Source organism: Actinokineospora alba, assembly GCF_004362515.1.
Lineage (GTDB): Bacteria > Actinomycetota > Actinomycetes > Mycobacteriales > Pseudonocardiaceae > Actinokineospora > Actinokineospora alba.
On the sequence record NZ_SNXU01000001.1, the window covers coordinates 7,198,265 to 7,254,186 of the forward strand.

Consider the following 55,922-nt stretch of genomic DNA (forward strand, 5'->3'; position numbering starts at 1 on the left):
CACGCTGCGCACGCCGATCTCCATGCCGCGGCCGACCGGTCCCGCGGCCCGCCACCACACGGCGGCGCCGAGGATGACGCCCAGGGCGATCAGGCCGAAGCCGACGCCGTCGCGGCGGTGGGCCGGGTCGAGTTCCTTGGTGCGCCCGACGGCCCGGGCGATCGAACCCGCGCCCTTGGCCAGCAGGCCCCAGCCGCCCGCGAACATCGCGACGAGGACGTTCTGCCTGGCAGCGGACTTGCGGACCGGGGCCTTGCGGGCGGCCGGTTTGCGCGCCGGTGGACGCTTGGCCGCGGGTTTGCGCGCGGCGGGACGTTTGCCCGCGTTGTTGGAGGAGGTCGTCCGGCTCGCCATAGCCCACACGGTAGTCGGCCCTGCCCTCCCGCCCCACGGGTCACACGGACAACATGAATCCGTGTCGACCTGGCGGCCGACACCGACCTGGGGCATGTCATGCTCTGGCCATGGTTGCGCTGCGGACCGACGGAGAACAGTCGACACGCCGTGGGAAGACGTTCGGCAAGTCACCGCTGGTCTGGCGGGCGATGGTCTGGATCGATCGAGCACTGGTGCGGTCGGTCGGACGCATCGAGATCACCGGTAAGTTCCCCGAGGAACTGCGTGGACGCCCGGTTCTGGTCGCGGCCAACCACATCGGCATGTTCGACCCGTTCGTCCTGATCGCCGCGTGCGCGAAAGCCGGTTTCCCGCCGCGGTTCATGCTGACCGCGGGTCTGCTCGACGCGCCGGTTCTGGGCTACTTCCTGCGCAAGGCCGGGCATCTGCGGGTGGACCGCGGCAAAGCCCATGTGGCGGAGGCGTTCCACCGCGCCGTCGACGCTCTTGGTGAGGCTCGGGTGCCGTTGCTGGTGTATCCGGAGGGGCGGGTCAGCCGGGAGCCTGGGCTGTGGCCCGAGCGCGGGAAGACCGGGGTGGCACGGATGGCGCTTGGCGGGAATGTGCCGGTGGTGACGATCAGCCAGTGGGGGGCGCATGAGGCCGTTTACTGGGGGACTGAGGTCGTCACGGGGTGGCGCGATGTGAAGCCGCTGCTGTTGTCGTTCTTCCGGGCTGTGCGGGATCGGCCGGTGTTTCGGGTCCACTTTGGACAGCAGGTGGATCTTTCTGATCTGACTGACGGTAAGCCTGGGGATGCTGTGCGGGCGCATACTCGGATCATGCAGGCGATTACGACCGATTTGATCGCTCTCCGGCCGGATGAGCCTGATGTGCCTGCGTTTGTCGATCCGACTCGGCCTTGTGATGCGAAGAGTCCTTGGCGGCCCGCTTAGGCCCGACTTGGGGCGGGGGGCCTGTTTGGGTGGTTCGCCTTGATTTGGGGACCCCGGAAATGGGCCTGCGCGGGTAAAGCGGGCAGGATAGGGAAACTGCCCCGCGCCGCGAAAGTTTAGGCCCATTTCACCCCAAATCAAGGCGAACCACCCAAACAGGCCGTGAGGATTGGCCCGTTGCGAATCAGGGGCCTGGGTTCTACTTGTTGGCCCCGTTGCGCCTTGGGGCCTTGGGGCTTGCCCGCCTTGCGCCTCGGGGCCTTGGGGCTTGCCCGTTGCGCCTTGTCGGCTGTTCTTCGCCGCTAGCTTGTTTTGTCGGGTAGGCCGAAGGCGTGTTCCGGCGGGGTGGGGGTGGCCATCGGGGACGCGTCGGTGATGGGTTCCGCGCTTGCCGACAAGGCCAGCAGTTGTGCGGTCGGCACACATCTGGCCGGGAAAGCCGCCGATGCCACCCGGGAAGCCAGGTCCTTCACCGGGAGCGGCTCGGTCGACGCGGCCACCACCAGGTTTCCGTAGCGCCTGCCCCTGAGCACGTTGGGTTCGGCCAGCATCACCACGTGTGGGAAGACGGCCGTCATCGTCGCGATGAACCGTCGGGCGAAGCGCAGGCCGGGGCCGTCGGAGATGTTGACCACGACCGTTCCTCCCGGGCGCAGGACGCGGGCTGTCTCGGTGATGAATTCCAGGGTGGCCAGGCCGCCGGGCATGGCCGCACGGACATAGGCGTCGAGGATGACCAAGTCGTACTGGTCGTCGGGGAGTTCCGCGACCGCGGGGCGGCCTTCGGCGACGCGGACTTCCAGGCCTGGGACCGAGTCCAGGTCCAGCTCGGCCCGCACCAGGTCGATCAAGGGGCCGTCGGCGTCGATCACCAACTGGTCGCAGCCGGGGCGGGTGGCGTGCAGGTACCTGGGCAGGGTGCCCGCTCCCCCGCCGACGTGCAGGACGTCCATCGGGCCCGGCGGAAGCACGTCGATCACATCGCCGATGCGGCGGACGTAGTCGAATTCGAGGTGCCACGGGTCGTCGAGATCCACATAGGACTGGGCGACGCCCTCGACGGTCAGGAGCCACGCGTTGTCGCGGTCGGCGTCGGCGAGTAGTTCGGCGGTGCCGAATCGGACTTTGTGGAGTCCGGGCACGGGCCCACGTCGTTCGCCTTGCATGACACCTCCGCCGCCTGTGCGCGCGCAAGCATAGAGGGCGGCCCACGGGTCACCGACGAGCGGATACGTCCTACCATCCAACCATCGCTTCCGTTGACTTAAGGCAGACTGGACTTCGTGACGACTGAACTCAGAACACCGGTTATCCATCGAGGTCGGGGGGTTCTCTACATCCTCGGCGCCTCGATGGCGTTCGGCAGTTCGGGGCCGCTGGCCAAGGCCGCGATGAACGCGGGCCTGTCCCCCGAACACGTCGCGAGCGCCCGAGTGGGCATCGCCGCCGCGGTGTTGCTGATCGGCGTCTGCCTGATCAAGCCGTCGATCCTGCGCGTGCGCCGCGACCAGTGGCGACTCCTCCTCGCCTACGGGCTCGCCGGAGTCGCCCTGGTCCAGCTGCTTTTCTTCATCGCCGTCTCCCGCCTCCCGGTCGGCATCGCGATGCTGCTGGAGTACACCTCGCCGGTTCTGGTGGCGTTCTGGGTGCGGTTCGTCCGCAAGGTGCGGCTGCCGATGCTGTCCTGGGCGGGCATCGCGCTCGCCTTCCTCGGACTGGCGCTGGTGGCCCAGGTATGGAAGTCGCTTGAGCTTGACGGGGTCGGAATGCTCGCCGGAATCGGCGCGGCGCTGTGTTCGGCGGCGTATTACCTGCTCGGAGAGCGTGGGGCGAGCGAGCACCACCCGATCGGGATGGTGACTTGGGGAATGGTGGTAGGCGCGCTCGCGCTGTTCGCCGTCGCGCCGCCGTGGACGATGCCGTACGCGGCGGTCCGGACGACCTCCGCCTTCGGCGGCGCGCAGGTGCCGGTGTTGGCGCTGCTGGTCACGGTCGCGCTGATCAGCACCGCGCTCGCCTACACCCTGAGTATCAGTTCACTTCGGCATCTGCCGTCCACAGTGGCCAGTGTGCTCGCTCTCTCCGAGCCGATCGTGGCCACCCTGCTCGCCTGGCTGATGCTCGGCGAGACCCTCTCACCCGACCAGATCGTCGGGATGGCGGTGCTCCTGAGCGGGGCCGCGCTGGTCCAGCTCGCGTCGCACGGGCCGGTCACGCCCGCCGACCCGCTACCCACCGATTGAGACCTACACCACACGCGGTCGGGTGAAGTTGATCTATCCGGGGGTCACTGGACGCGCTGAAAGTAAAGCGATGTTTACTTGTCGCAGGCGACACATCGTGGCCAATCGGTCACCATGTGCTCATCTCGGTACCGAAACATGGTGCACCCGAGAGCGTTCGTTCCGACCGACCCTCAAGGAGGTACCCCGATGGGTGCACCACGCTCCAGTGGCCCGGCCCACGCCCCGCCCCACCGCCTGCTCGACGCCCGCCATGACGTGCAGGCCTCGCTAGTCGTCTTCCTCATCGCCGTCCCCCTCTCGCTCGGCATCGCCGCCGCGTCCGGGGCGCCGGTCATCGCCGGGCTTATCGCCGCCGTCGTCGGCGGCCTGGTCGCCGGTCCGCTCGGCGGCTCCCGACTGCAGGTCAGCGGGCCGGCCGCGGGTCTGACCGTGGTCGTCGCCGAACTCATCGGCCAGTTCGGCTGGGCGGTGACCTGCGCGATCACCGTCTGCGCCGGCGTGCTCCAACTCATCCTCGGCGCGTGCAAGATCGGCCGGGCCGCGCTCGCGATCTCCCCCACGGTGGTGCACGCGATGCTCGCGGGCATCGGCGTCGTCATCGTCATCAGCCAGGTGCACGTGCTGCTCGGCGGCTCCGCGAGCGCCAACACCTGGCACAACCTGCGCGACCTGCCCGCGCAGGTCACCGACCTGCACCAACCCGCCACCTTCATCGGCCTGGCGGTCGTCGCGCTGCTGCTCGTCTGGCCCAAGCTGCCCGAGCGGATCAGGGCCGTCCCCGGCCCGCTGGTGGCGATCGTGCTCGCCACCGTGGTCACCCTGGGGATCGACGTGCAGCGGGTGTCGCTGCCGGACTCGCCGCTCTCGGCGATCGCCCTGCCCGCGCTCCCCGACGGCCACTGGGCCGCGTTCGCGCTCGGCGTGTTCACCATGACGATCATCGCCAGCGTCGAGAGCCTGCTCTCCGCTGTCGCCGTCGACAAGCTGCGCGAGGGCCACCGCACCGACCTCAACCGCGAACTCGTCGGTCAGGGCAGCGCGAACATCGTCTCCGGCCTGCTCGGCGGCCTGCCCATCACCGGCGTGATCGTGCGCAGCGCGACCAACGTCCGCGCGGGCGCCCGCACCCGCGCCTCGGCGACCCTGCACGGCGTGTGGGTGCTGCTGTTCACGGTGCTGCTGGTCAACCTCGTCGAGCAGATCCCGATGGCCGCCCTGGCAGGCCTGCTGGTGGTCGTCGGCATGAACCTGGTCAAGCTGGCCGACATGCGGACCGCGCGCAGGCACGGCGAGCTGATGGTCTACCTGGTCACGATCGCCGGCGTGGTCATGCTGAACCTGCTCGAAGGGGTCCTGCTGGGCTTCGCCGTCGCGCTCCTCGCGACGCTGCGCCGAATCGTGTGGGCGCGCGTGCGAGTCGAGCAGGGGGCCGACGATGTGTACGCCGTCGTCGTCGAGGGGACTTTAAGCTTTCTTTCCGTGCCAAGGCTTTCCCGGGTGCTGACCCAGGTTCCCGACGGCAGCTCCGTCCACTTGGAACTCGTCGTGGACTACCTCGACCACGCCGCCTACGAACACCTCTCGGCGTGGCGGCGCCAGCACGAGGCGACCGGCGGCACGATCGTCATCGACGAGATCGGCGGTCCGGGCCCCAACACCCGGCGCAAGCGCACCGGCCCGGGCCCGCGCTGGTTCCTGCCGTGGTCGCACTGGCAGGACAGCGAATCGCTGAACTCCCACAAGAAGCACGACCACACGCATGTCCCGATCCCGCACCAGTCCCGCGACCACGTCCTGCGGCCGCTGCTGACCGGTGCGCGGGAGTACCACCGGCGGACCGCGCCGATCATGCGCCCGCACCTGCGCAGGCTGGCCGCGAACCAGCACCCGCACGCCCTGTTCCTGACGTGCGCGGACTCGCGGATCGTGCCGAACGTGATCACCACGTCCGGCCCCGGCGACCTGTTCACCCTGCGCAACGTGGGCAACCTGGTGCCCGGCGACCTGTCGATGCGCGCGGGCGTGCTCTACGCGCTCGACCACCTCAAGGTGCCGACGATGATCGTCTGCGGCCACTCCCGCTGCGGCGCGATGACCGCGCTGATGTCGGGACCGGAGAACGACCCGATCGGGCGCTGGCTGCGGTGGGCCGCACCCAGCTTGCAGGCCTGGAAGGACGGGCATCCGCTGGGGAAGCGGGCGGCGGAGTCGGGATGGTCGGAGATCGATCAGCTGGCGATGGTCAACGTGGCGGTGCAGCTTGAGTCACTGGGGAAGATGCCGGATGTGGCGGCCGCGGTGACGGCTGGGCGGGTGCGGCTCATCGGGCTGTTCTTCGACATTCCCAGCGGGACTCTGCTGATGTTGGACGACGCCGGGGAACGGTTCGAGCCGTTGCGCGAGCCTGCGGAGGCCGTTACGCCGCCCGCGGATGGAGCGACACCCTATGAGACGCGAGCGGAAACGGAGCTGCGATGAACCAGACCAGGCGTGAACGCCGTCGTGAACGCAATCTCCTGCTGCGGCAGCTGCTCAGTGCCGCGGTGGCTGTGGTGCTCGCTTCGGCTGCCCGGCGGGCGTAGCGGCGTTCGACCCGCCGCCGCAGCAGGACTGTGGCGGCGGGTGCCCGCATGGGCTATCCCCGCAGTTCGCCGCCGACGCCCCAGTTCTCGGCTGGGACCTCGTTGATCACAACCCACACGCCCTCGCGGTTGCCGCCGCAGGTCTCGACGAACGCGTCCGTCAGCTTGGCGACGAGTTCGCGCTTCTGTTCCTGGGTGCGGCCGGGGTACATGGAAACCGAGATATGGGGCAAGACCCTCTCCTATACCGGAATGACGGTCGGCACGATCATCGGGCGGCGGCGGTAGGTGTCGGCGACCCAGCGGCCCACCACCCGGCGGACGTGTTGGGCGATCCGGTGGGTGTCGGTGATGCCCTCGGACTCCGTGTGCGACAGCTCCATCTCCACCAGCGACACGACATCGTCAAGTGCCTTGGGGTCGTCGGAGAAGCCGCGCCCGGAGATCGTCGGCGGCGCCATGGCGCGGCCGGTGGCGGAGTCGACGGCGATGGTGATGGAGATGAAGCCGCCCTCGCCCAGCACCAGCCGGTCCGAAAGCGTGGACTCGCCGACGTCGCCGACCGACAGGCCGTCGACGTAGACGTGGCCGACCTCGACCCGGCCGGTGATCTTCGCCTGGCCGTCGACCAGGTCGACCACCACGCCGTCCTCGGCGATGACCACCCGGTCTTCGGGGACGCCGGTCTGCACGGCCAGGGCGGCGTTGGCGCGCAGGTGGCGCCATTCGCCGTGGACGGGCATGACGTTGCTGGGGCGCACCGCGTTGTAGAGGAACAGGAGTTCGCCCGCCGGGGCGTGGCCGGAGACGTGCACCTTGGCGTTGCCCTGGTGGACCACGTGCGCGCCGAGCCGGACCAGGCCGTTGACGACGCCGAACACGGCCGTCTCGTTGCCGGGGATCATGGAGCTGGCCAGGATCACCGTGTCGCCGGGGCGGATCGAGATGTGCCGGTGCTCGCCGCGCGCCATCCGCGACAGCGCGGAGAGGGGCTCGCCCTGGGAGCCGGTGGAGACGAACAGGACCTGGTCCTCGGGCATGGTCATCGCCTCGTCGAGGCTGACGAGCAGGCCCGGTGGGACGGTGAGCAGCTTCAGGTCGGCGGCGATGCCCATGTTGCGGACCATGGACCGACCGACGAGCGCGACCCGGCGGCCGTGCGCGACGGCGACGTCGAGGACCTGCTGGACGCGGTGCACGTGGCTGGCGAAGCAGGCGACGATGACCCGCTGGTTGGCCCGCTGGATGACGCCGTCGAGGACCGGGCCGATCTCGCGCTCGGAGATGACGAAGCCGGGGACCTCGGCGTTGGTCGAGTCGACCAGGAACAGGTCGACGCCCTCGTCGCCGAGGCGGGAGAAGCCCGCGAGGTCGGTGAGGCGGCCGTCGAGCGGGAGCTGGTCGAGCTTGATGTCGCCGGTGTGCAGGACCAGGCCGGCGGGCGTGCGGATGGCCACGGCCAGCGCGTCGGGGATGGAGTGGTTGACGGCGAAGAACTCGCAGTCGAACACGCCCCACGCGCGGCGTTCGCCTTCCTTGACCTCGTGCAGGCTCGGGGTGAGGCGGTGCTCCTTGCACTTGGCCGCCACGAGGGCGAGGGTGAACCGGGAGCCGATGATCGGCAGGTCGGGCCGCAGCCGCAGGAGGAACGGCACGGCGCCGATGTGGTCCTCGTGGCCGTGGGTCAGGACCAGCGCGTCGATCTCGTTGATCCGGTCTTCGATCGCGCGGAAGTCCGGGAGGATCAGGTCGACACCGGGCTGCTGGTCTTCGGGGAAGAGCACGCCGCAGTCGACGATCAGCAGTCTGCCGCCGTACTCGAAGACGGTCATGTTGCGGCCGATCTCACCGATGCCGCCGAGCGCGACAATGCGCAGGCCGCCGTCAGCCAGCGGGGCGGGCTGGTTGTGCGGCCACTTCCCCGATGTGCGGTTGGCACTCACTTATGAACCGTCCCGGCGCTTGTGTGGGTCGTGGTGTTGACGTACGCGGCGTTGGCGTCGGTGTGCGCGACCCGCGCGGTGGCGGGGTCGATGCCCTGGCCGTCGGCGTTGGTCAGTCCGGCCACGCCGAGATCGCCCGCGATGGCGGCGATCTGCTCGTCGGTGGCGGGCAGCAGCGGCAGTCGCGGGTCGCCCGCGTCGATGCCGCGCAGTCGCAGCGCGGCCTTGGAGAACACGACGCCGCCGACCCGGCTGAACGCGCGCAGCACCGGCAGGAGTCCATTGTGGACTTCGCGGGCCGCGGCGACGTCGCCGCTCTCGTAGCTGTCGACCATGGTGCGCAGGCGGTCGGCGACGACATGGCCGATGACGCTGACGAAGCCGACGCCGCCGATGGACAGCCACGGCAGGTTGAGGGCGTCGTCGCCGGAGTAGTAGGCGAGGTCGGTGGTCGCGATGACCTGGCTGCCCGCGAGGAGGTCGCCCTTGGCGTCCTTGACCGCGAGGATGCGCGGGTGCTCGGCGAGCTTGCGCAGGGTGTCGACCTCGATGGGGACGACCGAGCGCGGCGGGATGTCGTAGAGCATCACGCCCAGGCCGGTGGCGTCGGCGATCGCGGTGAAGTGCGCGAGCAGGCCGGACTGCGGCGGGCGGGAGTAGTACGGGGTGACCACGAGCAGGCCGTGCGCGCCCGCCTTCTCGGCCTCGCCCGCCAGGTGCACCGAGTGCGCCGTGTTGTACGTGCCGACCGAGCCGACGACGGTCGCCCGGTCTCCCACGGCCTCGACCACGGCGCGGACCAGGTCCGACTTCTCCTTGTCGGTCGTGGTCGGCGATTCGCCGGTGGTGCCGTTGACGATCAGACCGTCATTGCCCAGGTCGACGAGGTGCGCGGCGAGTTCCTGCGCCCGGTCGAGATCGACCGCCCCCTCGGCGTCGAAGGGGCTGACCATGGCGGTGAGCACCCGGCCGAACGGTCTGCCGGGCGTGGCTGTGGGACTTGCGGTCATGGGGTTAGACGCTACCTCGTGGTCATCGACCCGACGCCCGCAACCTGCGGTCACCGGCGCAGGTCTGGCTGCTAGAGGCCTCTGTTGAGGCCCGAGACGACACTGATCGACGACTGCTCGCCCTCGAACTCGATGCGGCACTCGTCGCGGCCGAAGGCGTACAGCAGCAGCTCACCCGGTTCACCCACGAGGGTGACGGTGTTGGGGCCGCGCTTGAAGCTGGTGTGCCTGCCGGACGGGGTCCGGGCGTTGACGCCGACGGGGCTGTTGCGGAAGAACATCCGGCCGGAGCGCTTCAGCGCGACCCACAGGGCGCGGTCGCGCTCGTTGTCGGCTGGGCGCGGCTCCCAGCCGGGGACGGCGCGGCGGACGTCCTCGTGGTGCACGTAGTACTCGGTGGTGTTGATCAGCTCGTCGAGGAAGGCCGGGCGGTAGATCGACAGCAGCGGCGGACCGCCGCGCACCAGGTCGACAAGTTCGGGCCACGGCTTGGCGGCGTAGCCGTCCTGGACCTTCTGGAGGTAGCCGGCCAGGGCTTTGACCAGGATGCCGCCCGCCGCGTCCGGCCGGTGCTCGCGGACCACGAGGTGGGCGGCGAGATCGCGGGTCTTCCAGTCGCCGCACAGCGTCGGCGCGTCCGGCCCGACTTCGGCGAACAGGTCACTGAGCTGCGCGCGTTCGTCCTTGGCTACACCCATGGACCTACATTACCGGGGGTAAGTTAGTCCGACTTGGTGAGCTGCGACTCACTGAGCAGGTTGTTGTTCTTTTCCCTGAGCACGCAGTAGACCTCGCGGGAGCCGCCCTTGGACGACTCGGCTTCCCATGTCTCCTTCGATGGGACGATCACCGAGTAGACCAGGTTCGACTTCTTGTCCTTCTTGATCCGGTCGGTCTCGAACAGCCAGCCGCAGTAGCTGTCGCCGAGGGTCTTGAGCGCGTCGCCGAAGTAGGCGTACTCCTCCGAGGAGTTCATCGGCTCGAAGCTGCCGTACACCTGAATCCCGAAGGCTTTCTTGCAGTCACTGTTGGACTCGTACGACGCCCCGCCCTGCAGCTTGCTCGAACCGCAGTACCCGTTGCTGATCGCGAACTCATTGAGTTCACCATTGATGCCGTAGGTGTACTTCGTCGCGGGAAGCCGGTCGTCGGAACCGGGGGCGTTGATCGCGTTGCTCAGGAAGAAGCCGCCGACCGCGCCCGCGATCAGCAGGATGCCCGCGAGGATCATCGCGAGCTTCTTGTTCACCCCGCCCTTCGGCGGCGCGGCGACCACGCGGGTGGCCTGGCCGTGCGGGAAGTACGCGGTGCCGCCGGTCATCATCGTCGGGCCGGTGGGCGGGCCCGCCTGCACGTGCGTGAGCAGCCCGCGGGCCTGGCCGGAGGTGAGCCGAGCCTGCGGGGTGTTGATCATCAGGCCGGTGATCACCGAGGCGAGCGCGCCCTGGCCGCGGGTCAGGTATGGGACCTCGTTGAGGATCGAGTGCATGGTGGCGGCGGTGGTGGCCCGCTCGTAGGGCGAGTAGCCCTCCATCGCGAAGAACAGGACCGCGCCGAGGGCCCACAGGTCCGAACTCGCGCTGGCTTCTTCGCCGCGGATGCGCTCGGGTGCCATGTAGGACGGTGAGCCGATGAGGATGCCGCTGCTGGTCAGGCGCGGGTCGTCGAGGGACTGGGCGATGCCGAAGTCGGTCAGCTTCACCCGGCCGTTCGCGGCCAGCATGATGTTGCTGGGCTTGACGTCGCGGTGCACGATGCCCGCCTGGTGCGCGGCGTCGAGGGCGGAGAGCAGCTGGTCGGCGAGCTTGGCGACCTGGTCGGCGGGCAGCGGCCCGCGCTCCTTGACCACGTCGGACAGCGTCGGCGCCTGGATCAGCTCCATGACGATGTAGGTGGCGCCCGATTCCTGCACGACGTCGTAGACGGTGACGACGGCCGGGTCGTTGAGCCGCCCGGCGGTGCGCGCCTCGCGAAGCACGCGCTCCTCGAAGATCTGCCGCTCGCTCTGCGGCACCCCCTCGGGCAGGTGCAGTTCCTTGATCGCGACGTGCCGCCCGATCATGGTGTCCTCGGCCAGCCACACGACACCCATGCCGCCGCGGCCCAGCTCGTTGAGGACCGCGTACCGGCCCGCCACCATGCGCGGCCCGTGCGCCACGGTCGGTCCTTGCTCCTGCGACACCCTGCTACCTCCTCAGCCGCCGCGAATCCTAGTCAGACCGCGATCGGCCGTTCGGCGGTTCCGCATAGACGATCGCCGAGGGCGGGGTTTTCGTGTCGTCAGGCCGACTCGAACACCTCGTGGCCTGCCTCACGCAGGGCCGCGACGGCCCGGGAGAGGTCGGTGGCGTGGACCAGGATGTGGTCGGTGTCGAAAGTGGACAGCGCGAACAGCGACACCCCGGCCGCGGCGAGCGAACCCGCCAGCGAGGCCATGATCCCGGTGAGGGTGAACTCCAGCGGGCCGCGCACGGTCAGCAGCCGCCAGCCCGCCTCGGTCTGACCGCCCTCGGGCGCCGCGGCGCTCGGGGAGACGATCGAGAGCTCAGTCGGCGTGCGGCTGACCGACACCAGGCCGTCGCCGTCGAACAGGCCCGCGGGGACCGTGGTCCCCGCGTCGAACCTGGTGACCGTGTAATCGCCGCCGATGACGTCGATGGCGAGCCGCTTCACCCGGCTCAGCCTTCGGCGACGAGCGGGCTGGAGGCGACCTCGGTGCCGTCGGGCAGCGCGGTGATCGTGAAGTCGGCGAAGACGCTCGACGCCGCCTTCTGCAGCTGCCGCAGGCACTCGATGGCCAGCGCGCGGATCTCGACGTCGGCGTGCTCGGTGGCGCGCATGGCGATGAAGTGACGCCAGGCGCGGTAGTTGCCGGTGACCACGATGCGGGTCTCGGTGGCGTTGGGGAGGATCGCCCGAGCCGCCTGGCGCGCCTGCTTCTTGCGCAGGGTGGCGCTCTTGACGTCGGCGAACTTCTTCTCCAGGCCGGCGAGCAGCTCGTTGTACGCGTCCTGCGCGGCCTGGGCGGCCTCAAGGAACTTCGCGTGCAGCTCCGGGTCCTCGGCGATGACGTCGGGCTCGACCATCGCGGCCGACTTCTCCGGCACGTACCGCTGCGAGAGCTGCGAGTAGGAGAAGTGGCGGTGGCGGATCAGCTCGTGGGTGAGCGAGCGGGACAGGCCCGTCATGTAGAAGCTCACGCTGCCGTGCTCGAGGACCGACAGGTGGCCGACCTCGATGATGTGGTTGATGTAGCCGGCGTTGGTCGCGGTGGCCGGGTTCGGCTTCTTCCACGACTGGTAGCAGGCCCGGCCGGCGAACTCGGCCAGCGCCTCACCGCCGTCGGCGTCGGTGGACCACGGCACGTCCGCCGGCGCGAAGAACTCGGTCTTGGCGATGAGCTGCACCTTCGGCGACACCGTCTCGGTCACGTGGCCCGTCCTCTACTCGATTGCTACTTCAGCCGCCAGCCTAACCGCAACCATCGACTTCCTTGACCGACATCACAAGTGGTGTCATGGTGGTGTCATGGACCTGAACCCGTACCTCGCAGCTCTGCGTGACGACCTGGCCACCACAGCGTCGGCCGGCGACGAGACCATGCGGCGCGCGGCGGCGGTGTTGGCCGCCGCCATCGAGCCCGCTGCCCGGCTGGCCATGATGAACGCCCTGTCCGACCTCGCCGCCGAGGTGACCGCGGCGCTGCCCGATCATGTGGTGGATATCCGCTTGGACGGGCGCGATGTGCGTGTCGTCGTCACCGAGACGTCAGGTGACACCAAGGAGACACCACCGCCGCCGCTGCAAGACGGCGGCGATATGAGCCGGATGACGCTGCGCCTGTTCGAGGAGCTCAAGGCGAAGGCCGAGCAGGCCGCGAACGCCCAGGGCGTGTCCCTCAACACCTTTGTCCAGCAGGCGCTGCAGGGCGCGCTGCACGGCAAGGCGAGGGGCGGAGACAGGGGCAGGCACAAGACCGACGGCTCACGAGTGCAGGGCTGGTACCGGGGATGACCGACACCCAGCCGGTCGCCGCGCGGACGTTCGACGCGGACGGACCGATAGAGATGACAGTGACCATCGGCGCCGGGGTCATCGAGGTGCGCCTGGTCGACGAACCGGGTGTCGCGGTGAGCGTGCGGCACGCGCCGGACAGCGGGAACCCGTGGGTGGAGGGCCTGTCGAACCTGGTCACGTGGTTCAGCGGCCAGCTCGGTGAGCAGGCGCCCGCCGACGTGCCCGGTGAGGCGGTGCGCCAGACGAAGATCGAGTTCGGCGGCGGCAGGCTGACCGTGCGCACACCGCACCAGGCGAGCCTGCGTGGCGTGCCGGTGGCCGTGTCCATCCGCGCCCCACTCGGCTCCCACCTGACGTCACGCTCCGGCGCGGCGTCGATCACCGTGACCGGGCAGGCGGGCCGGGTCGAGGCGGCCACCGCGGGCGGCGCGATCGACGTCGAGGCGGCCGCGGGCGCCCACTTGACCACGGGTTCCGGCTCGATCCGGGTCGGCCGGTCCGGCTCGGGTCTGCGGGCCCGCACCAGTTCCGGCGCCGTCGAGGCGACCGAGATCGCGGGGCCCTCGTCGGTGTCCACCGGCGGCGGCGACGTCTGGCTCGGCGCGGTGACCGACGACGTCCTCGTGCGCACCGGCACCGGCGACATCACGGTCGCCGACGCCGCGTCGGGTCAGCTCGAACTCACGACCGGCTCCGGCGACCTGCGGGTCGCGGTGCGCGCCGGGTCGGTGGCCGAGGTCGACCTGTCCTCCGGGTCGGGCGAGGCCCGAAGCGACCTGCTGCTGTCGGACGAGCGGCCGGATGATCCCTCCGCGCTGCGTGTGCACGGCCGTACCGGCTCCGGTTCCGCACTCATCACTCTCGCAACTCTCTGAATACGGATGACTCCGTTCCGCTCAAAGTCCGAGGCCACGACCTGCGACGTTCGGATCCGATGATCATGGTTTTGCTCGAAAACCGACAGTTAGGGCCCGTAGACGGTGGATATAGGTACGTAGGTACGTAGTTCTGACGATGTAGTACGTGTCACCCGGAAGGCATCGTGATCTCGCGGGCAACGATGCAGGCTGGAGAGGCACATGGGACTTCAACACGGGTTGGTCAGCGACACCCCGGCGCAAGCGTCGACAGTCCGACGGGATGTGCAGGCGCGGTGGTCGCCTTCGGTTCAACGGGAGGCGGTCGCCGGGTTCCGGGCACACGCGGGCCGAGTGGCCATGGCGATCATCGCCGAGGTCCGGCGGGCCGTGCCCGATTTGGCGACACCGTTGGCGGGGCCGATCGGCGGGCTCCTGCCGTCGGCGATCCAGGCGGTGATCCTGCGCGGTATCGACACAGTGCTCGCGCCGCGGTCGACGTCGGACGACTGGACGGAGATGTTCCGCGGCATCGGCGCCATGATCTACGGCGCGGGCTGCCCAGCGGACGCGCTGCCCAAGGCGTACCAAGCGGGCGAGCGGGTCATGTCCGAGCAGATGCGCACCTACGGCCTGGCGAACTCGGTGTCCGCGCAGGCGATCACCGTCCTGACCGGCGCCGTGGCGCGACAGGTCGACCGGCTGCGCGCGGTGTCCCTCGAGGGTTACGAGACCGCCCGGTCCACCTCCACCGACACCATGGCCGACCGCCGCGCCCGGCTGCTGCGGCTGCTCCTCGACGAACGCACCTCCGACGTCAACGTGATCACCGATGAGGCGCACGCGGCGCGGTGGCGGGTGCCCGAGGCGATCGTCGCCGTGGCACTGCGCTGCCCGCAGGGGCCGAGTGTCCCCGGGCAGGGTCCGCTGGGCACGGAGATCCTCGCCGACCTCGACGGCGCCCGGCCGTGTCTGGTGATCGCGGCCGACGGCGTCGACCACGCCGCGCTGGCCAAGTCGTTCCCCGGCTGGCGGATCGCGGTCGGCCCGCCGGTCCCGATCACCGCGATCCGGTCGTCGCTTCGGGTGGCGCGCAAGGCGATCGAGCTGTCCGAGCGTGGGCTGATCACCGACGGCCCGGTCGTCGACTGCGCCGAGAACGGTCTGGCGCTGGCCTTGTTCTCCGACGACTTCCTGATCGAGCAGCTCGTCAACCGGCGCCTCGCGCCGCTGAACGACCTGACGCCCCGGCAGCGGGAGCGGATGCTGGTGACCCTGCACGAGTGGCTCGCCTTGCGTGGCCGCGCCGGTGAGGTGGCCGACCGGCTGGGCGTGCACCCCCAGACCGTGCGCTACCGCTTGCACAAGATCGAGGAGCTGTTCAGCGACCAGCTCAGCGACCCGCGGGCCCGCTTCGAACTCGAACTGGCCGTCCGCGCCGAACTCCTCCGCACCGCCTCCAAACTGTCAGACGACGACACAGTCGAAGAGGCCTGCTAACCACCTCGCGAGTCGCCCCGCCAAGCAAGTGAGTCGCCCCTCCGGGCAAGTGAGTTCGACATTCGTGGCAGCGAACGTTGAACTCAGTTGCCGGAAGGGGCGACTCGTTTGCCTGGCGGGGCGACTCGCGGGGTGTGAATGTTGGACTCAGTGTTCTGAATGTTGGACTCGCGAGATCCAGGCGGCGATTTGGGCGCGGTTGCTGAAGCCGAGTTTGGTGCGGATGTGGTCGATGTGGGTCTCGGCGGTGCGCAGGGAGATGACCAGGGCCTTGGCGATCTCCTTGTTGGTCATGCCTTTCGCGACCAGTTCGGCGACTTCGCGTTCGCGCTTGGTCAGCCGCGGCTCGTCCGACTCCGGGGCGGGGCGGGTGATGTCCTCGCCCAGGGCGTAGGAGACGGCGGTGTCGGTGGGGAGTTTCGTGCCCACCATGAACTCCGCGCCCGCGACCTCGATGCCCAGCGCGGCGGTCGTCAGCTCCATGTCCCGGCGCATCCCTTCGGCGAAGGCGACATAGTTCGTCGGCGAGGCGCCGACCAGCTGGAACACGGTGACGGACGCGCCGAACAGCCGCGCCGCGCGGCGGTACTCGCCGCGGTGGACGGCGCACCCGGACAGGACGTTGAGACTGAACCCGAGGATCACCCGGTGGTCGACCTCGCGTTGCAGCCGCAGCACTTCCAGGCCCGCCTCAAGCGACCGCTCGTACTCCCCGTGCAGGTACTCCGCGGCGCTGAGCGACCACAGTGCCCAGCACTGGAACGTCGCCTCACCAAGGGATGCGCACCGGTCGGCGCAGGCCCGCATGACGGCCCGGCCGGTCTCCAGGTCGCCCGTGAGACTCACCGCGAGGCCATGGTTGAAGGTCGCCCACAGCTCGCCGCCAAGATCACCCTGGGCGACGAAGGCGTCCAACGCCCGGCCGAACAACTCGGCCGCCTTCTCGCCCTCGTTCGCCATCAGCGCGGCATAGGCGTGGACCTGGTCGGCGTACGCGCGGGCGCTGGCGTCGTCGATCCGCTCGGCCACCTCGGATACCTCGGCCAGCCGCGCCGCGTAGGCGTCCATGTCGCCCTGGACGAGGGCGAGGAACGCCTCGACCCACGCCGCGGCGGCCCACTCCGGGGTGTCGGGCGCAGCGGCGGCCAGCAGCCTGCCCGCCCAGATCCGGCCCTCGGTGAGACCGCGGATGAGCCAGTAGTCCCGGATCTCGGTGACCATCCGCAGCCCGACCGACGCCTCGGCGGGATCGCCGAGGCAGAAGTCGAGCGCCTGTCGGAGGTTGGCGTGTTCCTGGTCGATCTTCTGGACGAGCGCGAGCTGCCCAGGACCGATCCACTTCGCGCCGAAGTCCCGGGTGACCTCTCGGCACCAGTCGCGGTGCCTGCGGCGCAGCGTGGTGAGGTCGCCGTCGGCGCGGAGCCGGTCCTCGCCGTACTGCCGCAGCGTCTCCAGCATCCGGAACCGGACCTGCCCGTCGTGCTCCTCGCGCAGCAGGATCGACTTGTCGATCAGGCTGTCGAGCATGTCGAGCAGGTCGTCGCAGGTCAGGTCGTCGCCGCAGCACACGGCTTCGGCGGCCTCGAGGTCGAAGCCGCCGGGAAACACCGCCACGCGCGCCCAGAGCAAGCGTTCCTGCTCGGTGCACAGCTGGTGGCTCCAGTCGATCAGCGCCTCGAGCGTCTCGTGCCTGCTCGGCGTGGCCCGGTTCGCGCGGGTGAGCAGGGTGAACCGCTTGCTGAGCCGGTCGGCGAGCTGGCGCACCGACAGCGACCGCAGCCGGACCGCGGCGAGTTCGAAGGCCAGCGGCAGGCCGTCGAGCGAGCGGCACAGCTGGATCACGGCGTCGACGTCGTCGTCGGTGATGGTGAACGACGGCACGACCGCTGTCGCGCGGTCGATGAACAGGCGCACCGCGTCGTACTGGTACACCGCGGCGGCGGACTCACCGAGGTCCGGCACGGCCAGCGGCGGCACCGGCATGACGTGTTCGCCCCCCACGCCGAGCGACTGCCTGCTGGTGGCGAGGATGACCACGTCCGGGCACGAGATCAGGATGGCCTGGGCGAAGTGGGCGCTCGCCTCGATCAGGTGCTCGCAGTTGTCGAGCACGAGCAGCAGCCTGCGGGCGCGCAGGAAGTCGACGACGAGATCGATCGGCGCCCTGGTCGAGCGGTCGCCGAGGCCGAGCCGGTCGGCGACCGTGTTGACCAGCAGTTTCGGGTCGTGCAGATCGGCGAGGCCGACGAAGACCACGTCGTCGAAGGAAGCCCGGGTGGAGGTGGCCACGCGCATCGCGAGCCGGGTCTTGCCGACTCCGCCCGGTCCGGTCAGGGTCACCAGCGGCGCGATTCCCAACAGTCGCTTGACTTCGCGGATCTCGTCACCGCGGCCTACGTAGCTCGTGACCTCAACCGGAAGTCGATCTCCGCTGAAACGTGCGGCGACTGCGATCGACACGCTCACTCATCACCTGCCCAGCACTCAGTGCACCAACGTCCCGTTTCATCCGTTCGCCCCGACGGAGGTCCGATCTTGCCGCACGGCCGGCGCGATCAGCCGCACCACCTCGTCACTTGCTCCAAATGTGACATTAGCCGGACTCGGAGTAATAGGCTACTAGCCAGTACGCAAGGCGGCGCTCAGGTCGCCCCTCGCGCCCACCCGGACCTCGTCGAGTTCGAGCCAGGCGGCCATCGTGCGCAACTCGGCCATGAGCTCACCGGCGACCCGAGCGGTGTCGGCACCCGGTTCGGCGAACGCGCCCTGCACGAGTAAGGCCCCGTTGGCGCGGTCGGCCTTGAGGTCGACGCGGCCGACGAGTTCGCCGTCGAGCAGGAACGGGAAGACGTAGTACCCGTGGATACGCTTGGGCTCGGGCACGTAGATCTCGATGCGGTAGCGGAAGCCGAACATCCGCTCGGTGCGGTCGCGCTCCCAGATCAGCGGGTCGAACGGGCACAGCAGCGCCCGCCCGGTGACCTTGCGCGGGGTGCGGGCGTCGACGTGCCGGTAGGCCTGGTGGCGCCAACCCTGGACCGTCACGGCCTCCAGCAGCCCTTCTTCCACAAGCTCGGCCACGGCTTGCTGGGAGCGGGCGGGCTGCAGGCGGTAGTAGTCCCGCAGGTCCTTCTCGGTGCCGATGCCGTGCGCGACGGCGGCGCGCAGCATCAGCTGCCGGGCCGCTTCCTCGTCGGAAACCGGTGCGGCGCCGAGGACATCGGGCGGGAGAACGCGCTCAGGCAAGTCATAGAGCCGCTGGAAGCCGCGCCGGGTGCCGGTGGTCAGCTCGCCGACGGCGAAGAGCCACTCGCAGGCGTGTTTGACGTCGGAGCGGTTCCACCAGCCGCCCTTGACCTTCGGGACTATCGCGCCGCCCAACGCCGTCTCCAGCGTGCCCGCGCCGACCGGGCCGAGTTCCTTGACCGCGGCCAGGACGTCGTCGATGAGGCCGGGCGCCTTGGCCGTCATGCGTTCCAGGTGGTGGATGTAGCGGTGTTCGTAGCGGCGCATGCGCCACCGCAGCAGCGGCCAGTCGGCGACCGGGATCAGGCTCGCCTCATGCGCCCAGTACTCGACCAGGAGGCGGGGTTTGCGCGCTGTGTGCGTCCAGGCGGCGTCGTCGACCAGCGCCGGGTGGTAGGCGCCGAGGCGGGAGAAGACCGGCATGTAGTGCGCGCGGACCGCGACGTTGACCGAGTCGAGCTGCAGGAGCTGGACGCGGGAGAGCACCTTGGCGAGATGGCGTCGGGTGGGCGGGCCCGTGGGCCGCGCGTCGGCGAAACCCTGTGCCGCCAGGGCTGTTCGCCGGGCGGCCGCGGCCGTGATCGTCTCGCTCACCGTTTCACCTCGCACGGTTCCGGGATACTGCCGGCAGGCACCGACACTTCCGGCGCGGGCCGTTCGGCGCGGACCACCAGGACGACCGCGACCAGCACGATCAGGCCGCCGCCGAGCTGCGCGATCCCGAACCGCTCGCCCGCGAAGAGGAAGCCGAGCAGGACGGCGATCACCGGGTTCACGTAGGCGTAGGTGGCCACGGTGGAGACCGACAGGCGGCCGAGGACGTAGACGTAGGAGCTGAACGCGAGCAGCGAGCCCGCGAGGACGAGGTAGATCCACGCGGCCCAGGAGCCGGTGGTGATCTCGGCGAGGTCGAACCGCTCCCCCATCACCGCGCCGGACACCGCGAGCGCGACGCCACCCGCCACCATCTCCACGGCAGAGAGGGCGAACGGGTTGGCGGGCAGCGGGAGCTTGGTGGTCAGCACGGTCCCGACCGCCCAGCCGAGCGCGGCCAGCAAGACCAGCCACGGCCCGAACCAGGCCGCGCCGTGGGCGCCTTCGACCGGGCCCCCGAGAACCAGGACGGCCAGCCCCACCAGCCCGACCGCGACGCCGATCAGCGTGGTCCGGGAGGGCCGGTCGCCCCAGATCCGGCGCAGGATCACGACGTAGATGGGCACGGACGCCACGAGCAGGGCGGCAAGACCGGAGGCCACGTGCTTCTCGGCGAGGACGACCAGGCCGTTGCCCATGGCGGGCAGGAGAAGCCCGATGAGGACGGCCGACCCGAACTGCGCCTTGGTCATCCGCAGCGCCTTGACCCCCGCGAAGATCACGACGAGAACGCCGAGGACCAGGCCGGCGGCGAGGAAGCGGGCGCCCGCGGAGAGGAGGGCGGGCATGGACTCGACGGTGAAGCGGATGGCGAGGTAGGTGGAGCCCCACACCACGTACACGACACCGAGGGCGGCCCACGCGAACCAGGACTTGGACGACATGGCCTCACCCTCGCACGAACCACCGACATTTGTATGCCGGTTATTTGTCGTTGACCCGGCCTTTGCGGCAACACGCTCGGACGGTCGGACATTCCGCCTGGAGTCTGCCGGGGCGCTGTCGATGACTCTTGCGGGTTTCGGCCATGGCGCCGGCAGCCCGACGGGGAAGGCGGATCGGCGAGCCACTAGGTTGCCGCCATGGCTGATGCCACGGTTCGTCCCGCCGTACCCGCCGATGTCGACGAGATCGCCCGGATCCAGGTCCTCACCTGGCAGGCCGGGTATTCGGGCATCCTCCCCGCCGAGGTCCTGGCCGCGCTCGACCCCGCCGACGCGGCGGCGCAGTGGCGGCAGACGATCGAGCAGGGGCCCGCGACGGTGTTCGTCGCCCTCGAAGGCGAGTGGATCGTCGGGTTCTGCAGCGCGGGGGCCTCGCCGGAGTCGGAGTCGGCCATGGCCAACGACCTGCCGCCGGAGGACGCCCAGACGGTCGCGTTGATCGGCACGCTGCTGGTCGAGCCGCGCTGGGGTCGGCGTGGGCACGGAGGCAGGCTGCTGGTCGCGGCGGCGAAAGCGGTGCGGGCCGCCGGGTTGACGCGCGGGATCTGCTGGGTGCCGGAGGCGAACCAGTCGCAGGTGAGTTTCTTCACCCGCGCCGGGTGGGCGCCGGACGGGGTCGTGCGCACGCTCGACGCCGGTGGGCGGCCCTTGCGGGAGCTGCGAATGTCCGGGTCACTGGACCTGAAGCTGGCCTGACGGTCACCCGGTTGAGGTACCGTCGACGACGGCCTCGTTTCGAGTGGGGGACTTTCCTTGGTGCTGCCTTGGCTCTGCGTGACGTTCTGCGTCGCGTTCGGGTCGGCGCTTGTCCCTTTTGTCAGCATTGAGGTGTTTGTCCTGGCGCTGATGACGCAGCGGCCGGGGATCTCGTGGGTGGCGCTCGGCGCGGTCGTGGCCGTCGCGCAGGTCGCGGGGAAGCTTGTCTACTACTACGCCGGGCGTGGGTCGATCCACCTGCCCGCGTTCCTGCACCGCGCACCCAAGCCGATGACGCCGACCCGTTTGCGCTGGCAGCTGCGCACGAAACGGCTGCGCGGCTGGGTGGAGAGCGTCAAGGAGCGGTGCGAGCGGCACCCGCACTGGATGTTCGGCACCTACGGGGTGAGTTCGGTGGTGGGGCTGCCGCCGTACATGGCGATGACCGTGCTGGCCGGGTTGGTGCGGATGCCGTTGCACACGTTCGTGTCGGTGGGGCTGGTCGGCCGGTTCGTGCGGTTCAGCGCGCTGGCGGCGTCACCGGCGGTGTTCGCCGGATGGTTCCTGTAGGAGCAAGGCCCACGCCGACGGAGTGAAGTCGAGCCGGCCCGCATCGGGGTTCTTGGAATCCCTGATCCCCACCGTGTCGGCGAAATCGACCTCCACGCAAGCCCCGTTGTCGCCGCTGTAGGAACTCTTGCGCCAGCGGACCTCAACGCAATCGCCGTTGTCTCCGCTGAAGCTGCTCTTACGCCACGCCGTCCCCATGACTGCCCGCTCCCGGTCGGTCGTACTCACTTGCGAGGCTCGCAAGCATCGACCGTGATTGTTCCGCATGGAGCGCGACTGCGGCGAGTCCGCCGAGGACCAGCCAGTAAGTGGCGATATCCCTCGAACTCTCCAGGAACAGACTGCGATTCTGGGTTTCCAGACAGACAACGGGCTGATGGTCAGCGAACTGCATCAGGCGGAACGGGCCGCCCAATCCCGCGTGCGCGCCGATGCTGGCCGGGATAACCCGGACCTGGCAGAACGGCTGAGAGGTCATGAACAGCAGGTGGAGCATCTGCTCGTGCATCACGGCCGGGCCGCCGACCGGCAGCCGGAGCGCGTGCTCGTGGATGTAGAAGGTGAACTCTGGCGGGTTCTTTCGGCGCATCAGGATCTGCCGATCCATCCGTGCCTGCACTCGCGGCTCGATCCCGGGCTCCGGGATCAGGCCCGACTCCCGCATCATCGCCCGGGCGTAATCCTCGGTCTGGAGCAGCCCATCGACACGGTTCAGCTCTAGCGCGAAGACGGCGGAAGCGGTGGTTTCGTGTAGCGCCAAAGTGCGCAGTTGGTCCGGTAGGCGTTCGCCGTGGTGGCGGAGGAAGGAGCCGTGCTCGTCCTCCCCACCGCACAGCGCGATGATCCGGTCCAGTTCCCTCGGCGTGACCCGGCAGTACGCCAGGTAGATCGCCGCTTCCACCTCACTGCACGAAGTCTTCCCCGACTCCACCCGCGAGATCTTCGACTCCGACCAGCCGATCGCGTGCGCCAACTCGGAAGCCTTGAGCCCCCGGAACTGACGCACCCGCCTCAACTCGTCGCCCAGTTCGCGGCTCCGCACCGTCGCATCCATACGGGCACGCTAGCGGCCTCGCCCCACGAAAACTCCCTGAAACCGCTGGTACCACCGGAAAGAATCACTGAAGCGCCGTGCTTGCATCGCGCGCAAGACATACTGCGATCGTGACGACCTACGACACCATCGGTGCCACCTACGCCACCACGCGCAAGCCCGACCCCCGCGTCGCGGCCCAGATCCACCAAGCCCTGGGCGACGCGACGACCGTGATCAACGTGGGCGCGGGAACCGGGTCGTATGAGCCGCCACAAACGGTTCTCGCGGTCGAGCCCAGTTCGGTGATGATCGCCCAGCGCCCGCCGGGTTCGGCTCCCGTGCTGCAAGCCTGCGCCGAGTCCATCCCGCTCGCCGACGACTCGGCGGACGCGGCGATGGCGCTGCTGACCGTGCACCACTGGACCGACCTGGCCGCCGGGATCGCCGAACTGCGCCGCGTCGCCCGCGAGCGGGTCGTCATCCTCACGTGGGACCAGACCGTCACCCGCGCGTTCTGGCTGCTCGACGAGTACCTGCCCGAGGCGATCCCGCTGGACGACGCCCGCGCGGTGCCGATTGATCGGCTGGTGACCATGCTCGGCGGCGCCCGCGTGGAAACGGTTCCGGTCCCCCATGACTGCACCGACGGCTTCGGTGCCGCCTACTGGCGCAGGCCCGAGGCGTACCTCGACCCGGTGGTGCGGGCCGGGATGTCCATGCTGGCCCAGACCGGCGAACCCGCCCTCCAGCCCGGCCTGGCCCGCCTGGCCGACGACCTCGCCACCGGCCGCTGGCACGACAACCACGCCGACCTGCTCGCCCTGGACACCCTCGATGCCGGCTACCGCCTGCTCATCGCGGACCTCTGAGTCGCGCAAACCCATGAATCGTTCACTGCCCAAGCCGATCACGGGTCGCTAGCGTGCTCACCATGGCGCACATCGACCTTGGCATCGACGAGTCCCAGTTCCCCGGCATCACCGGGCCCATGCGGTTTCGGCCCGAGACCGGCAAGCCGCTCATGGAGTTGGCCGAAGTCCTGTTGCGTGGACCGCATTCGCTGACCGCGGGCGAACGCGAGCTGATCGCGGCGTACGTCTCCGGGCTCAACGAGTGCAACTTCTGCTGCAACTCGCACTCCGCGTTCGCCGCCGCCCAGCTCGACGAGGGAATGGCGCTCGTCGACCAGGTTCGGGCGAACCTCGATGAGGCGCCGGTGTCGGAGAAGCTGCGCGCTCTGCTGCGGATCGCCGGTGCCGTGCAGGAGACCGGCCGCAAGGTCACGTCCGAGCTTGTCGAGGCGGCGAGGACCGAGGGTGCGACCGACGTCGAGATCCACGACACGGTGCTGATCGCGGCGGCTTTCTGCATGTACAACCGCTACGTCGACGGCCTCGCCACCCTGACGCCCACCGACCCCGAGCTGTACGCCCAGTCGGCTCAGCGGATCGTCGAGCACGGCTACATGAGCTGACCCCGCCGGTCGCGGAGGAAGGCAGCCACCAGCAGTCCGGTCAGCACACACAGGCCCGCGTTGACGAAGATCGCCGTGCTCACACCGTCCAGCACGGCCGCGGGGCTGTCGTCGCCGTGGGCGCGGGCGGTCACGATCGCGCTCATGATCGGGATGCCCATGGTGATGCCGACCTGTTGGCTCATCGTGGCCAGACCGGTCGCGAGGCCCTGTTCGCCGTCCGGCAGGCCGGAGGTGGCGGTCACCATGAAGCCGACAATCGCGACCAGGTTGGCGACACCGCCGGCGAAGGTCAGCACCAGCAACGGCAGGACCCACGCCGACGTGGTCCCGAGAAAGGCGAGCGGCAGGGTCGCCGCGGCCTGCACGCCGAACGCGGTCACGATCGCGCGCTTGGTCCCGACGCGGGCGATGACCTTCGGCGCGATCACCCCGCCCACGACTGTCCCGATGCCGAGCACGGCAAAGGACAGGCCGGTGGCGAGTGGTGTGTAGCCGAGGACTTTCTGCAGGTACAGGGTCAGCAAGAACACCAGCGACGTCTCGGTGACGAACGCCAGCAGACCGGCCAGGTTGCCCCACGCGACGGTGCCGCGACGCAGGATGGCCACCGGCACCAGCGGCTCCGCCACACGCTGCTCCACCAGCCAGAACAGGCCGAGCAGCACCACGCCCACGGCCAGCGCGCCGAACGCGCGCGGGTCGCTCCACGAGCGCTCGCCCGCGGTGGTCAGGCCGAACACGATCGCCAGCAGACCGAGTGTCACGGTGACCGCACCCGGAACGTCGAGCCGGGCCCGCCGCTCGGGCTTGCTCTCCGCCAACACCGTGGGCGCGGCGATCAGGACGAAGGCCGCCACCGGGATGTTGATGAAGAACGCCCAGCGCCAGCTCAGCAGGTCGGTCAGGAGGCCACCGAGGATGGCGCCGGTGGTGAACCCGGCCGCCATCAGCGCGCCGTTGAGTCCGAGTGCCTTGTCCCGCAACGATCCTTCGGGGAAGGACGTGGTGAGCAGCGACAGGGCGGCCGGGGTGACGGCGGCCGTCGCCAGCCCTTGGGCAACGCGGGCGGTGAGCAGCAACGCGGGGGTGGTGGCGAGGCCGCCGATCAGGGAGGCCACGCCGAGCAAAGCCATACCTGCCAGGAAAAGCCGCCGCCTGCCGAAGAGGTCGGCCACGCGGCCGAACAACAGGGTGAAGCCCGCAGCGCACAGGGCAAAGGCGGTGGCGATCCACTGCAGGTTCTCCAGGGAGAACCCGACCTCCGCGCCGATCACCGGGAGCGCGACGTTGAGGATCGAGAAGTCGACGGCGAGGGTGAAGCTCGCGGTGAGCAGGAGAATGAGCGTCAGCCGTTGGCGCGAGGTCATGAGCGCGGGCGCAGTGTCCACAATGGACATCGTGGTTTCCTTTCAACGAGAGGAAACCAGCATCACCTCACGGCTTTCCAGTAACCAGCCCTCTGCTCTGCCTACCCCTGAGAGTGCCAGGCCGGCCGCCCCAACAGCCGAAACGCCGCCGCCGACCCGCTCCCCGGCTCGGCGCTGTACATCAGCACCCGGTGCGCGGAGTCGTCCGGAAGTTGGAAGACCTCGAACTGGAGGTCCATCCGCCCGACGGTCGGGTGGGCGAAGACCTTGGTGCCGGACGTGCAGTTGAGCACCGGGTGCCGCGACCAGAGTGCGGAGAACCGGGTGCTCTTCATGGAAAGCTCACCGATCAGTTCGGCCAGGTGGCGGTCGTCGGGATGGCGGCCGGCGACCAGGCGCAGCGACGCCACCGAGCGTTTGGTCTCCTCTTCCCAGTGCGGGAACAGCTCGCGGGTGTGCGGGTCGAGGAAGAGCATCCGGGTCAGGTTCGGCCGGGTGTCCACCGAAGCGGGACTCTCCAGGGCGTAGTGGCTTGCCAGCAGCTCATGCCCCAGCGCGTTCCAGGCCAGCACATCACTACACCGATCCATCGCGACGGCCGCGACCCCGTCCATCGCGGCGATCAACTGCACGACACCCGACCGAGCCGCCTCCGGCCGCACCGCGCGCCGCTTGCGCCGAGTGGGGCGCGCGACATCGCGGAGGTGCGCGGTCTCGTCGTCGTCAAGCCGCAGCGCGCGGGCGATGGCGTCGAGCACGTCGTCGGAGGCGTTCTGGCTCTGCCCCTGCTCAAGGCGGGTGTAGTAGGTGATGCTGACGCCGGCCAACTGCGCCAACTCCTCGCGCCGCAACCCGGGCACCCGGCGTGCGCCGAACGAGGTCAGGCCGACGTCGGCGGGAGTCAGCCGGGCTCGGCGGGTGCGGAGGAAGTCACCCAGTTCGGTGCTCATGGGCCCAGTATCCCGGCCGTTCGGGCACTGAGCCTGCCCCTGTCAGTGCCACCCCGCTCAGGGAGCCAGTTCGAGGGCCTTGCGCATGGTTTCCCGGGCCCGGCCGCGGTCGCCCGCGACGTCGTAGGCCACCGCCAACCGGTACCAACAGCGCCAGTCGTCCGGGGAGGCCTCGACCTCCGCGCGGCGTTCCTCGAACCAGGCGTCCGCCGCGGCGCGGTCTACGCGGCCTGACGGCATGCGTGGCAGGTCCGAGGTGTCCGGGAGGCCGTCCTCGGCCTGCAAACGCTTGCCCAGCTCCGACGTGCGCATCCCGAACCGGATCGTCGACCACGCCACCCACGCGCCCACGATCGGCAGCAGTAGGACGCCGACGCCGAAGGCCACGGCCAGCGGTGAGCCGTCGCGGAACAGGGCGACTGCCCGGCCGCCGAGCAGGACGAAGTACAGGACCAGGACGGCGGTCAGGATCAGCGAAACCGTGCGCGCGGACACGGCTAGAGGTCGAGCAGGTTCTCGAGGCCCACGACGAGACCCGAGTGGTCGAGGATGGCCCGCACGCCGTGCAGCACGCCCGGCATGAAGGACTTGCGGTCGAGCGAGTCGTGCCGGATGGTCAGCGTCTCGCCTTCGCCGCCGAAGAGGACTTCCTGGTGGGCGACAAGGCCGCCGAGGCGCACGGAGTGCACGCGGATGTCGTCGACCATGGCGCCGCGGGCGCCGTCCGGGTCGTGCGTGGTGGCGTCCGGGATCGCCTTCATGCCCGCCGCCTCGCGGGCCTGCGCGACCAGGCGGGCGGTGTGCGCGGCCGTACCGGAAGGGGCGTCGGCCTTGCGGTTGTGGTGCAGTTCGATGATCTCGACGGTGTCGTAGTACTTCGCGGCGAGCTGGGCGAAGCGCATCGACAACACCGCACCGAGGGCGAAGTTCGGGGCGAGGAGCACGCCGAGTTCCGGCTTGGGCTCCAGCCACTGCCTGACCGTGGCGATCTTCTCGTCGCCGAAGCCGCTGGTGCCGACGACGGCGCGGATGTCCTGGTCGATGCAGAACCGCAGGTTGTCCATCACCACGTCGGGGTGGGTGAAGTCGACGACGACCTCGGCGCCCGCGTCGGCGATGTCGAACATCCAGTCGCCGGTGTCGACCATGGCGACGACTTCCATGTCACCGGCCGCTTCCACGGCCCGGCACACTTCAGCACCCATCCTGCCGCGCGCACCAAGCACGCCAACGCGGATCGGGTTGTCCTCCGTCCTCGCGGACTGAGCGGAGTCGGCAGTGCTGCTCACTTGTTCACCTCGTGCAACTCGACGGGAACGTCGTCGGCGTGATCGTAAGGGCCGACCACAGCCGCGGCGAGCGGCCGGGTCAGCAGTTCGCGGGCGAGCTTCGCCACGTCCTCGGCGGTGACCGCCGCGATGCGGTCCAGGGTCTGCTCGACCGACAGGTAGTCGGCGTACGCCAACTCGCCCTTGCCGATGCGCGACATGCGCGAGCTGGTGTCTTCCAAGCCCAGGACCATGCCGCCGCGGAGCTGCCCCTTGCCGCGGGCGACTTCCTCGTCGGTGAACCCGTCCTTGGCGACCTGGCCGAGCACGTCGCGGATGACGTTGGCGACCTCGCCGAGCCGCTCGGGCTGGCATCCCGTGTAGACGGACAGGTGGCCGGTGTCGGCATAGGACGCCACCGACGAGTACACCTGGTACGCCAGCCCGCGCCGCTCCCGGACTTCCTGGAACAGCCGCGAACTCATGCCGCCACCCAGCGCCGCGTTGAGCACGCTGAGGGTGAAGCGGCGGTCGTCGTGGCGGTCGATCGCGCGCACGCCGAGCATCATGTGAACCTGCTCGGTGTCGTCGGTGTGCAGCACCAGCCGCGACGAGTTGCCGATGCGGGCGCGGCCCGTGCGCGGGGCGACCGGCGACTTGTCGCCGGTCAGCCGCTCACGCAAAGCCTTGCGCACCAAGGAAAGCACCTGGGTGTGGGTGACGTTGCCCGCGACCGCGAGCACCATCTTCGGCATCGTGTAGCGACGCCGGTAGAACCCGTTGAGCGCCGAGCGGGTCATCCCCGTGATCGACTGCTCTGACCCCAGCACCGGCCGCCCCAGCGGGTGGTCGGCGAGCAGGGCGCTGCAGAACGCGTCGTGCAGCAGGTCTTCCGGGTCGTCGTCGCGCATGGCGATCTCTTCGAGGACGACGCCCCGTTCGGTCTCCACGTCCGCCTCGGTGCACAACGCGTCGAAGACGACGTCGGACACCAGGTCCATGGCCAGCGGCAGGTCCTCGTCGAGGACGTGCGCGTAGTAGCAGGTGTGCTCTTTCGCGGTGAACGCGTTGAGCTCGCCGCCGACGGCGTCGATCTCCTCGGCGATCTGCGCGGCCGTGCGCTTCGCGGTTCCCTTGAACAGCAAGTGTTCCAGGTAGTGCGCGGCACCGGCGACAGCGTTCGGCTCGTCGCGCGAGCCGACCTGCACCCAGATGCCGACCGACGCGCTGCGCAGACCGGGCACCCGCTCGGTGATCACCCGCAGGCCGCCGGGCAGCAGCGTGCGCTTGACCTCGGCGTCGGGGGTGTTCTCCAGGGTGACCGTGCTGCCGGGCTTCTGCAGGTGGCCTTGGACCTTTGCGGAACGGCCGCGAGCGCTCAGAAGAGCACTCGCGGCCGCCGTGGAGCCTTTACTCACTGGGCGGGAGCCGCCTCGACAGTCTCGGCGGGCGCGTCAGCCGGCGCGGCTTCGGCGTCTTCGCCGACGACGACCAGGCTGATCTTGCCGCGCTGGTCGATGTCGGCGATCTCCACGCGGAGCTTGTCGCCGACCTTGACGACATCCTCCACCTTGTTGATGCGCTTGCCGTTGCCCAGCTTGGAGATGTGGACCAAGCCGTCCTTGCCCGGGAGCAGGGACACGAAGGCGCCGAACGCGGCGGTCTTGACCACCGTGCCCAGGAACCGCTCGCCCACCTTCGGCATCTGCGGGTTCGCGATGGCGTTGATCATGCCGATCGCCGCCTCGGCGGACGGGCCGTCCGCGGCACCGACGTAGATCGTGCCGTCATCCTCGATGGAGATGTCGGCGCCGGTCTGCTCGGTGATCGAGTTGATCATCTTGCCCTTCGGGCCGATGACCTCGCCGATCTTGTCGACCGGGATCTTCACGCTGGTGACGCGCGGGCTGTACGGCGACATCTCGTCCGGGCCGTCGATCGCCTCGGCCATGACCTCGAGGATCGTGTACCGGGCGTCCTTGGCCTGGTCGAGCGCCTTGGCCAGCACGTCGGACGGGATGCCGTCGAGCTTGGTGTCGAGCTGCAGCGCGGTGACGAACTGCTTGGTGCCCGCGACCTTGAAGTCCATGTCACCGAAGGCGTCCTCGGCACCGAGGATGTCGGTCAGCGCGACGTACTCCGTCTTGCCGTCGACCTCGTCGGACACCAGGCCCATGGCGATACCCGACACGGGGGCCTTCAGCGGCACACCGGCGTTGAGCAGCGACAGGGTGGACGCGCAGACCGAGCCCATCGAGGTCGAGCCGTTGGAGCTCAGGGCCTCGGAGACCTGGCGGATCGCGTAGGGGAACTCGTCGCGCTTGGGGAGAACGGGCATGAGCGCCCGCTCGGCCAGCGCGCCGTGGCCGATCTCGCGGCGCTTCGGCGAACCGACGCGACCGGTCTCACCGGTGGAGAACGGCGGGAAGTTGTAGTGGTGCATGTAGCGCTTGTGCGTCTCGGGGGACAGCGAGTCGATCTGCTGTTCCAAGCGCAGCATGTTCAGCGTGGTGACACCCAGGATCTGGGTCTCGCCGCGCTCGAACAGCGCCGAGCCGTGGGCGCGCGGGATGAGCGCGACCTCGGCGGACAGGCCGCGGATGTCGGTCAGGCCGCGGCCGTCGATGCGGACCTTGTCGCGCAGGATGCGCTGGCGGACCAGCTTCTTGTTCAGCGAGCGGAACGCCGCGCCGATCTCCTTCTCGCGACCCTCGAAGGCACCGCCGGTGACGGCGCCGACCTTCTCCAGGCACAGGGCCTTGACCTCGTCGATGCGGAGCTCGCGCTCCTGCTTGCCACCGATGGTCAGCGCCTGCGCGAGCTCGTCGCTCACGGCCGCCGCGACGGCGTCGTAGGCGTCGGGCTGGTAGGCCGGGTAGGTCGGGAACTCACCGGTCGCCTTGGCGGCGTTGGCGGCGAGCTCGGCCTGCGCGTCACACAGGACCTTGATGAACGGCTTGGCGGCCTCGAGGCCCTGGGCGACGACCTCTTCGGTCGGCGCGGTGGCGCCCTCGGCGATCAGGTCGATCACGTTGTCGGTGGCCTCGGCCTCGACCATCATGATCGCGACGTCTTCATTGACCACGCGGCCGGCGACGACCATGTCGAACACGGCGGTCTTGAGCTGCTCGTAGGTCGGGAACGCGATCCACTGGTCCCCGACGAGCGCGACCCGGACAGCGCCGATGGGGCCCGAGAAGGGCAGCCCGGCGAGCTGGGTGGACGCCGACGCGGCGTTGATCGCCACGACGTCGTAGAGGTCCTGCGGGTTGAGCGACTGGACGGTGATGACGACCTGGATCTCGTTGCGGAGACCGTCGACGAACGACGGGCGCAGCGGGCGGTCGATGAGCCGGCAGGTGAGGACGGCGTCGGTGGACGGGCGGCCCTCACGGCGGAAGAACGCGCCGGGGATACGACCCACGGCGTACATGCGCTCTTCGACGTCCACGGTCAGCGGGAAGAAGTCGAAGTGCTCCTTCGGGTGCTTCGACGCGGTCGTCGCCGACAGCAGCATGGTCTCCTCGTCGAGGTAGGCCACGACACTGCCCGCGGCCTGTCGGGCCAGGCGGCCCGTCTCGAAGCGGATGGTGCGCGAGCCGTACTTGCCGTTATCGATGACAGCAGTCGACTCGTGCACGGTGTTTTCAGTCATGTATTCGGTACTCCTCGTATGCGAGCCAGCGCGCAACCCGAGCACGGGGTCGCGGTTCGGACGAGGCCGGTCTTCGATCGAAGTCCTCGGGGCCACACGACACTCCCTGTGTCGGTCGGCTGAACCCGGGAACCACTACCGAGGACCGGCGAACTTGGTCCCGTGGTGCGCGGCGTGCTGGCTCTGTTGTGTTCTGCGTCTTTGTTGAGTTTTGGGTGGGGGGAGTGACCGAATGGCCACTCCCCCCAAGGTCAAGCTATCGGCGCAGGCCGAGTCGCTGGATCAGCGACCGGTAGCGCTCGATGTCCACCTTCGTCAGGTAGTTGAGCAGCCGACGGCGACGGCCGACGAGCAGCAGCAGACCACGACGCGAGTGGTGGTCGTGCTTGTGCATCTTGAGGTGTTCGGTGAGGTCCTTGATGCGCTTGGTGAGAAGCGCGATCTGGGCCTCGGGTGATCCGGTGTCCGAGTCGTGCACGCCGTACTCGGTGAGGATCGTCTTCTTCTGGTCGGTGGACAGAGCCACTCGTCAACTCCTTGTTCGATGTCCCGTGTGGCCCGAGCTGGGAATTCTCACTCGGGTGAGTCGGTACCGGCCGCCACGGACTGCAGCCGGACCCAATCACCAAGGTTAGCAGGTAGGCCTCGGTTGCTCCGCGTGGAGCAGCCTGACCTGGCCGATCGGCGTGTAGACCGGCCCGCGCTCGCTGGTGAAGAGGACGAGTTCACTCGGGGTCCACTCGGGGCCGGTGTAGTCGTCGAGGCCCAGCTGGACCTGCTGGTCCTTGGGCCACCGGGCGATGGTCATGTGCGGGATGTAGTCCTCGGGGCTGCGACCGGCCGCCGCGACGAGCGCGGGGAGGGCGCCGTCGGCCTGGACTCCGATCCAGCCGACTCCGGGGAACGTTCCCGACCCGCGCAGCCTAAGGCGCGGCGCCGGAAGTGTCATGTCTATTTCCGCGAGGGCGGCGAGACGGGCGTCCAGGTCGTCGTCACCGTGGAAGACGACGGTGATGTGCCAGGTGTCTCGGTCGATCGATTTCACGCCCGCCGGAAGTTTCGGCAGGTGGTCGGCCAGGTGGTCGGCGACCGGGTCGGGCAGGGGGAACGCGGTGAAAAGCCTGGTCATATCCGCTTTCCGGCGTGCCGGAGCAGCTCGGCTAGTTCCGGGAACCGGCCGTCGAGCGCCGCGGCGGCCTCGGTGAGGTGGTCGGACGGGATGAGCCTGCGCAGCGCCATGATCGCGCTGCGGCCGACGTCGACGGGCAGGTTGTCCCTGGTCACGGCGGGCTTGGAGGCGCGGACGTCGTCGAGCGCGCGCTGCAGTGCCTCACGGCGGCCGGAGGCGACGTCGGGGGTGAGGATCTTGCGTTCGAGCATGATCAGGCGGGCGAGGACGGCCGGGTTGCCGATCTTGGCGCGGCGGCCGGACATGACCTGGCTCAGCATCGGCGCGCTGATGCCCAGCACGTCGGCGAGGCTGGCCTGGGAGACGTCGAAGGCGACCACGAGTCTGCGGACGCGGTCACCCAAGGGTTCGCCGTACCACTCCCGCTGCAGCGCGATGTTGCGCTGGACGATCTTGTGGTCTTCCACGTTCGCCTCTCTGTGGACGTCTGCCTGCGGTTATCTTGCCAGGCTCGCGCGACGCTCGTGGGCGAATCGGTTACTCGTTGTCAAGTAGCTCACGGGTGCGGGCGACGTCAAGGTGCATCTGCTCGACCAGGGCCTCCGACGACGGGTACTTCTCCATGGCGCGCAACCGCTCGACGAAGTCGATGGCGACGCGCTGCCCGTAGAAGTCCTCGTCGACGTCGAGCACGAAGGCCTCGACCCGGCGCTCGCGACCGGAGAAGGTCGGGTTGGTGCCGACGGACACCGCGGCGGTCAGCGGGCCGCGGTTGGCGCTGTTGAGCAGGGTGAACTGGCACGCGTAGACACCGTCGGCGGGCACGGCGGCGAAACGCGGGGTGGACAGGTTGGCCGTGGGGAAGCCGAGTTCGTGGCCCCGGCCGTCGCCGCGCACGACGATGCCCTCGAGCCGGTGTGGGCGACCCAGCGCGGCCTGCGCGGCCCGCACGTCGCCCGCGTCGATGCAGGCGCGGATGTAGGTGGAGGAGAAGGTGATCTCGCCGCTGGAGTCGGCGGTGACCAGCTTGGCGCCCTCGGTGGAGAACCCGAAGCGGTGGCCGAGCTTGGTCAGCAGCTCGACGTTGCCGAGCGCGCGGTTGCCGAAGGTGAAGTTCTCCCCCACCACGACGGCGGCGATGTGGAGGCGCTCGACGAGGACCTCGTGTACGAACTCCTCGGCGGTGACCTTGGACAACTCGGGAGTGAAGGGCAGGACACAGAGGGCGTCGACGCCGAGGCTCTCCACCAGTTCGGCCTTGCGGCGCAGCGTGGTGAGCTGGGCGGGGTGGCTGCCGGGACGGACCACTTCGGACGGGTGCGGGTCGAACGTCACCAGGACGCAGGGCAGACCCCGGTCACGGGCGATCTCGACCGCCCGGCTGATCAGCTCCTGGTGTCCGCGGTGCACACCGTCGAACACGCCGATGGTCGCCACACAGCGACCCCACCCGCTCGGAAGATCCTCAAGTCCGCGCCATCGCTGCACGGTTCCACCCTAGTGGCTCTTGATAACACCGCCACCGTGTCCCACCCCACCCGACACGATCGCGAGTCCCACGTTCCCGACAGTGAGTTCACCGTTCACGCCACGGGACTTGACCTGCCTACTTGGGGCGGCCGTCGAGACCTCTGCAGCACCTGCCATGCACCCGTGCGGCCACGACCGCCGACGCGCCGACCGCCATCGCCCGCAGCACCACCTGTCGAGCCAGGTAGAGCCCACCATCCTCGTCGGCGCCACCCGCACCGCCGAATGGCCGGCGGCTCGCCCTGCAGACCGGAGCCCAAGACCACTCCGCTGCGGGGAACATCTCGGGCCAGACCACTCCGGCGTAATCCCGCCGCTGCCACCTTCGGTGGGCCGCCTCCACCCGGTCTCTTCGCGCGCGCAGTCCACGCGCGCAAACCCCCACCCACCCTGGGGGGCTGCCCTTGTCCAGTTTATCGGGGATGGGGCTGCGAAGGGGAGTTGTCGATCTTCCTGTGGATAACCCGGCCAGCCTGTGGACCGGGGATCAAGGGACGTTCAGGACGACCAGGGCGCGGGACGTGGTGCCCTCGTCGACGCCCAGGGCCACGGCTTTGCCTGCCGGGTCGAAGATGCCGTACGTGCCTTCGATACCCGCCGCGGGGAGCTTGCGGCCGTGGGCCAGTGCGGCCGTCTCAGCCTTGCCCAGGTCGCGGCGGGGGAAGGCCGCGGCGACCGCGCCCTCCATATCCAACGACAGCGCCGGGTCGGTTTCCAGTTGCTCCAGCGTGCGCGCCAGGCGCAGGTCGAACGGGCCGACCCGGGTGCGGCGCAGCGCGGCCAGGTGGCCGCCGACGCCGAGGTCGGCGCCCAGGTCGCGGGCCAGGGCCCGCACATAGGTGCCGGAGGAGCAGTCGACCATCACGTCCAGGTCGATCCCGTTCTCGCTCCGCTGGGTGCCGAGCAGGTCGAAGCGGAACACCGTGACCGGGCGGGCCGGGATCTGGACGTCCTCCCCCGCGCGGACCCGGGCGTAGGCGCGCTTGCCGTCGATCTTGACCGCGCTCACCGAGCTGGGCACCTGCTCGATGGCGCCGGTCAACGCCGCGATGCCTGCCGCGATGGCCTCGTCGGTGACCGCCGCCAAGGCCGCCGGGTCCGGTTCGCCGAGGAACTCGCCCTCGGCGTCGTCGGTCGTCGTCCCCGCGCCGAGGCGGATGGTGGCCAGGTACGTCTTGCGGTCGAGGGCGAGGTGACCCAGCAGCTTGGTGGCCCGCTCGACCCCCAACACCAGGACGCCGGTCGCCATCGGGTCCAGCGTGCCGGCGTGGCCGACCTTGCGGGTGCCGATGATGCGGCGGACACGGGCGACGACGTCGTGCGAGGTCATCCCGGGTGCCTTGTCGACGACAAGGAGACCGGGGGCGACGGGCTGGCGCTGACTGGGGCGAGACACGAGCGGGAATCCTATGACGACGTTGAATCCGCGTGCGCCCGGATGTCCCAGGAGCGACGCTGAATCACAACTGGCACCGATTCGCCACGGGCGTCCGCGGCCAGGACGGCGGCCCGGGCGCGCCGCCACCAGACGCCCGTGCGCCACGCGCCGAAGAGCAGCATCACCGCTATGGCAAGGAAAGCGATGCGGAAGGCGGTCGCGTCGGCTTGGTCGGCGTCGCCGCCGAGCAGCAGTCCGATGGCGAGGGTGGTGACGGTGATCGCGAAGAAACCGCCGACGTTGACCACCCCGCTGGCCGTGCCGACCCGCACGATCGGGTTGTAGTCGCGGGCGAGCGCGAATCCGACGGCGGACAGCGGGCTGCCGATGGCGAGGAAGCCGAACGCGACGGTCACCAGCGGCGCCGGGACGACCCCGCCGGGCCAGCCGAGCAGCACCGCCCACACACCCACCGAAATGGCGATGTACGCCGCGACGATCGGCAGCCGCAACTCCGGCTTGCGGCCGGTGACCTCACCGATGACCGGACCGGTCACTCCAGCCATGACCACGAGCAGGCTCAGCACACCGCCCGCGGCGGCCTCCGACATGCCCTGCGCCTTGACCAGGTACGGGAACCCCCACAGCAGGCCGAGCACGGCGGGGGCGAACATCGTCGAGAAGTGGACCCAGAACCCCAGCCGGGTGCCGGGTGTCTGCCAGGCCCACCGGACCTGGTCGACCACTTCGGACAGGTTTGTCGCGGTCGACCGGTGGACCGGGGCGCCCTCGGGGGTGTCGCGCACCCGCCAAGCGACGATGGCGGCGTAGGCCATGGTGACCCCGCCGGTGACGGCGAAGGTCCAGACCCAGCCCGCGTGCGCCAGGGCGAAGGTCAGCGGGACGGTCGAGGCGAGGTTGCCGACGGTGCCCATCGCGGCGGTGATGGCGGTGACCGTGGCGTAGCGGCGCGGCGGGTAGTAGGCGGCGACGAGGCGCAGGACGCTGACGAAGGTCATCGCGTCGCCCAGGCCGAGCACGCCTCGCGCGGCGAGGGCGATGCCGTAGGACGGGGCGAGGGCGAACAGGAGTTGACCGAGTCCGATGAGGACGGCCGCCGCGGTCAGGATTCGGCGCGGGCCGAAGCGGTCGACGAGCAGGCCGGTGGGGATCTGCATGGCGGCGTAGACGCCGATCTGCAGGACGGTGAACACGCCGAGGGCGGCAGGCCCGATGTCGAAACGGTCTGTGGCCTGCAGTCCCGCCACACCGAGGGAGGTGCGGTTCAACACCGCCAGCAGGTAGACCGTGGCCGCGGTTGCCCAGATCACCAGCGCGGTGCGCGTGGTGCCCGACACGGCGGCTCTCCCCTCTTCGCGAAGTGGTCTCTACCAGTGTGTCCTTCTGAACCGAAAGATTGTTAGCCTAGCTAACCGTGTTCTCGGTCACAGTCCTAAGTGGACGCTCCGACGACGGCCCACCGGCCCGCCCGGACGCGGACCAGGATCGTGGCCAGACGGATCACCATGAACAGGCTCAGACCGGTCCAGATGCCGACCAGGCCCCAGCCCAGCACGTGCGAGATCCAGACGAGCGGGAGGAATCCGACGATCGCGGAGGCGAGCGTCGCGGTGCGCAGGAAACGCGCGTCACCCGCGCCGAGGAGCACACCGTCGAGCGCGAACACGACGCCCGCGATCGGCTGCAGGGCGACGAAGAACCACCAGGCGTGCGGGATCTCTTGCAGGACAACGGAATCCGTCGTGAATGCGCGGGGCAGCGGGCCCGCGAGCGCGGCGAAGACAATGCCGAGCGCTGCACCGAAGACGAGCCCGTAACCGGTGAGCTTGCGCGCGAGAACCTTGGCGCGCTTGTCATCCCCGGCCCCGAGCGCCGCGCCCACCAGGGCCTGCGCGGCGATGGCGAGCGAGTCGAGGACCAGGGCGAGGAATGTCCACAGCTGCAGCACGACCTGGTGCGCGCCGACCGCGCCGACGGACGTCCGGGCGGCGACCGCGGCGGCGGAGACGAAACAGGCCTGGAAGGCGAGGCTGCGCAGGATGAGGTCGCGGCCGAGGACCAGCTGGGCGCGCATGATCGTGAGGTGCGGCTTGCGTTCCACCCGTTCGGACAGGAGCGCGCGCAGGAACAGCGCGCCTGCCAGGAGCTGTCCGGCGACGTTGGCGACGGCCGAGCCGTCGAGGCCCCAGTCGAGCCCGTGGACCAGGAACGGGCAGAGGACGGCGGATGTGGCGTTGCCCGCGAGGACGTAGCGCAGGGGTCGACCGGTGTCCTGGACGCCGCGCATCCAGCCGTTGCCCGCGAGGGTCACCAGGATCATCGGGACACCGAGCAGGGCGATGCGCAGCCACCCGGTGGCCGCGTCCGCGAGGTCGCCCGGCCCGGCCAGCGCGCGGGCGATGGGACCGGCCAGGAGCTGGCCGACACCGATGATGACGATGCCGACGGCGAGCGCCAGCCAGGTGGCCTGGATGCCCTCGGCCACCGCGTCGGCCCGTCTGCCGGCGCCGTGGAGCCGGGCGGCGCGGGCGGTGGTGCCGTAGGACAGGAAGGTCAACTGGGTCGAGAGCTGGGCGAGGACGATCGCCCCGACCCCCAGGGCCCCGAGTTCCATGGCGCCGAGGTGGCCGACGACGGCGGTGTCGACGAGGAGGTAGAGCGGCTCGGCGGCCAGCACCGGCAGCGCGGGCAGGGCGAGACGCAGCACTTGACGCAGGTCACCCATGGTCCACCGTCCGGGTAAGGTGTGAGAACGTGTTTCGCACCTGACAGTAGCCGTAAGGACCGTCCATGGACAACGCTGATTACCTAGACGTCGCCCTCCGGCTCGCCAACGCCGACCTGGACGACCTGTCCGGGCTGCGGGCGGCGCTGCACGACGAACCTTGGTGGTCCTCGCGTGCGACCTCCTCGGACGTCACCTCCCTCCGCGCGGTCGCCGCGACAATCCGCGCCACGCTGGACGCGGCGGTGCGTGGGGATGGGGAGGCGGTGCTCGCGTCGGTGAACGGACTGCTCGCGGCACACCCGCCGCGGCCCCGGGTCTCGGGCCACGGGTCGGGTGGGTGGCACATCCACGTAGCCGACCCGGACGCCTCCCCCGCCACGGAGGCGGCTGCCGCTTCGGCTTGGGGGCTGGCCCAGGCGATCGTGCGACACCCGCTGAGCCGGTGGGGACACTGCGCGGCGGAGGGGTGCGGGAACTACTACTTGGACAGCTCGACCAACCAGGCGAAGCGCTTCTGCTCGCCACGGTGTGCGAACCGGGTGCATGTGGCGGCGTTCCGATCGCGACACCGGGGATAGGTGGCCTGTTACAAAACAGGGTCGGCCGACGACTCCCAGTGACACGACGTCACGAGGAGACTTGATGATGGACGAGCACGCCCCAGCCTGGCCGGTGTCCGAAATGGATGGCACGGTGATCGACGCGACCATCGCCACTGTCGTCCCCATCGAACAAGTCGGCGCCCATAGGGGATCTCACGGCGTGGGAACGGGTTCGCATGGCGATCCGACGGTTCAGCAAGGCTCTGCAGGGCTTGGTGGAGAACGCCGCGAATGAAGGCGATGCCCGTCCGCTGATCACCGATTCGCGGTAAGGCTTTCGGTTTCGCCAACTACGACAAGCCCGGCTTCATCGAGGTCGGGCTCTGAACCCAGAAGCTCGGGGTCACGTGCGCTAGGTCCGAACGTACGCCGCAGGGGGTGTCGAGTGGATGATCCTCGCCAGCGGCCTCCCGGTCGTGCTCGACCTCGCCATGGAGGTCGACCTGCTCGGCCCCGACACCTTGACCGTCAAGGCCGACCACCTCTTCGCCATCTCCAAAGAGGCGATCAAGCGCCGCTATCTCGACGACTTGTGGCGGGCCAAAGCCGCCACCTCGCCCCGTTCCCTGTCGGCCATCGTCCTTTCCGAACCGGTGGTCGACGCCGTTCGCAAGGAGCTTCGGAAGCGGACCGGCCACAGTTGTGACGCCGACGAACTCACCCGCCTGTTGGGCGCCGAGGTAATCCGGGCCGACATCTCCTGAAAACGCGTGAGTCCCCGGTTCCGGGGCACCGGAACCGGGGACTCACCACCGCGACTAGTCCGGCAGACGCTCGCCGGTCACCGCGTCGAACAGGTGGACCGCGCCCGGGACGGGGGCCAGGGCCAGCTTCTCCCCCGGCCGCCACGGGGACATTCCGGGCGTGCGCACGGTGATCGAGTGCGGTGCGTCCGGGGAGTCCGTGGGGTCGATCTGCGGGGTGGCCGCCGAGCAGTACAGGTACTGGTCGCTTCCCAGTTCCTCCACCACGTCCACCGTCGCGTCGATGCCCTCGGCCACAATGGTCCAGCCCTCGGGGCGGACGCCGACGACGACCTTCTCCGACGTCAGTTCCGCGCGCTGGGCCGGGGTCAGCGGGATCGGACGACCACCGACCGTCGCGCTCTCGCCGATGACCGTGGACGGGATCAGGTTCATCGCGGGCGAGCCGATGAACCCGGCGACGAACAGGTTGGCGGGCCTGCCGAACAGGCCGACGGGAGTGTCGCACTGCTGCAGCACGCCGTCCTTGAGCACCGCCACCCGGTCGCCCATGGTCATGGCCTCGACCTGGTCGTGGGTGACGTAGATCGTCGTGACACCCAGCCGCCGCTGCAGGGACGCGATCTGGGTGCGAGTCTGCACGCGCAGCTTCGCGTCCAAGTTGGACAGTGGTTCGTCCATGCAGAAGACCTGCGGGCGACGCACGATCGCCCGGCCCATGGCCACTCGCTGGCGTTGGCCACCCGAGAGCTTGGCGGGCTTGCGGTCCAGGTACGGCGTCAGGTCGAGCAGTTCCGCGGCCTCACGGATGCGCTCCTCCCGCTCCGACTTGGCCATCTTCGAGATCTTCAGGTGGAAGCCGATGTTCTCCGCCACCGTCATGTGCGGGTACAGCGCGTAGTTCTGGAACACCATCGCGATGTCCCGGTCCTTCGGCGGCAGGTTCGTGACGTCGCGCGACCCGATGCGGATCGCTCCCCCGTCCACGCCCTCGAGTCCCGCGAGCATCCGCAGCGTCGTCGACTTGCCGCAGCCCGACGGGCCGACCAGCACGAGAAACTCGCCGTCCTCGACCTCCAGGTCGAGGTTGTCCACCGCGGGTTGCGGATTGCCCGCGTAATACCTCGTGGTGGAGTCGTAGGTGACCGTTGCCATTTCTCTCCCTAGTGGACGCTATTTACCGGCGCCGAGGGTCAGGCCGGTGATGATCCGGCGGGCCAGCAACACATACAGCACAAGCATCGGCAGCACGACGATCGCGACACCCGCGATCAGGCCGCCGTACTCCGACTGGTAGCTCGCCGCGCCGTAGAACGAGAACAGCGCGCGGGCGAGGGTGAAGTTGGCGTTCTCGTTCAAGAACACCAACGCGAGCAGGGTTTCGTTCCACAGGCCGATGGCGTTGAGGATCAGCGCGGTGATCAGGCCGCCGCGGGCGAGCGGCAGCATGATCGAGAAGAACGTGCGCAGCGGCGAGGCGCCGTCGATGGACGCCGCCTCCTCCAGTTCGTCGGGCAGGGAACGGAAGAACCCGGTCAGCAGGAACACCGTGAACGGGATCGACAGCGCCACATAGACCAGGAACATCCCGAACAGGCTGTTCGTCAGGTTCAGCTTGGCCATCCCGATGAACAGCGGGATCACCACGGTCTGAAAGGGAATGCCCATCCCGATCGCGATGAAGTTGGTGAGCCCGTTGGATCCCCGCACGCCCAGGCGGGTCAGCGCGTAGGCGGCTGGGGCCGAGACCAGCACGATCGCCACCGACGAGACCGCCACCAGCACCACCGTCACCAGGAACGCCCGGCCGAAACCGGCGTTGTTCCAGGCATAGACGATGTTGCGGAACGGGTCCCCGCGCTCGAACCACTGGTACGGCAGGGCGAACGGCTTGGTGAAGATCTCGATCGGCGTCTTGAATGTGGCCGTCAGCAGCCAGTACAGGACCAGGATGTTGAACGCCGTGAACAGCCAGACGAACGCCATTCCCAGCAGCCGCAACGGACTCAGGCCCCGAGAGCCCGGCGCCGGACGCGGCCTGCGGGGAGCGACCCGCGGCGGCACGGTTCGTCTGGGGACCGGCGGAGCGGTGACAGTCACAGTGGATCGCCTCTCAGAACTGGACACTGTCGCGCCTCATCATCCTGCGCAGCATGACCACGAGCACGGACACCAGCGCGATCATCACGACCGCCGCCGCACAGGCCATGCCGTACTCGGGTGAGCCCGCCGTCCCGAACGAACGGTCGAAGACGTAGACACCGAGCGTCCACGACTTGATCGGCGGCGAATAGGTTCCGGGGCCCGCGAGCACGAACACCAGCTCGAAGATCTTGATCGCGCCGATCGTCCACAGCACACCGGCCACCCCGATCACGTCCCACGTCAGCGGAAGCGTGATGTTGCGGAACTTCTGCCACGGCGACGCGCCCGCGATGTCCGCGTCCTCGTACAGATACGGCGGAATCCGGTCGACCGCGGCCATCAGGATCGTGATGTAGAACCCCGCGCTGGCCCAGATCAGGCAGCCGGTGACGACCCAGGTCACGTTCTCCGGGGCCAGGAACTTCACCGCGTCGATCCCGAAGGACTCCAGCACGTAGTTGACGAGCCCCTGCCGGTTCGGCCGGAAGATCAGCACGATCCCGAAGAACATCCCCAGCGCCACCGGCGCGACGATGTTGGGGAAGAACAGGATCGCCCGAACCGTCTTGCCGCCGCGCATGTCGCGCAGCACCATCGTGAACAGGAACGCCAGCAGGAACGTCCCGACACCGCCGACCACGATGTAGAGCACCGTGTTCAGGAACGAGAAGCGGAACGAGTCCGACGCCAGCAGCTCGCCGAAGTTCGCCAACCCGGTGAACCGGGGCGTGTCGCCCGCCCCGGCCCACGAGGTGAAGCCCAGCACGACCGTCGCGATGGTCGGAACCAGCAGGAACAGCACGTACAGCGACACGGCGGGCAGGAAGAACGGCAGGAACAGCCGCCGTCGACCGGCCTTGTGCGCACCTAGAGCAGCGGTCATGAATTCGTGCTCTTCCAGAACTCCGCCTGCTTCGCCGCGAGGCCGTCGATGAACTGCTTCGCGGTGAGCTTGCCCTTGAGCAGGTCGTTGTTGAGCGGGTAGAAGACGTTGTCGACCCACTTGCCCGCGGCCAGGCCGTCGAGCGCGTCCATGAAGATCGCGTGCTCCACGCCCGGGGCCTCCAACGCGGCCTTGACGTCCTTGAGCGAGTCCGGCACGGGAAGGTCGGCGCGCGGGGTCAGGTTGTCGGCGACCGCGGGGATGCCCGAGAGGATGTCCTTGTTGAGCACGTAGGCCATGAACGCCTTGGCCGCCTCCGGGTGCTTCGCCTTGGCGGTCACGGCGAAGCCGATCGGGAGCTGCTCGACGACCTTGTGCGTGGCGCCCTCAGGCTGCGGGAACTGGAACGAGCCGTACTCGATTCCCTTGTCGCCGCCCTGCTTGCTCAGGTATTCGCGGGTCTCGCTCGGGCCCCAGCTGCCGACGAACAGGTACGCCGCGTCGCCGTCGGCCCAGCGCTGCTGGATCTGCGGGAACTTCGCCGCGTCCCAGCCGTCGATGAAGTAGCCGCCCTTGGCCAGTTTCTCCACCAGCTCAGCGGACTTGAGCAGGCCCGGGTCGGAAGTCCATGCCGCGCCGGACTTGTCGAGCGCGGCCTTCTCCAACCCGCCCGCGCCGAGGTAGCGCACGGCGATCTGGGTGAAGAAGTAGGCGTTGTAGAAGTTGATGTCGCCGTCCTGGCTGACCGCGGCCATGCCGTCGGACTTGGCCTTGTCGAACAGGGCGAACAGGTCGGCCATCGTGCTGGGCGCCTTGAAGTCCTTGATCTTCGCCTTGTCGTACCACCAGGCGTTGCCCAGCAGCTCGTAGGGGATCTCGAAGATCTTGCCGTTGGCGTCCTTGTTCTGCGGGATGTCATACGACGTCGCGGGAATGACGTCGCGGACCTTCTTGTCGCCCTCACCGATCTTGTAGTCGAGCACGTCGTCGACCGGCTGGGTGCCGCCGGGCGCGACGATGGCGGCCTTGACCTGGCTGATGTCCTGGTCGAACAGGTCGGGCACGGTGTCGGTGTTCAGCGCGGGCGCGACGTTCTGGGTGAGCAGCTTGCGGCCCAGCCACTGCACGTTGACCTTGACACCGGTCTTCTCGGTGAAGCACTTGATGGCCTTGCCGAGCACCTTGCCCTGCGGCTCGTCGGCGGTCCACATCGACCAGTAGGTGAACTCCTTGTCGGTGGCGGGTTTCGTCCCCACCTCGGGACACGGCGCGTTCAGGTACTCATCGACGCCGGGCAGCGTCAGCGGCGCGGCGCCGCCCCCGCCCGCGTCGGTCCCGCCACCGCAGCCCGCCAAGGCGAGGGAAAGCGCGGCGGCAAGAGCCAGCCCAGTGGTCGAACGCATGGTCACCATCCAGATCTTCAGTCGGCACGAGCAGGCCCCGAGATGCGAGCAGGGCGCCTGGCACCAGATTGGTATATACCATTCGGGTGGGTCATGTCACCCCCCAGCGGACACGATTTGGCCGGATCCGGGCCGGTCACGGCGTGTCGACGGTCTTCGCGGGGCAGTGTCGACAGCGGTGGCCCGCGAAACGAAACGCCGGTTAGACTGCCCGTGGGCGAGGTCCAGCGCCCTACCTTCAGACCGGGAGTCCACGCCTCCCGGCACCGCGAAGGCGAAGGGGACGGTGTCCTCGGACCGCTCCGGAATCGTCGATGTCTCACTGGTGGCCGGACGCGACGCGTGGAGTCGACCGGTGCGCCATGGAGCCGACGATGACCCGTCAGAAGACCTTGAAAGCCCTGGTGCGCAACCGGATGGCGCGGACCGGGGAGACCTACACGACCGCCCGGCGACACGTGCTCGCCCAGCGGACCGACCTGTCGCCGTTCCCTACGGCCGTCCTTCCCGGCTACACCGCGACCGGCGGCGGCACGCACCCTCCGTCGACCCTGCTGCGCAACCTGCTCGCCCACCGCGGGGTCTCGTTCAGCGAGGCGATGCTCGCGGGACTCGGCGGCGGCATCGGGTTCCTGTACGCGGTGTTCGAGTACAAGGACTTCCCGTATCCGACGATGACCGTGGTCGCCCAGCACCACCCGGAGCCGTTCCTGCCCGCGGCACTGGCCCGGCTCGGCTTCACCACGTCGGTGACCACCACGTCGAGCGCGAAAGTCGCGGCCCGCCGCTTGGCCGAGACGCTGGCCGGTGGAGCGGCGGCCGTGTGCACGCTCGACCGGGCCGCGCTGCCCTGGCACGGGGTCGTCGATCCGGTGTTCGGGGACCCGCACGACGTTGCCGTGATCGGCGCCGACGACGACACGGTCTACCTCGACGACGGCTGCGTCCGGCCGAATCCCTTGCCACGGCGGGACTTCGACTCGGCCTGGGCGCGCAAGCACCGGCTGCTGACGATCAGTGACGCGGGCGCGTTCGATCTGCCGACCGCCATCCGCGACGCCGTCGCCACGACGATGGGGCATATGACAGGCCCAGTCCTCGGCCACGCCTACGACGCCAACTTCGGGCTGTCCGGCATGTCCAGGCTGGTCGACGCCTTGGGCGATCGAAAGGGCCGCAAAGGCTGGTCCAACCTGTTCGGCAGGCCCGATGGCTTCTTCTGGGCACTGCGCAGGCTGCACGACTGCCTGGAGTTGGAGTACACCGCACCCGGCGCGACCCGCCCGCTCTATGCCGACTTCCTCACCGAGGCGGCCCTGGACGACACCTACAGCGAGGCCGCCGCGATGTACCGCACGTCCGGCGTCCACTGGTCGGCGCTGGCGGCGCAAGCGCTCGCGGCCGCACCCGAACTGGCCCGCTACGACGACCTCGCCGAGCGCAAGCTCACCCTGATGGTCACCGAGGGCGCCCGCGCGTCGGCCGAGATCCAGGCCGTCAGCGCCGAGATGGCCGCGCTGCCCGCCGAGTACGCGGCGGGCACGCCGCTCTCACCGGCCGAGCAGGACGCCGTGTTCGACGCCCTGAGCGAGCGGGCGGCCGCCGTGCTGGCGGTCGAGCGTCAAGCCGTGGCCGTGCTGGCCCGCCGAAGTGCGAACTCACTGTCCTGAACGTGGAACTCATTGTTCTGAACGGTGAACTCGGTGTCGGGAAGGCGGGACCCGCGGGTCAGCAGCCGGAGACGGAGGAGGGGCCGCGGTAGGCGTCGATGAGCCAGCCCTTGTCGGACTTGAGGGCCTTCATGCCGCCGACGTCGCAGCCGCTCAGCTCGACGACCGTGTCGCTGTCCTTGATGACGGACTTCGGGGTGGTCTTGCCTGCGAAGGCGGCGAGGTCCTTGATCCGGCCCGCCGCCTTCGTCACCACAAGGTCGCAGGGTGTCTCCTGCCACTCGTCCTCGAAGGCGACGACACCGCCCTCGGTGAACAGCGAGCACGTGCCCGGGCCGTCCACCTTGCTCAGCCGGGTCACGAACTCGGCGAAAAGCTTTTCCGGGGAGTCTTGCGGGGCGGTGCCCACGACGCTCGCCTTGGTGGGCGGTGCGGTGGGTGCGGGCGCGGGGTCGTCGGTGCCGCACGCGGTCAGCGCGCAGGCCACGATGAGGGCCGATGCCAGTCGGTGAAGTGTCGACACGGAGCGCACGGTACCCGGTCCGGTCAGCCGAGGGCCCGCTTGATCGAAGCCAGCACATCCTCGGCCGTGCCGTGGGCGGTGAACCCGGCCGCGCGCCGGTGTCCGCCGCCGCCGAGGGACACGGCGACCGCGCGGACGTCGACGTCGCCGACCGCGCGCAGCGACACCGTCCAGACACCCGGCTCGAGTTCCTTCGCGACGGCGGCGACCTCGGCTTCGGAACTGGACCGGACCAGGTCGACCACGCCCTCGACGTCGTCGATGGTCACCCCGACCATGTCCGACAGGTGCACCGTCGTGTGCACCAGACCACGCCCACCGGCCGCCTCCGGGACCAGCTCCGCCCGGCCCAGGACGGTCGCCAGCATCCGCAGCCAGGCGAACGGGTGCTCGTCGAACCGCCTGCTCAGCTCCTCGGCGTCGACACCGGCGTCGAGGAGGCGGGCGGCGATGCGGTGGGTGGCGCCGGTGGCGCGGCGGAAGAAACCCGTGTCGGTGAGGACACCGGCGTACAGGCAGGTCGCGATGGCCGGGTCCAGCGGGACGTCGAGTTCGTCGAGCAGGGCGAGCACCAGCACGGCCGTGGCCACGGCGGTGTCGTCGAGGATGTGGTCGGTGCCGAAGCGCGGGGTGCCGACGTGGTGGTCGATCACCAGGACCCGGCCGCCCGCCGCACGGGTCGCGGCCACGCGGTCGATCAGCGGGCCGAGCCTGCGGTCGCTGCCGCAGTCGAGGACGACCAGGGTCGCGGGCGCGGCGGGCACGTCACAGGCGGGCACGAGCAGCCCGTCGGAGTCCAGCCCGCGCAGCACCTCGGGAACGGTGTCGGGCGAGCCGAAGGAGACGCGGGTGCGTTTGCCGAGCTTCTTCAACGCCAGTGCGAGGGCGAGCGCGCTGCCTAGCGCGTCGGCGTCGGGGTTCACATGCCCGAGGAGCGTGACGTCGGTGGCGGCGCGCAGCAGGTCTGCGGCGGCGGCGTAGTCGGAACCCATGGCGCCACAGTCGCGCACAGCGGCGGGCGCGTCCACTCCGACATGGTTGTCAGACATGAGATCCGACGAAGCGAAGCACCTCGGGCAGCACCCGGATCCAGTAGTCCACGTCGTGCGCGCCGGGAGCCATGACCGCCGCCGCGGGCCGGAGATCCTTGATCAACTGCCGGGCGACCGGGGCGAAGGGGTCGGCGTTCCCGCACCAGACGCCGACCTTGGCGGCGGTGAGGTCGGCGGTGTGGCGCAGCGGCTCGGTGGCCTCCCACTGGGCGCGGTCGGCGAACACCCCGCGGGAGCGCGCGTCGGGCCACGACCCGAACAGCGCCGGGCTGATCGCCGCGGCGGCGACCGGGTGGGTGCGGGCGTAGTTGAGGGCGCCGTACGCGCCCATGGAGATCCCCATGACCGCGGCCGGTTCGGGCCGCAGCCCCTGCGCGGCGAGCCAGCCGGGGACTTCCTGATCGAGCATCCGCTGCGGGTCGTCGGCGGGGTTCGCGGCGACCCAGTAGGTGTCGCCGTCGACCGCCGCGACGGCGAAGGGCGGGACACCCGCGGCCACCGCCGCGGTCAGCATCGAGGGGACGCCCAGGTCGGCGAACATCCGGGCGGAGGCACCCCGGCCGTGCAGCGCGAGGCACACCGGCAACTCGCCCGGGACATCGCGGGGGCGCATGACGATCAGGTCGACTTCCCGCCCACGCGCGGCGGAGGTGAGCCGGGTGACGACCATCGGCTCGACCGGCCGGACGGCCGATGGAGAGGTCGAGAGAGGGGGCGACGGAGCGGTCGAGGTCGGCGCTGCTGTCTGGTCGTCGCGGAGCAGCCAGGCGCCGAGGCCGGCGGCGGAGCAGAGCCCCACCGCCGAAGCCGCCAGGACCGTCCGCCGACTCAGCGGCGGCCGGTCCTGCCGGTCAGTCCTCGTCGTCATCCTCGTCTTCGCGCGGGGCGCGATACGGGTCCGGCTCACCGGCGTGTGAGGCGCCGGAAGCGATCGCGGCGACCTCGGCGTCGGCCGCGCGGGCGCGGGCGAGCAGGTCGTCGATGTGCTTGGCGTCCTCCGGCACGGTGTCGGCCACGAACGTCAGCGTCGGGGTGAACCGGACGCCGGTGCCCTGGCCGACCATCGTGCGCAGCACGCCCTTGGCGCTTTCCAGCGCCTGAGCCGCACCCTGGCGGTCCGGCTCGGCGTCGAGCTTGTCGCCGAGCACGGTGTAGTAGACCGTCGCGTCGTGCAGGTCGGCGGTCACTTTGGTGTCGGTGATCGTGACCCGGGCCAGACGCGGGTCTTTGACCTCGTGTTCCAACGCGGAGGCCACGATCTGAGAGATGCGCTTCGCTAGTTTGCGGGCGCGGGGTGCGTCGGCCACGACGCTCCCCCTTTCGGCTTGAACTTCATTCGGCTGTGCTGATAACTGCTGGACTGATCTCTGCTGCTAGTCGTCGTCCGGTCCCAGCAAACGGCGCCGGGCGGACAACAGTTCCAACTCCGGACGCCCGGCGACCAGACGCTCGCAGGCGTCTAGGAGATCGCGGACGTGCGAAGCTTCCGCGGCGACCGCGGCCACCCCGATCAACGCCCGGCGGTGCAGGTCCTGGTGGCCCGCCTCGGCGGCGGACACCTCGAACCTACGCCGCAACTCGGCGACGACGGGTTTGACCACGGAACGCTTCTGCTTGAGCGAGTGGACGTCTCCGAGGAGCACGTCCAATTCGAGCGCACCTACGTACAACAGGCATCACCAAGGGGAGTCAAGCCGGGGCGCCCGCGAACGGGCGCCCCGGCGGCTGACATCAGGCGCGCGGCTTCTCGCGCATCTCGTAGGTCTCGATCAGGTCGCCGACCCGCAGGTCGTTGTACGACCCGAGCGTCAGACCACACTCGAAGCCCTCGCGGACCTCGGTCGCGTCGTCCTTGAAGCGACGAAGCGAGCTGATCGGCAGACCCTCGTTGATCACGACACTGTCGCGGATCAGGCGGGCCTTGGCGTTGCGTCGGATCTCGCCGGACATGACCATGCAACCGGCGATGGTGCCGACCTTGGACGACTTGAACACGTCGCGAACCTCCGCGCGGCCCAGCTCGACCTCTTCGTAGATCGGCTTGAGGAGACCCTTGAGGGCCGCCTCGATCTCGTCGATCGCCTGGTAGATCACCGTGTAGTAGCGCACGTCGATGCCCTCGCGGTTCGCGAGTTCGGTCGACTTGCCCTCGGAGCGGACGTTGAACCCGATCACGATCGCGTCGGACGCGGTCGCCAGGTTGATGTCGCCCTCGGTGATGCCACCGACGCCGCGGTGGATGACCCGCAGCTCGACCTCGTCGCCGATATCGATCTTCGTGAGCGCGTCCTCGAGTGCCTCGACGGTACCCGAGTTGTCGCCCTTGATGATCAAGTTGAGCGAGCTGGTCTCCTTCAGCGCCGCGTCGAGGTCTTCCAGGCTGACGCGCTTGCGCCTGGTGGCGTTGAGCGCCGCCCGGTTCCTCGCCGCGCGCCGCTCGGCGATCTGCCGTGCGGTGCGGTCTTCCTCGACCACGAGGAACGTGTCGCCCGCGCCGGGAACCGACGTCAGACCGATCACCTGGACCGGCCGCGACGGCAGGGCCACGGTGACGTCCTCGTTGAACTCGTCGACCATCCGACGCACACGACCGTAGGCGTCACCGGCGACGATGGAGTCACCCACGCGCAGCGATCCGCGCTGGACGAGCACCGTGGCGACCGGACCGCGACCGCGGTCGAGGTGCGCCTCGATGGCAACGCCCTGGGCTTCCATGTCGGGGTTGGCCCGCAGGTCGAGCGCCGCGTCCGCCGTCAGCAGGATCGCCTCGAGCAGCCCGTCGATGTTCACGGCCTGCTTGGCCGAGATGTCGACGAACATGGTGTCGCCGCCGTACTCCTCGGCGACCAGCCCGTACTCGGTGAGTTGCTGGCGGATCTTCTGCGGGTTCGCGCCTTCCTTGTCGATCTTGTTGACCGCGACCACGACCGGCACGCTGGCGGCCTGGGCGTGGTTGATCGCCTCGACCGTCTGCGGCATGACGCCGTCGTCCGCGGCCACCACGATCACGGCGATGTCGGTCGCCTGGGCACCACGCGCACGCATGGCGGTGAACGCCTCGTGACCCGGGGTGTCGATGAAGGTGATGAGGCGCTCGACGCCCTCAAGGGAGGTCGCGACCTGGTAGGCACCGATGTGCTGGGTGATGCCACCGGCCTCGCCCTCGTGCACGGTCGTCTTACGGATCGTGTCGAGGAGTCGGGTCTTACCGTGGTCGACGTGACCCATGACGGTGACGACCGGCGGGCGAGCCTGCAGGTCTTCCTCGCCACCGGCGTCGTCGCCGTAGCTGATCTTGAACGAGTCAAGCAGCTCGCGGTCTTCCTCCTCCGGAGAAACGACCTGAACCGTGTAGTTCATCTCGGAGCCGAGCAGCTCCAGGATCTCGTCCGAGACCGACTGGGTCGCGGTGACCATCTCACCGAGGTGGAACAGCACCTGCACCAGCGAGGCCGGGTTGGCGTTGATCTTGTCGGCGAAGTCGGTCAGCGAGGCGCCACGAGCGAGCCGGATCGTCTCGCCACTGCCCTTGGGCAGGCGGACGCCGCCGACGCTGGGCGCCTGCATGTTGTCCATGTACTCCTGGCGCTTCTGCCGCTTCGACTTGCGGCCACGCCGAGAAGGACCACCGGGGCGACCGAAGGCACCCGCGGCACCGCCGCGACCGCCGCCGCCACCGGGACGACCACCGCCGCCACGGAAACCGCCGCCGCCACCGGCCGGAGCACCGGCACCAGGGCCGCCGCCGCCGGGACCGCCGCGGTAGCCACCGCCGCCGCCACCACCGGGACCGCCACCAGGGCCGCCACGGAAGCCGCCGCCACCGCCGCCGCCACCGGGACCGCCGCGGAAACCTCCGCCGCCGCCACCGGGACCGCCGCCGGGACCGCCACGAGGACCGCCGGGACCGCCACCAGGGCCGCCACGAGGTCCACCGGGACCGCCGCCAGGACCGCCGCGACCGCCACCCGCGGGGCGGGCGGGGCGAGGCGGCATCATGCCGGGGTTGGGCCGAGGCGGCATGTTGCCCGGCGTCGGGCCACCGGCCGGACGCGGACCGCCGGGTGCGCGGTCGCCACGAGGGGCGCCCGCGGGACGGCCTTCACCAGGCCGGGCCGGGCCACGCTCGCCACCGGCGGGCGCGCCGCCGGGGGTGGGACCCGCGGGTCCCGGACGCTGGCCGCCGCCCGGACGCTGGGCGGGAGTGCCGCCACCGACGCCGAACGGGTTGTTGCCGGGACGCGGCGCGCGCGGACCGGGCTTGGGGGACTGCGTCTTGGGTGGAACAACCGCGCCAGGCTTCTCCGCAGCGGCGGGCCGCTCGGCGGGCTTGGCGGCGGGCTTGGGCTGCTGCTGCTGAGCCGGGGCCGGAGCCGGGGCTTCCGCCGCGGCCGCCGGGGCCTGCACCTCGCGCACGGGCTCGGGCTTCGGCGCGGGCTTGGGAGCCGGCTTCGGTCCGGGCATCGCGGGCTTGGGGCCGCTCGGCGCTGCTGCTGCCGGGGTGCTCGCGACCGGAGCCGCCGGGGCCGGAGCGGACTGCTCGGGCTTCGGCGCGGGCGCGGGCGGGCGTGGGGCCGGCTTGGGGCCGGGTCGCGGCGCGGGCTTCGCGTCGCTTCCGCCCTTGCCGGGGTATGCATCCCGCAACCTGCGGGCTACCGGCGCCTCCACGGTGGAGGACGCAGACTTCACGAACTCGCCCAGATCCTTCAACTTGGCGAGTACATCCTTACTGGTGACTCCGAGCTCTTTTGCCAGCTCGTGCACACGGGCCTTACCTGCCACTGCTCTCCTAGTCCGGGAGGTCGGCGGCAGACCCGTCGACCTCGTCCTATCGTCGCGCGTTCATGTCTTCAGCTTCACGGCTGACTCATGACGGGTCGACCTGCTTCCTGTCTTCTTCCACGGTGTGGGGTCGTCCCACACCACTTCCCGCGAGGCGCTCTATCTCCGCTCGCACCACGTCCACGCCGAGGACCCCCAGGACCTTGAAGGCCCTGGTGAACGCCCGTCGCTTCTCGGCCAAGGCCAGACATCCCTGGTCGGGGTGAATCCATGCGCCCCGACCGGGCATCCGGCGCCGCGGATCGGGGACCACGTCCCCGTCCACGAGCACTACCCGCAGCAACTTCTTGTCCGCCGCCCGGACGCGGCAACCGACACAGGTCCGTACCGGGCTTGCGCCATCGGGACGTGCGGAGACCGGTTCCTGACGATGAACCACGATCAGTCTATCCCGTCAAGCTCAGTCGGCCGAACCGGATACCGGAGCGGGGGCCGCCGCGTCGCTGCGGATGTCGATGCGCCAGCCGGTGAGCCGGGCCGCGAGCCGGGCGTTCTGCCCTTCCTTGCCGATGGCGAGGGAAAGCTGGAAGTCCGGGACGACGACCCGGGCCGTCTTGGCCCGCTCGTCCACCACCGTGACCGAGACCACCTTGGCGGGCGAGAGCGCGTTGCCGACGAACGTCGCCGGGTCGTCCGACCAGTCGATGATGTCGATCTTCTCGCCTGCCAGCTCGCTCATCACGTTGCGCACGCGCGCGCCCATCGGGCCGATGCACGCGCCCTTGGCGTTGACGCCGGAGACCGACGTGCGGACCGCGATCTTGGACCGGTGTCCCGCTTCGCGCGCGACCGCCGGGATCTCGACGGTGCCGTCGGCGATCTCGGGGACCTCCAGCGCGAACAGCCTGCGGACCAGGTTGGGGTGCGTGCGCGAGAGCGTGATCTGCGGGCCGCGGTTGCCGCGGGCGACGCCGACGACGTAGCACTTGATCCGGGTGCCGTGCTCGTAGCTCTCGCCGGGGACCTGCTCGACCGCGGGCAGCACGCCCTCGGTGTCGCCGACCTGCACGATCACCATGCCGCGCGAGTTCGCCCGGGTGTCACGCTGCACGACACCGGCGACGATCTCGCCCTCCTTGGCGGAGAACTCGCCGAAGGTGCGCTCGTGCTCGGCGTCGCGCAGCCGCTGCAGGATGACCTGCCGGGCGGTGGTCGCGGCGATCCGGCCGAAGCCCTCGGGGGTGTCGTCCCACTCCTCTTCGACCTGGCCGTCGGCGCCGGTCGTGTACGCCAGGACCCGGACCAGGCCGCTGCGCTTGTCGATGTCGATGCGCGCGTGCGGCTGGTGGCCCTCGGTGTGCTTGTACGCGGTCAACAGCGCGGTCTCGATGGCGTCGATCACCGTCTCGAACGGGATGTCCTTGTCGCGCTCGATCGCCCGCAGCGCGGCGATGTCAACGTTCATCGCGCGTCCTCCTCACCATCGGACGCTCGACCTTCGAGCATCGCCAACTCCGCCACCGGCGGTTGCTTGAATTCCACTTCGATCACGGCGTGCGCGATGTCGGCGTACCCGACCCGCCGCAGCTTGCCGTCGACCAGCATCTCCACGCCGCCCTCGGGCTCCTCGTCGGCCGCGCCGACCCGGCCGGTGAACTCGGCGCCCTCGACCGGCCGGACCTTGACCAGCCGCAGCTTGGCCCGGCGCCAGTGGCGGGGCCGGGTCAGCGGGCGGTCGAGCCCGGGGGAGGTGACTTCCAGGGTGTACGGGCCGCCGAGGACCTCGTCGTGCTCGTCGAGCACCGCCGAGACGGCTCGGCTGACCGCGGCGACCTCGTCGAGTTCGACCCCGTCGTCGCCGTCGACCACGACCTTGACCTGGCGCCTGCGCCCGGCCTGCGCGACGTCGAGCTGCTCGAGTTCGAAACCGGTCGACGCGACGGCCTCGGCCACGATCGGCTCCAGCGCCGCCGCGGCCGGGTTGGTGGGCGCGGCGTTCGTTCCGCTGTCGCGATGTCGCTGGTTGGCCACGTCGGTGCCGCTCCCCTGTTCAGGTAGGTGGTGCGATTGTCTGCCGGTCGGCGATGAGACACACCGACCGTGGTCACCTAGCGTATCTCGCCCACCGGGACCGGGCTGCCGCAGGCGATCATCCGGCAGCGTGGCAGGCCCGAACGGGTGGCCTGGCAGGATGACTTACTGTGATCCCCTCGGCGAGACAGACAACGGTGAGCCGCCGCGCGTTGTTCCGCGCGGCCGGTGCCACAGCCGCCACGGTCGCGGTGGGCGCGTGCACGGGCGAGCCGGACAAGCCACGGCCACCGGACCCCCTGGTCGAGCTGGCCGCGCAGGCCCGCGCCGACGCCGAAGCGGCCACCGCGATGGCCGCGCTGGTCCCCCCGGCCGCCGAGATCGCCTCGATCCGCGGCGAGCACGCGAAGGTGCTGCAGGCCGAGGTCGACCGCGAACGGCCGCCGGTGAGCAGCTCGGGCGCGCCCGCCCCGACGTCGGCTTCGCCACAGGCGACGCCGTCGGACGCCGCCACCGCCCGGCAGCAGCTGTTGGACGCCCTGATCGCGGCCGAGGAGAAGGCCTCGGCGGTGGTCCCGGCCGTCCCCCGCTACCGCGCGGGCATGGTCGGCTCGGTCGCCGCGGCGTGCGCGAGCCTGCGGGAGGTCCTGGCATGAACCAGCAACCCACACTTCCGGACGACACCGTGGCAGCCGTTCAGGCCGCGCTCGGCACGGAGCATGCCGCGATCTGGGTGTACGGCCTGGTCAGCGCCTTCCTCAAGGCGTCATTCGACGCCCCGATCCGCGACGGCGCCACGGCCCACCGCGCCCGCCGCGACGCGATCGCACGGCTGCTGGGGCGGTTCGGGAAGACGCCGGAGCCCGCGAAGGCGGCGTATCTGACCCCGCAGCCCGTGACCGACGAGGCCTCGGCGCTGGCGGTGCTGGTGACGGCCGAACAGGACGCCACGGTGGCGTGGCGGGCGGCGCTGGAACGGTGTGACGACGCCGACGTGCGGAAGACGGCGTTGGAGGGTCTGACGTCGGCGGCGGTGCGGGCGACGAGGTGGCGCAAGCTGGCCGGAATCGCCCCGCTCACTTCCGCGCAGCCGGGGCTTCCCTAGATCTTGGCGCCCAGCCTGATCGCGTCGGCGCACACGTCATCCAGCAGCTTCTCGGCCACTTTGTCCTTTTTGTATTTCTTGGCATCCACGGCGAAGTCGGCCTCGACGATCGTCACGTCGCGGCCCACCACGGTGGAGGCATAGCCGTCGTTGCCGGTGAGGCGCTCGACTCCCGCGATCTTGACGGCGCCGCCCTTCACCACGTCGCTGATGTTGCCGGTGCCCGACTGCTCGGTCAGGTCCTCCAGGGCCTGCGCGTCCTCATCGGAGCGCATGCGGACCCTGGAGACCGAGACCAGAATCTCCTTGCCATCGACCTGAGTCGTGTAGAGCGCCTGGGCGAGCGACTCGCATGGCGTTCGCCGAAGAAACGTCTGGATGTCGTCGTAGGCGTGCTTCGCGCAGTCGGTCTCTCTGCTCGGATTCGGCATGCTCTTGTGGGCGACGAACTTGTAAACGCCCTCTTGGGGAGCGGGCGTGGTTTGCTGCGGACCGGCACCGCCACCGGCAGATTTGTCGTTGATCTGGATGTACCAGTAGACAACCCCCGACAGGACGGCCACCGCCACCAGGCCCAGGATCCGCATCGCCCACGTCATCGCCGGGGCGGGCTCCGGTTCGGGCTGCTCCTCGGTGAACCGGAACGGCTCGTCGCGGCGGGGCGCGTCCGTCACGCGCGGGATCCACTCCGTCTCACCGGGGCGGTGCTGCGGAGGCTGTCCTGGACGCTGGGGTGCCGACACGACTGGTCACCGTAAACGGTCTGGGCGCCGCGCGTCAGGTCGACTGGTGAATTAGTTGCGAATGTCCAGTTCAGCGCAGTGCGGCCAGCGCGAGGTCGACATCCTCCTCGGTCGAGTACAGGTGGAACGCCAGCCGCGTGCGGCCCGCGCGGGACGCGCAGCGGATGCCGGCGGCGATCAGGG

General features: G+C 69.7%; 58 protein-coding genes (2 of these 58 running past the window's edge). 16 read left to right on the top strand and 42 right to left on the bottom strand.

Annotation, left to right across the window (positions count from 1 at the left end; genetic code table 11):
* A protein-coding gene (locus C8E96_RS32570) for a DNA translocase FtsK 4TM domain-containing protein (protein WP_091371137.1) crosses the window boundary here: on the bottom strand, window positions 1–354 show its 5' portion. The gene continues 2,079 nt to the left of window position 1, outside the view; only the first 354 of its 2,433 coding nucleotides appear in the window; the start codon lies at window positions 352–354; the stop codon falls past the left edge of the window.
* A 110-nt stretch (window positions 355–464) separates the two neighbouring features.
* Between C8E96_RS32570 and C8E96_RS32575 the strand changes: the two genes are divergently transcribed.
* Complete coding sequence (locus tag C8E96_RS32575; protein WP_091371135.1) at window positions 465–1,292, top strand: lysophospholipid acyltransferase family protein; 828 nt, start codon at window positions 465–467, stop codon at window positions 1,290–1,292.
* A 302-nt stretch (window positions 1,293–1,594) separates the two neighbouring features.
* Here C8E96_RS32575 and C8E96_RS32580 read toward each other — a convergent pair whose 3' ends face one another.
* Entirely contained in the window at window positions 1,595–2,458 is an 864-nt protein-coding gene (locus tag C8E96_RS32580) for a spermidine synthase (RefSeq protein WP_091371134.1), read from the bottom strand.
* 117 nt (window positions 2,459–2,575) lie between these two features.
* Between C8E96_RS32580 and C8E96_RS32585 the strand changes: the two genes are divergently transcribed.
* Complete coding sequence (locus tag C8E96_RS32585; protein ID WP_267463843.1) at window positions 2,576–3,535, top strand: EamA family transporter; 960 nt, start codon at window positions 2,576–2,578, stop codon at window positions 3,533–3,535.
* A 189-nt stretch (window positions 3,536–3,724) separates the two neighbouring features.
* Window positions 3,725–6,016 (top strand): SulP family inorganic anion transporter, encoded by a 2,292-nt coding sequence (locus C8E96_RS32590; protein ID WP_091371130.1) that lies wholly within the window; start codon window positions 3,725–3,727, stop codon window positions 6,014–6,016.
* Between the two features lie 157 nt (window positions 6,017–6,173).
* On the opposite strand, the gene C8E96_RS32595 is transcribed toward C8E96_RS32590, so the two are convergent.
* From C8E96_RS32595 to thyX, 7 genes are all read right to left on the bottom strand, one after another.
* Complete coding sequence (locus C8E96_RS32595; protein ID WP_091371128.1) at window positions 6,174–6,353, bottom strand: 2-hydroxymuconate tautomerase; 180 nt, start codon at window positions 6,351–6,353, stop codon at window positions 6,174–6,176.
* A 9-nt stretch (window positions 6,354–6,362) separates the two neighbouring features.
* Window positions 6,363–8,063 carry a ribonuclease J gene (locus C8E96_RS32600; protein ID WP_176926725.1) on the bottom strand — a complete coding sequence of 567 codons (1,701 nt, stop codon included), beginning with the start codon at window positions 8,061–8,063 and terminating at the stop codon, window positions 6,363–6,365.
* Window positions 8,060–9,073, bottom strand: a complete 1,014-nt coding sequence (gene dapA / locus C8E96_RS32605) for a 4-hydroxy-tetrahydrodipicolinate synthase (RefSeq protein WP_091371127.1) — start codon at window positions 9,071–9,073, stop codon at window positions 8,060–8,062. The genes C8E96_RS32600 and dapA overlap by 4 nt, the downstream gene beginning before the upstream one ends.
* Before the next feature lie 71 nt (window positions 9,074–9,144).
* On the bottom strand, window positions 9,145–9,771 hold the full coding sequence (locus tag C8E96_RS32610; protein WP_091371125.1) for a TIGR03085 family metal-binding protein: 627 nt from the start codon (window positions 9,769–9,771) through the stop codon (window positions 9,145–9,147).
* A gap of 23 nt (window positions 9,772–9,794) precedes the next feature.
* Window positions 9,795–11,255, bottom strand: coding sequence for a serine/threonine-protein kinase (locus C8E96_RS32615; protein WP_228769717.1), 1,461 nt, complete (start codon window positions 11,253–11,255; stop codon window positions 9,795–9,797).
* Window positions 11,256–11,353: 98 nt separating this feature from the next.
* Window positions 11,354–11,746, bottom strand: coding sequence for an ACT domain-containing protein (locus C8E96_RS32620; RefSeq protein WP_091371122.1), 393 nt, complete (start codon window positions 11,744–11,746; stop codon window positions 11,354–11,356).
* Between the two features lie 5 nt (window positions 11,747–11,751).
* Entirely contained in the window at window positions 11,752–12,504 is a 753-nt protein-coding gene (gene thyX / locus C8E96_RS32625; protein WP_091371120.1) for an FAD-dependent thymidylate synthase, read from the bottom strand.
* A gap of 97 nt (window positions 12,505–12,601) precedes the next feature.
* Between thyX and C8E96_RS32630 the strand changes: the two genes are divergently transcribed.
* The 3 genes from C8E96_RS32630 (at window position 12,602) to C8E96_RS32640 (ending at window position 15,447) form a co-directional block, all read left to right on the top strand.
* The gene (locus C8E96_RS32630; protein ID WP_091371118.1) at window positions 12,602–13,087 is read left to right on the top strand and encodes a toxin-antitoxin system HicB family antitoxin; all 486 of its coding nucleotides are present in this window, start codon (window positions 12,602–12,604) and stop codon (window positions 13,085–13,087) included.
* Entirely contained in the window at window positions 13,084–13,965 is an 882-nt protein-coding gene (locus tag C8E96_RS32635) for a DUF4097 family beta strand repeat-containing protein (protein WP_091371116.1), read from the top strand. The genes C8E96_RS32630 and C8E96_RS32635 overlap by 4 nt, the downstream gene beginning before the upstream one ends.
* A gap of 204 nt (window positions 13,966–14,169) precedes the next feature.
* Window positions 14,170–15,447, top strand: a complete 1,278-nt coding sequence (locus tag C8E96_RS32640; protein ID WP_091371114.1) for a PucR family transcriptional regulator — start codon at window positions 14,170–14,172, stop codon at window positions 15,445–15,447.
* Window positions 15,448–15,594: 147 nt separating this feature from the next.
* Here the strand turns inward: C8E96_RS32640 and C8E96_RS32645 are convergent, their stop codons facing one another.
* From C8E96_RS32645 to C8E96_RS32655, 3 genes are all read right to left on the bottom strand, one after another.
* Entirely contained in the window at window positions 15,595–17,907 is a 2,313-nt protein-coding gene (locus C8E96_RS32645) for an ATP-binding protein (protein WP_176926724.1), read from the bottom strand.
* Window positions 17,908–18,066: 159 nt separating this feature from the next.
* Window positions 18,067–19,287: a winged helix-turn-helix domain-containing protein gene (locus C8E96_RS32650; protein WP_228769716.1), complete on the bottom strand. Its 1,221-nt coding sequence runs from the start codon at window positions 19,285–19,287 to the stop codon at window positions 18,067–18,069.
* The gene (locus tag C8E96_RS32655) at window positions 19,284–20,231 is read right to left on the bottom strand and encodes an EamA family transporter (protein ID WP_091371109.1); all 948 of its coding nucleotides are present in this window, start codon (window positions 20,229–20,231) and stop codon (window positions 19,284–19,286) included. The genes C8E96_RS32650 and C8E96_RS32655 overlap by 4 nt, the downstream gene beginning before the upstream one ends.
* A 198-nt stretch (window positions 20,232–20,429) precedes the next feature.
* On the opposite strand from C8E96_RS32655, the gene C8E96_RS32660 reads away from it, so the two are divergent.
* The gene (locus C8E96_RS32660; protein WP_091371107.1) at window positions 20,430–20,987 is read left to right on the top strand and encodes a GNAT family N-acetyltransferase; all 558 of its coding nucleotides are present in this window, start codon (window positions 20,430–20,432) and stop codon (window positions 20,985–20,987) included.
* A gap of 60 nt (window positions 20,988–21,047) precedes the next feature.
* Entirely contained in the window at window positions 21,048–21,557 is a 510-nt protein-coding gene (locus C8E96_RS32665; RefSeq protein WP_091371105.1) for a YqaA family protein, read from the top strand.
* On the opposite strand, the gene C8E96_RS32670 is transcribed toward C8E96_RS32665, so the two are convergent.
* Both C8E96_RS32670 and C8E96_RS32675 read right to left on the bottom strand, forming a co-directional pair.
* A complete protein-coding gene (locus tag C8E96_RS32670; RefSeq protein WP_324187458.1) occupies window positions 21,525–21,824 on the bottom strand; it encodes a DUF397 domain-containing protein in 300 nt (99 codons plus the stop codon). The two genes, C8E96_RS32665 and C8E96_RS32670, sit on opposite strands and share 33 nt — an antisense overlap.
* Entirely contained in the window at window positions 21,736–22,611 is an 876-nt protein-coding gene (locus C8E96_RS32675; RefSeq protein WP_091371101.1) for a helix-turn-helix domain-containing protein, read from the bottom strand. Before C8E96_RS32675 ends, C8E96_RS32670 begins: the two co-directional genes overlap by 89 nt.
* 110 nt (window positions 22,612–22,721) lie before the next feature.
* Between C8E96_RS32675 and C8E96_RS32680 the strand changes: the two genes are divergently transcribed.
* On the top strand, window positions 22,722–23,462 hold the full coding sequence (locus C8E96_RS32680; RefSeq protein ID WP_091371099.1) for a class I SAM-dependent methyltransferase: 741 nt from the start codon (window positions 22,722–22,724) through the stop codon (window positions 23,460–23,462).
* 62 nt (window positions 23,463–23,524) lie between these two features.
* A complete protein-coding gene (locus C8E96_RS32685; RefSeq protein ID WP_091371455.1) occupies window positions 23,525–24,067 on the top strand; it encodes a carboxymuconolactone decarboxylase family protein in 543 nt (180 codons plus the stop codon).
* Here C8E96_RS32685 and C8E96_RS32690 read toward each other — a convergent pair.
* The 13 genes from C8E96_RS32690 to C8E96_RS32755 form a co-directional block, all read right to left on the bottom strand.
* Window positions 24,055–25,467, bottom strand: coding sequence for an MFS transporter (locus C8E96_RS32690; protein ID WP_228769715.1), 1,413 nt, complete (start codon window positions 25,465–25,467; stop codon window positions 24,055–24,057). The two genes, C8E96_RS32685 and C8E96_RS32690, sit on opposite strands and share 13 nt — an antisense overlap.
* A gap of 71 nt (window positions 25,468–25,538) precedes the next feature.
* Window positions 25,539–26,387, bottom strand: a complete 849-nt coding sequence (locus C8E96_RS32695; protein ID WP_091371095.1) for a helix-turn-helix transcriptional regulator — start codon at window positions 26,385–26,387, stop codon at window positions 25,539–25,541.
* A gap of 57 nt (window positions 26,388–26,444) precedes the next feature.
* Entirely contained in the window at window positions 26,445–26,882 is a 438-nt protein-coding gene (locus tag C8E96_RS32700; protein WP_091371093.1) for a tetratricopeptide repeat protein, read from the bottom strand.
* Between the two features lie 2 nt (window positions 26,883–26,884).
* Window positions 26,885–27,676: a 4-hydroxy-tetrahydrodipicolinate reductase gene (gene dapB, locus C8E96_RS32705; protein WP_267463842.1), complete on the bottom strand. Its 792-nt coding sequence runs from the start codon at window positions 27,674–27,676 to the stop codon at window positions 26,885–26,887.
* Window positions 27,673–29,037 carry a M16 family metallopeptidase gene (locus C8E96_RS32710; RefSeq protein WP_091371451.1) on the bottom strand — a complete coding sequence of 455 codons (1,365 nt, stop codon included), beginning with the start codon at window positions 29,035–29,037 and terminating at the stop codon, window positions 27,673–27,675. The genes dapB and C8E96_RS32710 overlap by 4 nt, the downstream gene beginning before the upstream one ends.
* Before the next feature lie 32 nt (window positions 29,038–29,069).
* Window positions 29,070–31,310: a polyribonucleotide nucleotidyltransferase gene (locus C8E96_RS32715; protein ID WP_091371091.1), complete on the bottom strand. Its 2,241-nt coding sequence runs from the start codon at window positions 31,308–31,310 to the stop codon at window positions 29,070–29,072.
* Window positions 31,311–31,566: 256 nt separating this feature from the next.
* Window positions 31,567–31,836, bottom strand: a complete 270-nt coding sequence (gene rpsO / locus C8E96_RS32720; protein ID WP_091371089.1) for a 30S ribosomal protein S15 — start codon at window positions 31,834–31,836, stop codon at window positions 31,567–31,569.
* Window positions 31,837–31,941: 105 nt separating this feature from the next.
* Window positions 31,942–32,439 carry a 2'-5' RNA ligase family protein gene (locus tag C8E96_RS32725; RefSeq protein WP_091371086.1) on the bottom strand — a complete coding sequence of 166 codons (498 nt, stop codon included), beginning with the start codon at window positions 32,437–32,439 and terminating at the stop codon, window positions 31,942–31,944.
* A complete protein-coding gene (locus C8E96_RS32730; RefSeq protein WP_091371084.1) occupies window positions 32,436–32,906 on the bottom strand; it encodes a helix-turn-helix domain-containing protein in 471 nt (156 codons plus the stop codon). Before C8E96_RS32730 ends, C8E96_RS32725 begins: the two co-directional genes overlap by 4 nt.
* Window positions 32,907–32,976: 70 nt before the next feature.
* Window positions 32,977–33,927 (bottom strand): bifunctional riboflavin kinase/FAD synthetase, encoded by a 951-nt coding sequence (locus C8E96_RS32735; protein ID WP_091371082.1) that lies wholly within the window; start codon window positions 33,925–33,927, stop codon window positions 32,977–32,979.
* Between the two features lie 529 nt (window positions 33,928–34,456).
* Window positions 34,457–35,365, bottom strand: coding sequence for a tRNA pseudouridine(55) synthase TruB (gene truB / locus C8E96_RS32745; protein WP_091371080.1), 909 nt, complete (start codon window positions 35,363–35,365; stop codon window positions 34,457–34,459).
* An 11-nt stretch (window positions 35,366–35,376) separates the two neighbouring features.
* Window positions 35,377–36,705, bottom strand: a complete 1,329-nt coding sequence (locus C8E96_RS32750) for an MFS transporter (protein ID WP_091371078.1) — start codon at window positions 36,703–36,705, stop codon at window positions 35,377–35,379.
* 95 nt (window positions 36,706–36,800) lie between these two features.
* Window positions 36,801–38,093: an MATE family efflux transporter gene (locus tag C8E96_RS32755; protein WP_091371075.1), complete on the bottom strand. Its 1,293-nt coding sequence runs from the start codon at window positions 38,091–38,093 to the stop codon at window positions 36,801–36,803.
* A gap of 65 nt (window positions 38,094–38,158) precedes the next feature.
* Here C8E96_RS32755 and C8E96_RS32760 point away from each other — a divergent pair, with 65 nt between their 5' ends.
* From C8E96_RS32760 to C8E96_RS32770, 3 genes are all read left to right on the top strand, one after another.
* Window positions 38,159–38,674 (top strand): CGNR zinc finger domain-containing protein, encoded by a 516-nt coding sequence (locus C8E96_RS32760; RefSeq protein WP_091371073.1) that lies wholly within the window; start codon window positions 38,159–38,161, stop codon window positions 38,672–38,674.
* 67 nt (window positions 38,675–38,741) lie between these two features.
* Window positions 38,742–38,933, top strand: a complete 192-nt coding sequence (locus C8E96_RS32765; RefSeq protein WP_133794939.1) for a hypothetical protein — start codon at window positions 38,742–38,744, stop codon at window positions 38,931–38,933.
* A gap of 154 nt (window positions 38,934–39,087) precedes the next feature.
* A complete protein-coding gene (locus C8E96_RS32770; RefSeq protein ID WP_091371071.1) occupies window positions 39,088–39,402 on the top strand; it encodes a hypothetical protein in 315 nt (104 codons plus the stop codon).
* A 54-nt stretch (window positions 39,403–39,456) separates the two neighbouring features.
* Here C8E96_RS32770 and C8E96_RS32775 read toward each other — a convergent pair whose 3' ends face one another.
* The 4 genes from C8E96_RS32775 to C8E96_RS32790 are packed head-to-tail and all read right to left on the bottom strand — an operon-like array spanning window position 39,457 to window position 43,833.
* Window positions 39,457–40,557 carry an ABC transporter ATP-binding protein gene (locus C8E96_RS32775; protein ID WP_091371069.1) on the bottom strand — a complete coding sequence of 367 codons (1,101 nt, stop codon included), beginning with the start codon at window positions 40,555–40,557 and terminating at the stop codon, window positions 39,457–39,459.
* Between the two features lie 18 nt (window positions 40,558–40,575).
* Complete coding sequence (locus C8E96_RS32780) at window positions 40,576–41,502, bottom strand: carbohydrate ABC transporter permease (RefSeq protein WP_228769714.1); 927 nt, start codon at window positions 41,500–41,502, stop codon at window positions 40,576–40,578.
* Window positions 41,503–41,515: 13 nt separating this feature from the next.
* A complete protein-coding gene (locus C8E96_RS32785) occupies window positions 41,516–42,430 on the bottom strand; it encodes a carbohydrate ABC transporter permease (protein WP_091371064.1) in 915 nt (304 codons plus the stop codon).
* On the bottom strand, window positions 42,427–43,833 hold the full coding sequence (locus C8E96_RS32790; RefSeq protein WP_091371449.1) for an ABC transporter substrate-binding protein: 1,407 nt from the start codon (window positions 43,831–43,833) through the stop codon (window positions 42,427–42,429). The genes C8E96_RS32785 and C8E96_RS32790 overlap by 4 nt, the downstream gene beginning before the upstream one ends.
* Window positions 43,834–44,207: 374 nt before the next feature.
* Here C8E96_RS32790 and C8E96_RS32795 point away from each other — a divergent pair, with 374 nt between their 5' ends.
* On the top strand, window positions 44,208–45,503 hold the full coding sequence (locus tag C8E96_RS32795; RefSeq protein WP_166658202.1) for a BtrH N-terminal domain-containing protein: 1,296 nt from the start codon (window positions 44,208–44,210) through the stop codon (window positions 45,501–45,503).
* Window positions 45,504–45,561: 58 nt separating this feature from the next.
* Here C8E96_RS32795 and C8E96_RS32800 read toward each other — a convergent pair whose 3' ends face one another.
* From C8E96_RS32800 to rimP, 9 genes are all read right to left on the bottom strand, one after another.
* On the bottom strand, window positions 45,562–46,026 hold the full coding sequence (locus tag C8E96_RS32800; protein ID WP_133794941.1) for a hypothetical protein: 465 nt from the start codon (window positions 46,024–46,026) through the stop codon (window positions 45,562–45,564).
* Between the two features lie 23 nt (window positions 46,027–46,049).
* A complete protein-coding gene (locus C8E96_RS32805; RefSeq protein ID WP_091371447.1) occupies window positions 46,050–47,018 on the bottom strand; it encodes a DHH family phosphoesterase in 969 nt (322 codons plus the stop codon).
* A gap of 49 nt (window positions 47,019–47,067) precedes the next feature.
* Window positions 47,068–47,946: an alpha/beta hydrolase gene (locus C8E96_RS32810; RefSeq protein ID WP_091371061.1), complete on the bottom strand. Its 879-nt coding sequence runs from the start codon at window positions 47,944–47,946 to the stop codon at window positions 47,068–47,070.
* Window positions 47,930–48,385 (bottom strand): 30S ribosome-binding factor RbfA, encoded by a 456-nt coding sequence (rbfA, locus tag C8E96_RS32815; protein WP_091371060.1) that lies wholly within the window; start codon window positions 48,383–48,385, stop codon window positions 47,930–47,932. Before rbfA ends, C8E96_RS32810 begins: the two co-directional genes overlap by 17 nt.
* Before the next feature lie 66 nt (window positions 48,386–48,451).
* Window positions 48,452–48,748 (bottom strand): DUF503 domain-containing protein, encoded by a 297-nt coding sequence (locus C8E96_RS32820; protein WP_091371059.1) that lies wholly within the window; start codon window positions 48,746–48,748, stop codon window positions 48,452–48,454.
* A gap of 61 nt (window positions 48,749–48,809) precedes the next feature.
* Window positions 48,810–51,860: a translation initiation factor IF-2 gene (infB, locus tag C8E96_RS32825; protein ID WP_091371058.1), complete on the bottom strand. Its 3,051-nt coding sequence runs from the start codon at window positions 51,858–51,860 to the stop codon at window positions 48,810–48,812.
* 85 nt (window positions 51,861–51,945) lie between these two features.
* Window positions 51,946–52,299, bottom strand: coding sequence for a YlxR family protein (locus C8E96_RS32830; protein WP_091371057.1), 354 nt, complete (start codon window positions 52,297–52,299; stop codon window positions 51,946–51,948).
* A 21-nt stretch (window positions 52,300–52,320) separates the two neighbouring features.
* Complete coding sequence (gene nusA / locus C8E96_RS32835; RefSeq protein WP_091371056.1) at window positions 52,321–53,325, bottom strand: transcription termination factor NusA; 1,005 nt, start codon at window positions 53,323–53,325, stop codon at window positions 52,321–52,323.
* Window positions 53,322–53,891: a ribosome maturation factor RimP gene (gene rimP / locus C8E96_RS32840; RefSeq protein WP_091371055.1), complete on the bottom strand. Its 570-nt coding sequence runs from the start codon at window positions 53,889–53,891 to the stop codon at window positions 53,322–53,324. Before rimP ends, nusA begins: the two co-directional genes overlap by 4 nt.
* Window positions 53,892–54,088: 197 nt before the next feature.
* Here rimP and C8E96_RS32845 point away from each other — a divergent pair, with 197 nt between their 5' ends.
* Both C8E96_RS32845 and C8E96_RS32850 read left to right on the top strand, forming a co-directional pair.
* Window positions 54,089–54,547, top strand: coding sequence for a hypothetical protein (locus C8E96_RS32845; protein WP_091371054.1), 459 nt, complete (start codon window positions 54,089–54,091; stop codon window positions 54,545–54,547).
* On the top strand, window positions 54,544–54,996 hold the full coding sequence (locus tag C8E96_RS32850) for a ferritin-like domain-containing protein (RefSeq protein ID WP_091371053.1): 453 nt from the start codon (window positions 54,544–54,546) through the stop codon (window positions 54,994–54,996). Before C8E96_RS32845 ends, C8E96_RS32850 begins: the two co-directional genes overlap by 4 nt.
* Here C8E96_RS32850 and C8E96_RS32855 read toward each other — a convergent pair.
* Both C8E96_RS32855 and C8E96_RS32860 read right to left on the bottom strand, forming a co-directional pair.
* Window positions 54,993–55,670 (bottom strand): hypothetical protein, encoded by a 678-nt coding sequence (locus C8E96_RS32855; RefSeq protein WP_091371052.1) that lies wholly within the window; start codon window positions 55,668–55,670, stop codon window positions 54,993–54,995. The two genes, C8E96_RS32850 and C8E96_RS32855, sit on opposite strands and share 4 nt — an antisense overlap.
* A 139-nt stretch (window positions 55,671–55,809) precedes the next feature.
* Window positions 55,810–55,922, bottom strand: partial view of an aminotransferase class V-fold PLP-dependent enzyme gene (locus C8E96_RS32860; RefSeq protein ID WP_091371051.1) — the final stretch only. It continues 895 nt past the right edge of the window; 113 of the gene's 1,008 nt are visible here — the last part of the coding sequence; the start codon falls outside the window, past its right edge; the stop codon is at window positions 55,810–55,812.

What these genes read in the sequence shown, in the direction of transcription:
- C8E96_RS32575 (WP_091371135.1), top strand. Translation starts at nt 465, where the DNA reads ATGGTTGCGCTGCGGACCGACGGAGAACAGTCGACACGCCGTGGGAAG.
- C8E96_RS32580 (WP_091371134.1), bottom strand. Translation starts at nt 2,458, where the DNA reads ATGCAAGGCGAACGACGTGGGCCCGTGCCCGGACTCCACAAAGTCCGA.
- C8E96_RS32590 (WP_091371130.1), top strand. Translation starts at nt 3,725, where the DNA reads ATGGGTGCACCACGCTCCAGTGGCCCGGCCCACGCCCCGCCCCACCGC.
- dapA (WP_091371127.1), bottom strand. Translation starts at nt 9,073, where the DNA reads ATGACCGCAAGTCCCACAGCCACGCCCGGCAGACCGTTCGGCCGGGTG.
- C8E96_RS32610 (WP_091371125.1), bottom strand. Translation starts at nt 9,771, where the DNA reads ATGGGTGTAGCCAAGGACGAACGCGCGCAGCTCAGTGACCTGTTCGCC.
- C8E96_RS32630 (WP_091371118.1), top strand. Translation starts at nt 12,602, where the DNA reads ATGGACCTGAACCCGTACCTCGCAGCTCTGCGTGACGACCTGGCCACC.
- C8E96_RS32635 (WP_091371116.1), top strand. Translation starts at nt 13,084, where the DNA reads ATGACCGACACCCAGCCGGTCGCCGCGCGGACGTTCGACGCGGACGGA.
- C8E96_RS32640 (WP_091371114.1), top strand. Translation starts at nt 14,170, where the DNA reads ATGGGACTTCAACACGGGTTGGTCAGCGACACCCCGGCGCAAGCGTCG.
- C8E96_RS32655 (WP_091371109.1), bottom strand. Translation starts at nt 20,231, where the DNA reads ATGTCGTCCAAGTCCTGGTTCGCGTGGGCCGCCCTCGGTGTCGTGTAC.
- C8E96_RS32660 (WP_091371107.1), top strand. Translation starts at nt 20,430, where the DNA reads ATGGCTGATGCCACGGTTCGTCCCGCCGTACCCGCCGATGTCGACGAG.
- C8E96_RS32670 (WP_324187458.1), bottom strand. Translation starts at nt 21,824, where the DNA reads ATGCGGAACAATCACGGTCGATGCTTGCGAGCCTCGCAAGTGAGTACG.
- C8E96_RS32675 (WP_091371101.1), bottom strand. Translation starts at nt 22,611, where the DNA reads ATGGATGCGACGGTGCGGAGCCGCGAACTGGGCGACGAGTTGAGGCGG.
- C8E96_RS32685 (WP_091371455.1), top strand. Translation starts at nt 23,525, where the DNA reads ATGGCGCACATCGACCTTGGCATCGACGAGTCCCAGTTCCCCGGCATC.
- C8E96_RS32690 (WP_228769715.1), bottom strand. Translation starts at nt 25,467, where the DNA reads ATGTCCATTGTGGACACTGCGCCCGCGCTCATGACCTCGCGCCAACGG.
- C8E96_RS32695 (WP_091371095.1), bottom strand. Translation starts at nt 26,387, where the DNA reads ATGAGCACCGAACTGGGTGACTTCCTCCGCACCCGCCGAGCCCGGCTG.
- C8E96_RS32715 (WP_091371091.1), bottom strand. Translation starts at nt 31,310, where the DNA reads ATGACTGAAAACACCGTGCACGAGTCGACTGCTGTCATCGATAACGGC.
- C8E96_RS32725 (WP_091371086.1), bottom strand. Translation starts at nt 32,439, where the DNA reads ATGACCAGGCTTTTCACCGCGTTCCCCCTGCCCGACCCGGTCGCCGAC.
- C8E96_RS32755 (WP_091371075.1), bottom strand. Translation starts at nt 38,093, where the DNA reads ATGGGTGACCTGCGTCAAGTGCTGCGTCTCGCCCTGCCCGCGCTGCCG.
- C8E96_RS32760 (WP_091371073.1), top strand. Translation starts at nt 38,159, where the DNA reads ATGGACAACGCTGATTACCTAGACGTCGCCCTCCGGCTCGCCAACGCC.
- C8E96_RS32765 (WP_133794939.1), top strand. Translation starts at nt 38,742, where the DNA reads ATGGACGAGCACGCCCCAGCCTGGCCGGTGTCCGAAATGGATGGCACG.
- C8E96_RS32770 (WP_091371071.1), top strand. Translation starts at nt 39,088, where the DNA reads ATGATCCTCGCCAGCGGCCTCCCGGTCGTGCTCGACCTCGCCATGGAG.
- C8E96_RS32775 (WP_091371069.1), bottom strand. Translation starts at nt 40,557, where the DNA reads ATGGCAACGGTCACCTACGACTCCACCACGAGGTATTACGCGGGCAAT.
- C8E96_RS32785 (WP_091371064.1), bottom strand. Translation starts at nt 42,430, where the DNA reads ATGACCGCTGCTCTAGGTGCGCACAAGGCCGGTCGACGGCGGCTGTTC.
- C8E96_RS32790 (WP_091371449.1), bottom strand. Translation starts at nt 43,833, where the DNA reads ATGCGTTCGACCACTGGGCTGGCTCTTGCCGCCGCGCTTTCCCTCGCC.
- C8E96_RS32795 (WP_166658202.1), top strand. Translation starts at nt 44,208, where the DNA reads ATGACCCGTCAGAAGACCTTGAAAGCCCTGGTGCGCAACCGGATGGCG.
- C8E96_RS32805 (WP_091371447.1), bottom strand. Translation starts at nt 47,018, where the DNA reads ATGGGTTCCGACTACGCCGCCGCCGCAGACCTGCTGCGCGCCGCCACC.
- C8E96_RS32810 (WP_091371061.1), bottom strand. Translation starts at nt 47,946, where the DNA reads ATGACGACGAGGACTGACCGGCAGGACCGGCCGCCGCTGAGTCGGCGG.
- nusA (WP_091371056.1), bottom strand. Translation starts at nt 53,325, where the DNA reads ATGAACGTTGACATCGCCGCGCTGCGGGCGATCGAGCGCGACAAGGAC.
- C8E96_RS32850 (WP_091371053.1), top strand. Translation starts at nt 54,544, where the DNA reads ATGAACCAGCAACCCACACTTCCGGACGACACCGTGGCAGCCGTTCAG.